General features: G+C 39.2%; 54 protein-coding genes and 1 riboswitch (2 of these 55 only partly in view). Of the genes, 16 read left to right on the forward strand and 38 right to left on the reverse strand.

All coding sequences use genetic code 11. The features are described from left to right. From arsB to WG904_RS01700, 7 genes are all read right to left on the reverse strand, one after another. A protein-coding gene (gene arsB, locus WG904_RS01670) for an ACR3 family arsenite efflux transporter (RefSeq protein WP_339577554.1) crosses the window boundary here: on the reverse strand, window positions 1-291 show its 5' end (the start). 780 nt of this gene lie to the left of the window's left edge; the window shows 291 of its 1071 coding nt (coding positions 1-291); its start codon is at window positions 289-291; its stop codon lies beyond the left edge, outside the window. Next, window positions 291-710 (reverse strand): arsenate reductase ArsC, encoded by a 420-nt coding sequence (locus tag WG904_RS01675; RefSeq protein ID WP_339577555.1) that lies wholly within the window; start codon window positions 708-710, stop codon window positions 291-293. Before WG904_RS01675 ends, arsB begins: the two co-directional genes overlap by 1 nt. A 12-nt stretch (window positions 711-722) precedes the next feature. Then, the gene (locus WG904_RS01680; protein ID WP_339577556.1) at window positions 723-1190 is read right to left on the reverse strand and encodes a DUF6428 family protein; all 468 of its coding nucleotides are present in this window, start codon (window positions 1188-1190) and stop codon (window positions 723-725) included. A gap of 59 nt (window positions 1191-1249) precedes the next feature. Beyond that, the gene (locus WG904_RS01685; RefSeq protein ID WP_339577557.1) at window positions 1250-1579 is read right to left on the reverse strand and encodes an ArsR/SmtB family transcription factor; all 330 of its coding nucleotides are present in this window, start codon (window positions 1577-1579) and stop codon (window positions 1250-1252) included. A gap of 148 nt (window positions 1580-1727) precedes the next feature. Further along, on the reverse strand, window positions 1728-3032 hold the full coding sequence (nhaA, locus tag WG904_RS01690; protein ID WP_339577558.1) for a Na+/H+ antiporter NhaA: 1305 nt from the start codon (window positions 3030-3032) through the stop codon (window positions 1728-1730). A gap of 28 nt (window positions 3033-3060) precedes the next feature. Continuing rightward, window positions 3061-4797, reverse strand: coding sequence for an APC family permease (locus tag WG904_RS01695; RefSeq protein ID WP_339577559.1), 1737 nt, complete (start codon window positions 4795-4797; stop codon window positions 3061-3063). 3 nt (window positions 4798-4800) lie between these two features. Further along, window positions 4801-6201 (reverse strand): chloride channel protein, encoded by a 1401-nt coding sequence (locus WG904_RS01700; protein WP_339577560.1) that lies wholly within the window; start codon window positions 6199-6201, stop codon window positions 4801-4803. A 179-nt stretch (window positions 6202-6380) separates the two neighbouring features. On the opposite strand from WG904_RS01700, the gene WG904_RS01705 reads away from it, so the two are divergent. Both WG904_RS01705 and WG904_RS01710 read left to right on the forward strand, forming a co-directional pair. Further along, entirely contained in the window at window positions 6381-7616 is a 1236-nt protein-coding gene (locus tag WG904_RS01705) for a cation:proton antiporter (RefSeq protein ID WP_339577561.1), read from the forward strand. Window positions 7617-7619: 3 nt separating this feature from the next. Further along, window positions 7620-8942 carry a TIGR00341 family protein gene (locus WG904_RS01710; RefSeq protein ID WP_339577562.1) on the forward strand — a complete coding sequence of 441 codons (1323 nt, stop codon included), beginning with the start codon at window positions 7620-7622 and terminating at the stop codon, window positions 8940-8942. A gap of 2 nt (window positions 8943-8944) precedes the next feature. On the opposite strand, the gene WG904_RS01715 is transcribed toward WG904_RS01710, so the two are convergent. Next, a complete protein-coding gene (locus WG904_RS01715) occupies window positions 8945-9403 on the reverse strand; it encodes a DUF305 domain-containing protein (RefSeq protein WP_339577563.1) in 459 nt (152 codons plus the stop codon). 172 nt (window positions 9404-9575) lie between these two features. Between WG904_RS01715 and WG904_RS01720 the strand changes: the two genes are divergently transcribed. Continuing rightward, window positions 9576-10481, forward strand: a complete 906-nt coding sequence (locus WG904_RS01720; RefSeq protein ID WP_339577564.1) for a universal stress protein — start codon at window positions 9576-9578, stop codon at window positions 10479-10481. A gap of 14 nt (window positions 10482-10495) precedes the next feature. Here the strand turns inward: WG904_RS01720 and WG904_RS01725 are convergent, their stop codons facing one another. After that, window positions 10496-11251: a 4-hydroxy-tetrahydrodipicolinate reductase gene (locus tag WG904_RS01725; protein WP_339577565.1), complete on the reverse strand. Its 756-nt coding sequence runs from the start codon at window positions 11249-11251 to the stop codon at window positions 10496-10498. A 134-nt stretch (window positions 11252-11385) separates the two neighbouring features. On the opposite strand from WG904_RS01725, the gene WG904_RS01730 reads away from it, so the two are divergent. Then, window positions 11386-12915, forward strand: a complete 1530-nt coding sequence (locus WG904_RS01730) for a SulP family inorganic anion transporter (RefSeq protein WP_339577566.1) — start codon at window positions 11386-11388, stop codon at window positions 12913-12915. A gap of 12 nt (window positions 12916-12927) precedes the next feature. Here WG904_RS01730 and WG904_RS01735 read toward each other — a convergent pair whose 3' ends face one another. Further along, on the reverse strand, window positions 12928-14448 hold the full coding sequence (locus tag WG904_RS01735; RefSeq protein WP_339577567.1) for a GNAT family N-acetyltransferase: 1521 nt from the start codon (window positions 14446-14448) through the stop codon (window positions 12928-12930). Window positions 14449-14800: 352 nt separating this feature from the next. Here WG904_RS01735 and WG904_RS01740 point away from each other — a divergent pair, with 352 nt between their 5' ends. Continuing rightward, a complete protein-coding gene (locus WG904_RS01740; protein WP_339577568.1) occupies window positions 14801-15877 on the forward strand; it encodes a mechanosensitive ion channel family protein in 1077 nt (358 codons plus the stop codon). A gap of 66 nt (window positions 15878-15943) precedes the next feature. Here WG904_RS01740 and WG904_RS01745 read toward each other — a convergent pair whose 3' ends face one another. The 13 genes from WG904_RS01745 to WG904_RS01805 all read right to left on the reverse strand — a co-directional run bounded on the left by WG904_RS01745 (window position 15944) and on the right by WG904_RS01805 (window position 33435). Further along, on the reverse strand, window positions 15944-18169 hold the full coding sequence (locus tag WG904_RS01745) for a bifunctional alpha,alpha-trehalose-phosphate synthase (UDP-forming)/trehalose-phosphatase (protein ID WP_339577569.1): 2226 nt from the start codon (window positions 18167-18169) through the stop codon (window positions 15944-15946). Between the two features lie 142 nt (window positions 18170-18311). Then, window positions 18312-20099, reverse strand: coding sequence for a glycoside hydrolase family 15 protein (locus tag WG904_RS01750; RefSeq protein ID WP_339577570.1), 1788 nt, complete (start codon window positions 20097-20099; stop codon window positions 18312-18314). A 62-nt stretch (window positions 20100-20161) separates the two neighbouring features. Next, the gene (locus WG904_RS01755; RefSeq protein WP_339577571.1) at window positions 20162-21430 is read right to left on the reverse strand and encodes a glucose-1-phosphate adenylyltransferase; all 1269 of its coding nucleotides are present in this window, start codon (window positions 21428-21430) and stop codon (window positions 20162-20164) included. A gap of 48 nt (window positions 21431-21478) precedes the next feature. Then, window positions 21479-23854, reverse strand: a complete 2376-nt coding sequence (locus tag WG904_RS01760) for an outer membrane beta-barrel protein (protein ID WP_339577572.1) — start codon at window positions 23852-23854, stop codon at window positions 21479-21481. 30 nt (window positions 23855-23884) lie between these two features. Next, on the reverse strand, window positions 23885-25324 hold the full coding sequence (locus WG904_RS01765; RefSeq protein WP_339577573.1) for an N-acetylmuramoyl-L-alanine amidase: 1440 nt from the start codon (window positions 25322-25324) through the stop codon (window positions 23885-23887). A 1-nt stretch (window position 25325) separates the two neighbouring features. Beyond that, the gene (locus tag WG904_RS01770) at window positions 25326-25688 is read right to left on the reverse strand and encodes a BlaI/MecI/CopY family transcriptional regulator (protein ID WP_339577574.1); all 363 of its coding nucleotides are present in this window, start codon (window positions 25686-25688) and stop codon (window positions 25326-25328) included. A gap of 304 nt (window positions 25689-25992) precedes the next feature. Further along, a complete protein-coding gene (locus tag WG904_RS01775; RefSeq protein ID WP_339577575.1) occupies window positions 25993-26757 on the reverse strand; it encodes a helix-turn-helix domain-containing protein in 765 nt (254 codons plus the stop codon). Between the two features lie 27 nt (window positions 26758-26784). Next, window positions 26785-27432, reverse strand: a complete 648-nt coding sequence (locus WG904_RS01780; protein WP_339577576.1) for a Crp/Fnr family transcriptional regulator — start codon at window positions 27430-27432, stop codon at window positions 26785-26787. Window positions 27433-27625: 193 nt separating this feature from the next. Next, entirely contained in the window at window positions 27626-27937 is a 312-nt protein-coding gene (locus WG904_RS01785) for a rhodanese-like domain-containing protein (RefSeq protein WP_339577577.1), read from the reverse strand. A gap of 368 nt (window positions 27938-28305) precedes the next feature. After that, window positions 28306-29712, reverse strand: coding sequence for a TolC family protein (locus WG904_RS01790; RefSeq protein ID WP_339577578.1), 1407 nt, complete (start codon window positions 29710-29712; stop codon window positions 28306-28308). Next, window positions 29696-31003 carry an HlyD family secretion protein gene (locus WG904_RS01795; RefSeq protein ID WP_339577579.1) on the reverse strand — a complete coding sequence of 436 codons (1308 nt, stop codon included), beginning with the start codon at window positions 31001-31003 and terminating at the stop codon, window positions 29696-29698. The genes WG904_RS01790 and WG904_RS01795 overlap by 17 nt, the downstream gene beginning before the upstream one ends. A gap of 8 nt (window positions 31004-31011) precedes the next feature. Then, window positions 31012-32685, reverse strand: coding sequence for a peptidase domain-containing ABC transporter (locus WG904_RS01800; RefSeq protein WP_339577580.1), 1674 nt, complete (start codon window positions 32683-32685; stop codon window positions 31012-31014). A gap of 6 nt (window positions 32686-32691) precedes the next feature. Further along, window positions 32692-33435 (reverse strand): TetR/AcrR family transcriptional regulator, encoded by a 744-nt coding sequence (locus WG904_RS01805; protein WP_339577581.1) that lies wholly within the window; start codon window positions 33433-33435, stop codon window positions 32692-32694. A gap of 296 nt (window positions 33436-33731) precedes the next feature. On the opposite strand from WG904_RS01805, the gene WG904_RS01810 reads away from it, so the two are divergent. After that, window positions 33732-34202, forward strand: a complete 471-nt coding sequence (locus tag WG904_RS01810) for a sialate O-acetylesterase (RefSeq protein WP_339577582.1) — start codon at window positions 33732-33734, stop codon at window positions 34200-34202. A gap of 226 nt (window positions 34203-34428) precedes the next feature. Here the strand turns inward: WG904_RS01810 and WG904_RS01815 are convergent, their stop codons facing one another. Beyond that, complete coding sequence (locus WG904_RS01815; protein ID WP_339577583.1) at window positions 34429-35394, reverse strand: S41 family peptidase; 966 nt, start codon at window positions 35392-35394, stop codon at window positions 34429-34431. Between the two features lie 511 nt (window positions 35395-35905). Between WG904_RS01815 and WG904_RS01820 the strand changes: the two genes are divergently transcribed. The 4 genes from WG904_RS01820 to WG904_RS01835 all read left to right on the forward strand — a co-directional run bounded on the left by WG904_RS01820 (window position 35906) and on the right by WG904_RS01835 (window position 39575). After that, window positions 35906-36142, forward strand: a complete 237-nt coding sequence (locus WG904_RS01820) for a hypothetical protein (RefSeq protein WP_339577584.1) — start codon at window positions 35906-35908, stop codon at window positions 36140-36142. A 152-nt stretch (window positions 36143-36294) separates the two neighbouring features. Continuing rightward, window positions 36295-37491: a sulfite oxidase gene (locus WG904_RS01825; RefSeq protein WP_008245487.1), complete on the forward strand. Its 1197-nt coding sequence runs from the start codon at window positions 36295-36297 to the stop codon at window positions 37489-37491. A 158-nt stretch (window positions 37492-37649) separates the two neighbouring features. Continuing rightward, window positions 37650-38180, forward strand: coding sequence for a DUF305 domain-containing protein (locus tag WG904_RS01830; RefSeq protein WP_056095405.1), 531 nt, complete (start codon window positions 37650-37652; stop codon window positions 38178-38180). 3 nt (window positions 38181-38183) lie between these two features. Then, window positions 38184-39575: a beta-propeller fold lactonase family protein gene (locus tag WG904_RS01835; protein WP_056095402.1), complete on the forward strand. Its 1392-nt coding sequence runs from the start codon at window positions 38184-38186 to the stop codon at window positions 39573-39575. A gap of 6 nt (window positions 39576-39581) precedes the next feature. On the opposite strand, the gene WG904_RS01840 is transcribed toward WG904_RS01835, so the two are convergent. The 5 genes from WG904_RS01840 to WG904_RS01860 form a co-directional block, all read right to left on the reverse strand. Beyond that, the gene (locus WG904_RS01840) at window positions 39582-40568 is read right to left on the reverse strand and encodes a YeiH family protein (RefSeq protein ID WP_008245480.1); all 987 of its coding nucleotides are present in this window, start codon (window positions 40566-40568) and stop codon (window positions 39582-39584) included. Window positions 40569-40685: 117 nt separating this feature from the next. Then, window positions 40686-41435, reverse strand: a complete 750-nt coding sequence (locus tag WG904_RS01845; RefSeq protein ID WP_008245473.1) for a substrate-binding domain-containing protein — start codon at window positions 41433-41435, stop codon at window positions 40686-40688. A gap of 11 nt (window positions 41436-41446) precedes the next feature. After that, window positions 41447-42367: a molybdate ABC transporter substrate-binding protein gene (locus WG904_RS01850; protein ID WP_056870676.1), complete on the reverse strand. Its 921-nt coding sequence runs from the start codon at window positions 42365-42367 to the stop codon at window positions 41447-41449. A 19-nt stretch (window positions 42368-42386) separates the two neighbouring features. Beyond that, window positions 42387-42842, reverse strand: a complete 456-nt coding sequence (locus tag WG904_RS01855; RefSeq protein ID WP_008245470.1) for a DsrE family protein — start codon at window positions 42840-42842, stop codon at window positions 42387-42389. Between the two features lie 19 nt (window positions 42843-42861). Further along, entirely contained in the window at window positions 42862-43947 is a 1086-nt protein-coding gene (locus tag WG904_RS01860) for a c-type cytochrome (protein ID WP_082491480.1), read from the reverse strand. Between the two features lie 144 nt (window positions 43948-44091). Between WG904_RS01860 and WG904_RS01865 the strand changes: the two genes are divergently transcribed. Genes WG904_RS01865 through WG904_RS01875 form a run of 3 tightly spaced genes read left to right on the forward strand, consistent with a single transcriptional unit; the run spans window position 44092 to window position 45920 of the window. Further along, complete coding sequence (locus WG904_RS01865) at window positions 44092-44991, forward strand: LysR family transcriptional regulator (RefSeq protein ID WP_056095397.1); 900 nt, start codon at window positions 44092-44094, stop codon at window positions 44989-44991. After that, window positions 44984-45490: a hypothetical protein gene (locus WG904_RS01870; RefSeq protein ID WP_056095394.1), complete on the forward strand. Its 507-nt coding sequence runs from the start codon at window positions 44984-44986 to the stop codon at window positions 45488-45490. Before WG904_RS01865 ends, WG904_RS01870 begins: the two co-directional genes overlap by 8 nt. 40 nt (window positions 45491-45530) lie before the next feature. Continuing rightward, window positions 45531-45920: a YidH family protein gene (locus WG904_RS01875; protein ID WP_008245456.1), complete on the forward strand. Its 390-nt coding sequence runs from the start codon at window positions 45531-45533 to the stop codon at window positions 45918-45920. 160 nt (window positions 45921-46080) lie between these two features. Here the strand turns inward: WG904_RS01875 and WG904_RS01880 are convergent, their stop codons facing one another. Genes WG904_RS01880 through WG904_RS01895 form a run of 4 tightly spaced genes read right to left on the reverse strand, consistent with a single transcriptional unit; the run spans window position 46081 to window position 49703 of the window. Then, a complete protein-coding gene (locus WG904_RS01880; protein WP_008245455.1) occupies window positions 46081-47373 on the reverse strand; it encodes a voltage-gated chloride channel family protein in 1293 nt (430 codons plus the stop codon). A gap of 18 nt (window positions 47374-47391) precedes the next feature. Next, a complete protein-coding gene (gene eno, locus WG904_RS01885; protein ID WP_008245454.1) occupies window positions 47392-48672 on the reverse strand; it encodes a phosphopyruvate hydratase in 1281 nt (426 codons plus the stop codon). A 58-nt stretch (window positions 48673-48730) separates the two neighbouring features. Beyond that, window positions 48731-49144, reverse strand: a complete 414-nt coding sequence (locus tag WG904_RS01890) for an EamA family transporter (RefSeq protein ID WP_008245453.1) — start codon at window positions 49142-49144, stop codon at window positions 48731-48733. A 4-nt stretch (window positions 49145-49148) separates the two neighbouring features. Then, entirely contained in the window at window positions 49149-49703 is a 555-nt protein-coding gene (locus WG904_RS01895; RefSeq protein ID WP_124910972.1) for a phosphatase PAP2 family protein, read from the reverse strand. Between the two features lie 42 nt (window positions 49704-49745). Beyond that, a riboswitch (Fluoride riboswitch) is annotated at window positions 49746-49814 on the reverse strand. 227 nt (window positions 49815-50041) lie between these two features. On the opposite strand from WG904_RS01895, the gene WG904_RS01900 reads away from it, so the two are divergent. Beyond that, window positions 50042-50380, forward strand: a complete 339-nt coding sequence (locus tag WG904_RS01900; protein WP_008245450.1) for a four-helix bundle copper-binding protein — start codon at window positions 50042-50044, stop codon at window positions 50378-50380. Between the two features lie 787 nt (window positions 50381-51167). Here WG904_RS01900 and WG904_RS01905 read toward each other — a convergent pair. The 5 genes from WG904_RS01905 to WG904_RS01925 all read right to left on the reverse strand — a co-directional run bounded on the left by WG904_RS01905 (window position 51168) and on the right by WG904_RS01925 (window position 56463). After that, window positions 51168-52034: a nucleotidyl transferase AbiEii/AbiGii toxin family protein gene (locus tag WG904_RS01905; protein WP_339577585.1), complete on the reverse strand. Its 867-nt coding sequence runs from the start codon at window positions 52032-52034 to the stop codon at window positions 51168-51170. Further along, window positions 52031-52669: a type IV toxin-antitoxin system AbiEi family antitoxin domain-containing protein gene (locus tag WG904_RS01910; protein WP_339577586.1), complete on the reverse strand. Its 639-nt coding sequence runs from the start codon at window positions 52667-52669 to the stop codon at window positions 52031-52033. The genes WG904_RS01905 and WG904_RS01910 overlap by 4 nt, the downstream gene beginning before the upstream one ends. Before the next feature lie 157 nt (window positions 52670-52826). Further along, window positions 52827-53537: a phage integrase SAM-like domain-containing protein gene (locus tag WG904_RS01915; protein ID WP_339577587.1), complete on the reverse strand. Its 711-nt coding sequence runs from the start codon at window positions 53535-53537 to the stop codon at window positions 52827-52829. Window positions 53538-53924: 387 nt separating this feature from the next. Further along, a complete protein-coding gene (locus WG904_RS01920; protein WP_339577588.1) occupies window positions 53925-54230 on the reverse strand; it encodes a GIY-YIG nuclease family protein in 306 nt (101 codons plus the stop codon). Window positions 54231-55098: 868 nt separating this feature from the next. After that, entirely contained in the window at window positions 55099-56463 is a 1365-nt protein-coding gene (locus WG904_RS01925) for a Fic family protein (RefSeq protein ID WP_339577589.1), read from the reverse strand. A gap of 317 nt (window positions 56464-56780) precedes the next feature. On the opposite strand from WG904_RS01925, the gene WG904_RS01930 reads away from it, so the two are divergent. Next, window positions 56781-57149, forward strand: coding sequence for an ArsR/SmtB family transcription factor (locus WG904_RS01930; protein WP_339578607.1), 369 nt, complete (start codon window positions 56781-56783; stop codon window positions 57147-57149). Then, on the forward strand, window positions 57146-57671 hold the 5' portion of the coding sequence (gene merTP, locus WG904_RS01935; protein WP_339577590.1) for a mercuric transport protein MerTP. It continues 83 nt past the right edge of the window; 526 of the gene's 609 nt are visible here — the first part of the coding sequence; the start codon lies at window positions 57146-57148; the stop codon falls past the right edge of the window. Before WG904_RS01930 ends, merTP begins: the two co-directional genes overlap by 4 nt.

The following is a 57671-nucleotide window of genomic DNA, read 5'->3' on the forward strand; positions in this document are numbered from 1 at the left end:
CCAATTCAGCACCAATGAAACGGTAAGTACTTTAATATCTTGGAATACGTTACTTATTCTTTCATATCTCACTTTGGCAAGCGGTGGGTACATCATCAAGATTAGTCCAATTGCTAGTGGAATATTGGTAGTTCCACTTGAGAATGAATTGATAAAGCCAGGCGAGGATGGAATAAAATATCCGATGCCCACTCCCATTGCCATCGCTATGAATATCCAAAGGGTAAGAAAACGGTCTATGAAACCCAGTTTTTTTCGCTTTAATGCTGGCGCACAAGTGTTTGCACTCATTATCTACCAATATAATTGGTTACAAAATTAGCCGAATAGGTCTTTATCATATCCCTTACCCTCCTGAACTCCTCAATTACCTCTTGAGGCGCACCTGTCGCTTTTGCAGGATCCGGAAAATTTTGGTGGAAACGGTCTACCTTTCCAGGGAAAAATGGGCATGCCTCATTGGCATTATCACAAACGGTAATCACTGCATCAAAATCGATACCTTTATAGTCATCGATATGGTTTGAGGTTTGGCCTGAAATATCGATATGATCTTCTGCCATAACCTGAATGGCCCTTGGATTAACCCCATGCGTTTCTATTCCTGCGCTGTATACTTCTGCCTTATCCCCAGCAAAGTATCTTAAATATCCTTCAGCGAGCTGGCTTCGGCAACTATTTCCGGTGCATAGCACTAATATCTTCTTCATAAACGTTATGGATTAACAGCAACCGCCACCAGGTGTACAACTGTTCGCAGCCCCTGCCAGGTTAACTATTCCTTTTTTCGGATTTGACTCGACTCCACAGGCATCCTTTGCCAGACATGCGGTCTGCTTCGAAAGCAACAAGAAATTGGCACCATCAAAACCAAGGTCATACTTTCCAATAGTGCCCGATTGATATTCAACTTCTATTTCGAGATCTTCCATGCCCAATACTTTTTCCGATAGTGAAATAATGCTCAATAGTTTTCCAGGTTTCAAACGATGCTCATAGTCGTCTGCATCCCATAACTGGAAGTTTGCCACCTTCTCATTGCGAACTTTACCCCCACAGTCTATAAAGTTCTTCGTGATGATGCCTACTTCTGTAATGTGGAAATGTTCGGGCACGATTTCTCCGTTTTCGAGTTGAAAATTAACTGCTTCAGCAGTTGCCAAGATCGATTTGATTTGCGATAATTTCATCTGTTTATAATTTTGTTTTATGTATCGTAATTTTACGATGGTTTTACTCAAAAAAAAGCTTAACAACAACCCTTAGGGTTAACATACGACCCCATAAAATCTCCAAAAAGCTTTGTCAATATAGCCCATGAGTTTGGTTCTATACAATAGCATACCTTTACTCCTTCTATGGTTCCCTGGATGATGCCAGCATTTTTCAATTCTTTAAGATGCTGTGAAATCGTTGCCTGAGCAAGGCCGAGTTCATCGACAAGCTCTCCACAAATACAAGCATTGGCAGATATAATCTGCTGTAGTATCGCAATTCTTGCAGGATGGGCAATGGCTTTCAAAAGTGTTGAAAGCTGGTTCTGCTCATCGGTAAATATTTCTGTTTTTGTAATTCCCATCTTAATTCATCGCAATATTACGATATTAATTTATTATAAAAAAATAATAATTGAGAATTTATTATGCAAGCCAAAAAAACGGGGCAGTTTTTACTAATGTAAAGCGTACACTCCCCTTACCAATGCGTCAATTTTAGGGGTGGTTATACTATCTCTGGCTGCGAAGAACAATACTTCCCATCACTCCAGCGATTACCGATCCGATTAGAATTCCATATTTGGCCTGTTCAATAAATATGGGGGCTTTGAAGGCAAGTCCACTGATGAAAAGAGACATCGTAAAACCTACCCCTCCAAGTAGCGCCACGCCTATCATATGCCTCCATTTTGCATTTTCGGGCAAAGCTCCCATTCCTATTTTAACCATTAGCCAGCTGAAAAGCAATATCCCTACGAATTTACCAGCTATCAAGCCTGTGGCAACGCCAATTGAAACTGGGTTAATAACAGTGCCAAAAAAATCGCTGCCGATCAGTATTCCCGAATTAGCAAGGGCAAAAAGGGGCATAATGGCAAAAGCTACCCAGGGATGAAGACTATGTTCTATTTTCTGTAATGGGGTTTCTGCGGCTAAACTTAACGACTTCACTTGTTGGATGGTTTGGTGCTGTGCAGGCGTGGTAAGGGTACTATTGCTGGGTATCTCTTTTTCAAACTCATTGGTGAGTTTTTTCAGTTTATCTGTATAGATATTTTCGTCGACACGTGTCACTGCCGGAATAGTAAAGGCCACCAGTACACCCGCAATAGTCGCGTGAACTCCAGAAAGTAGAAAACCTATCCATACCCCAATTCCGAGCAACAGATAAAAAAGGCTACTGCGAACGCCCATTTTATTGCCAATCATTAATACCACAAGAAAAATTCCTGCAGTGTTCAAAGCGGCAAAGCTAACTTCATTGGTGTAGAAAAAAGCGATAACAAGCACTGCACCAAGATCATCAGCAACAGCAAGAGCCGAAAGGAACACTTTTACCGATGTAGGTATATGTTTCCCGGCCATAGAAAGCAGTGCCAGGGCAAAGGCGATATCAGTGGCCATTGGTATGCCCCAGCCATGACCCGCACCAGAATTTCTATTGATCACAAAATAAAGTAATGCCGGAACTACCATTCCTCCCAATGCGGCGCCCATAGGCAACATTGCTTTGCGAACAGTAGACAGTTCCCCATCCATAAATTCACGTTTAAGTTCTAGACCGATTACGAAAAAGAAAATGGCCATCAGTCCATCATTGATCCATGCATGAAGTGGGTGGCTGAGAGAATGCCCATCAAAAGACACCGAAAAATTCGTATCCCAAACCTGATGAAAACTTTCACCAGCAAGGTTTGCCCAAAGAATTGCCGTAGCTACACAGGCCAAGAGCACAATCCCACTGGTATATTCCAAATGGATGAACCTACTTACAGGAGCAATTAGCTTTTCGATTGGGGATTTCATAGTTTTCATAGCATGAGCTTATAAGATTGATACCACATCAGATGATTAGCCTTACCCCACCAAGTTCTGAGATATGATGTGAAAATTTATCGCTTGGTGATGAAATAAACATGAAGTTAATAGGAATCTCCCATTGTTTGCTGAGCTCGGCAATTAATTCAGGCCCAAATCTGCCCTGCAGCTGAAGATATTCGATCTTGATATCGGGATAAGCACGGTCGAGCACATCTAAGTCGGCAAGAAACGATTCGAGCGGACCTTTTCCGTCTTTCACAACGGTAACGATCTTCAGCTTTTTGGTAATTTCGTTTTCCTGAACGTAGATCATTACCTTGTTAAGCACCGAGATGTCATCGCCTTTTGTAAAATAGACAAATTCCTGTTCGGTAAGTCTTTTTAAGCTCTTATTCAGGTGAAATCTGCTGATAGCCGCTATCCTTTTTAGGGAAACAAAAAAATTATTGACCATCACAAGCAAATACTTGAGTATGATGTTGCGGCTCAATAAGAGAAAAATAATAATTATCGAAGGAATAAAATACTGCAAAAATACAATCAGGTAGTCGGCGTGCATAATAATGTTTCCATAAAGTGCAGCTGCGACTGCCAATATTCCAACAACAACCGAAAAGATGGTTGCTCTTTCAGGCCTGGGCAAACGCTCTCTCTTGATCTTTAACAGCAGATTGCCAAAGCCGAAATAAATCATTACCAGCAAAAAGGAAATGGTATAAACACCTGCTAACGGCCCAAGTTTCCCTTTAGTAATGAGAAGTACGGATAAACATAAAAGGTAAAATAGGATAAGAATTCTTGGCGAGCTCCCCTTTTTATTCTCCTTTAGCAGAAACTGAGGCAGGATACGGTCGAGAGTCATCCTCTTGATCAGTCCATTCACCCCAACATAGGAAGTTAATAGGGCGCCGCTTAACACCAGTACTGCATCAATTGAAATAAAGGTTGCTAGCCAACTGCCGCCGGTACGGGCACCAAGATGAGATAACAATGCTTCCTGATTGGGACCTACCTCAACGAGAGGCAGAACCATCACGGCAGTTAAAGCGATCAGGGGGTTGATAACCGAAACAGCCACCCACATGTTACGTAATGTTTTTCTGAATACACCTTGCTTTTGTTCTTCCACAAAATTTGCAGAACTCTCAAAACCAGATATTCCAAGCATGGCTGTACTGAAACCCAGAAAGAGCGCAAGTGCAAAGCTACCTTTTAACGGAGCACGAAAGTTCATTGCGCCAATATCGAGCCCGTGCTGTGCTACATATATACCTCCGCTAACAATAAGCAATACCATGGCCGATAGATGGAGCACAAAGATCACGATGGCAACCACCGATGATTCACTGATACCCGACATTACGAGTAACAGGAATACCGTAATCAGTATTATTGTTGAAACCATTACGGGAACAGAAGAAAACACCCCATGAAGGTAGTGCATACCCTCGCTTGCCGAAATCACGGCAGTGGTCATATAGGAAAGTATGGTTAGGCATGCGGCAATCGAAGCATTACTTTTACTGGTTGTATTGAGCAGCACATTATAGGCGCCACCATTTAAAGGAAGCGCTCCAACAACCTCACTATAGATTTTCCTGAAAATAAACAATACAGCGGCAACCATAAGTAAGGCGAGCCAGGCATATTGTCCGGCATACAAAATGGTTAACGAGGATACATACAAACAAGAAGAAGTGATGTCATTCCCACAAATAGCCGTTGCGGCAATTTCGCTGAGTTTCTTTTGGTGCTGCATATTTTAAGGTTCGACTATTTTATTTTCCGAGATTAAGTTCTCCTTTTCTATACGTTCCTTTTCTTCCAGTTCCCTAATGTACTGAATTTTCAGATGGTCGTAGAGCGAATGTTTGTCGACCAACAACGATATGAGGCTAGCTACCATTCCTGCAAGGATTAAACTGAAGATAGCCGTTTGGCGGTTGGTCATCTCCAATACCAAGATTGCTGAGGTAAAGGGCGAGCGAGTTACGCCCGTAAGAAAACCCGTCATACCTGCCAATATTAAAAGATTGGTATTGGTTTCTGAAAGATCGAACCAACCTGAAATTACGGAACCCACAGAAGCACCTGCGGCTAGTGCTGGAGCAAAGATACCTCCCGCAGCTCCAGTAGTAAAAGAAAACATCGATCCAGCGATGCGGAGAAATGGAACATACCATACGGAATGGCGATCGGCGGTAAAAAGTACCGTTTCCATTACCTGTTTACCAGAGCCAATGGCATCTGTGCCAAAAATTACGATTAAACCAGCAAGACCTGCCCCACAAGTGGCTACATAGACCATATTTAAACGCATGGTTTTTAGCCTAGCCTTCCATCTTAAAATTAAAAGAATTAGTTTAGACATTGAACTTCCCAAGAGGCCAGAGATTAGTGATACCAATAATACTCCGAAAAAGATATAACCAGAAGTATTGTCTATTTTGGGATAGCCCAGATAAAGATACGGACCTAAAATTGCTTGAGCGGTAAGGCCTGCGATGATCACAGAAGAAAAGATAGCGGTTTTAAAAAAACTGAAATGTGTTTTGGTTAATTCTTCTATAGCAAAAACGATTCCGCCTAATGGGGTATTGAATGCTGCTGCCAGTCCTGCAGCTGCACCTGTTACAATCATATTGCGCTTGGCTACCTTAGGCCACCATTCTGGGAGCAGGCTGTTCACTGCACGAAACACCGAGGCAGCAATCTGAATGGTAGGTCCTTCCCGTCCAATTACACCCCCGCCCATGGCCATTATCAGACTCGAAATTACTTTTACGACGATGATTCGCAAACTGAGCAGGCTACCCACCATCTTATCCGTTCTTGGACCCGAAAGCTCAATGCTAGCCATAACCTGCGGTATCCCACTTCCTTTTCCATAAGAGGCAAATCGCCACACTAGCCACCAAGCCACAACAAAACATATTGGGGTAAACACAAAAAGTAGCCACAGGTTATAATTGAACACCCAAATGGCAGCGTCTTCAGCGAGCAGGAATAATTTAGCATAACCTACCGCAATTAGTCCCGTAAGTATCGAGGCAATCCAAAAGGGAACCGCCTGTAGCATATTCTTCTTTAATTTTTCATTTCGGATCCTGTCGAATGCGTTCTTGAGATGGAGACGTATATAAACCGTAAACTTGCTTACCATTGATAAAGATTAAAAATTGCATCGATCTAAGACGATGTTAAAACGAAAATGGTCATTTTTGTTGCTTAGCAACCGAATGGCAAAGGTACAAAATTTATTTTTGGGCATTCGCCAACTTTACGATTTGAAAAAACCGATAAAATTTGCCCATTACAAAAAGAATTACTAATATACCCATTATGAATATCCAAGAAATCATTTCGATTACCATTATTGTGGCCGCAATTTTTGCCTACATCAACCATCGTTTTATCAAGTGGCCGCCTACTATTGGAATAATGGCTTTGTCACTCATCTCTTCGATTCTGTTAGTTACGTTGGGTAATTCGAATTCATTACTTTCTGAAAAAGCAATCCAATTGGCTAGCTCAGTAGATTTTCAGGAAGTTCTGATGAATTTTATGTTGAGTTTTCTTCTTTTTGCGGGTGCTATTCATATTGATGCCGCTAAACTTAAAAATGAGCGCCTGCCTGTAATTGTACTAGCCACGGTGGGTATATTGATCTCAACTTTTGTTGTAGGAACCTTGATATGGTGCCTGTTCGATCTTTTTGGCATGCCTATTCAGTTGATCTACTGTTTATTGTTTGGCGCGTTGATTTCACCCACAGACCCTATTGCGGTGCTTGGAATTCTTAAAAAAGCAAAAATTCCCGCCTCTCTGGAACTCAAAATTTCTGGCGAGTCGCTATTCAATGATGGTGTAGCCGTAGTAGTCTTTGTAAGTCTTGCCGAAGTAGCCCGATCTACGTCGGGAGATTTTTCTGTGTTTTCCATTGGGAAGCTCTTTTTTGAAGAAGCAGTTGGTGGCCTTTTATTCGGGGTGCTTTTGGGTTACATCGGCTACTGGGCCTTGCGTTCAATAGACGACTACAAAGTGGAGGTGATGATTACCCTTGCCATAGTAATGGGCGGATATTTTATTGCTGGTCATCTCCATGTTTCCGGGCCATTAGCCATGGTAATTGCAGGTATTATTACGGGGAATAAATCTAAACGAGAAGGGATGTCAGATCTTACCCGCGATTATTTGGGCAAGTTTTGGGAGCTCATCGACGAAATTCTCAATGCCATATTATTCCTATTCATAGGATTGGAAATGCTCATTATCAAGATTAACCAAACCGTATTTATAATAGGCATTATTGCTATTTTAATTATACTTTTTGCTCGATGGATCTCTGTAGTCCTCCCAGTGTCGCTACTGCGATTTAAAATGAAATTTGAAAAGAATGCCGTATTGATGCTAACCTGGGGAGGTCTCCGGGGTGGGATTTCCGTAGCCTTGGCACTCTCGCTTAGTCCCTCAATGCACCGTGACGAGTTTGTGCTGATTACCTATATCGTTGTTGTATTCTCCATACTAGTACAGGGCCTTACGATTGGAAAACTTGCCAAAAAACTAAAATATTAGACCATGAAAGAAATCTTCAGCGCCATTGGCCGTTTTATTTCTTATCGCTTCAGCCTGCGGCACGACAATGCCGAAGAAAGTGAAACTACCGAGTCCATCAGAAACAATGTTGAATTTAAGGGAGCCAACCTTTGGACGCTCATTTTTGCCATCTTTATCGCCTCCATTGGACTTAACCTTAATTCTACAGCTGTGATTATCGGTGCCATGCTGGTATCGCCCCTGATGGGTCCGATTATGGGCATTGGATTGGGCATCGGCACCAATGATTTCGACCTTGTTAAAAAAAGTGCCCGTAATTTGGCCATTGCCACAATTTTTGCGGTAGCCACTTCCTCACTCTACTTTTACATTACCCCATTGCACGATGCCTCTTCAGAACTATTGGCAAGAACATCGCCATCTATCTGGGATGTTTTTATTGCTGGATTTGGGGGTCTTGCCGGAATAGTTGCAGCAACGAGAAAAATAAAAAGTAATGTTATTCCCGGGGTAGCTATCGCCACTGCATTAATGCCACCACTTTGCACAGCAGGTTTTGGAATTGCATCTGGAAATCTTTACTTTTTTCTCGGCGCCATGTACCTCTATTTTATCAATAGCATATTTATCTGTGTAGCAACTTATTTAATTGTTCGCTACCTCAAGTTCCATAAAAAAGAATTTCAGGACAAGGCCTATGAAAAGAAGGTAAGCAGGTATATATTAATCATCGTGTTGCTTACTTCTGCACCAAGTGTGTATTTAGCTTACCGTATCGTGGACAAAAGTATTTTTGAAAGCAATGCAAAAGCATTTATTCAGAAGGAGCTTAACTATAAGAATACACAAGTTATTTCAAAAAATTTTAAATATAGCAGAAATGGCAATGAGATCGACCTGCTTTTATTGGGGACCGAAATAAGCGAGGTACAAATCGAATCATTGAAAAGGAAGATGCCTCTTTATAAGCTCGACAGCACCAAACTCGTTATTAGGCAGGGGTTAAGTGCCAAGAACGAGCTCGACCTCTCTCAGATCAGGGCCAGCATTCTGGAAAGTGTGTACCAGAACGACTCTACATTGAAAAAGTCAAATAGTGTTAGCAAGCTCGACCGTCCAATACCCGAACTGGGTGAGGAACTTCGCTCGTTATATCCAGACTTGTTGAGCTACAGCATCAGTAACGTGGTGGTTAAAAACATTATCGCTAAAAGAAATGACACCTTAACACTTGCTTCCTTAGATTTCACTAAAGGCCCTACCAAGAGCGAAAGGACTAAGCTCGAAAAATGGCTCAAAAATAGGATTGCTACAGATTCTTTAAAACTGATTCTAACGAATTAGGTTTAGTTAAACTTTCCTTCCAAGGTATCCAAAAGGAATTTCATTCTACGAATTTCCTCCTGTTGGGATACAATGATGCTATCGGCAAGTTTCCTTACATTTTTATCTGTAATGTTTGCGCGCTTGCTGGTTAAGATGGCTGAAGAATGGTGTGGAATCATTGCTTTCATGTATTGTCTATCGCTGATAAAGGCTTGGCTACGCAGAAATACAAGGGCAACTACAAAGATAACGATTCCCGAACCCATGATGATTCTATTTAGTTTTTTATTCGAATACATAGAGGGCATCATTAATAGCATCAAGATAGCCATTGGCGCAATCATCAAAATCGACATATATAACCTTGTCAGGCTCAAATAAACGTGTCCAACATCATCAACATTTAGGAACATTACACTGTACATTATAAAAAAAGAAATCATTAATGTTAGTGCAAACATAGCGTAGGGCATTTTCATGGCAACAAGGTTAGGTTAAACAAAATGAACAATCAAAAACCTAGAAAGTTCTTGAAACGGCATGTATAAATGTCCGTTTAGATTTGGAATTATCCTTGATTTTCGGTATATTATGATTTTCGAGGCAATTGGAACTCTCCAGCCTCATATTTCTCACTTTAAACCTAAAATTATGATGAGTCTGATCAAAAAAATAATCGTTACCACTGATTTTTCTGAAAAATCGCTCAACGCAGTCCATACTGCTATACAAATGTGCCAACGCCATGGGGCAGAACTTCATTTGTTATATGTTGTTGAAACGAGCAAGGTATTTCCAGTAGAGGGCATACTCGCTCCAATTGCCAATATTAACGATGAAATAATGGAAAAAGACATTTTTATGCTTAAGGAACTAACGCGTTCTATCAATGAAGATAAGGGAATTGCTTGCACCTGTCATCACAAGATTGGATTTCCCGTGCAAACCCTTTGTGAAACCGCCAGTGAATTAGACTGCGATCTTGTGGTTGTGGCTACAGAGAATGAGGAAAGCAGTTTAGGCTTCCTTTTTGATAGCGCTGCCTATCAGGTACTGAAAAATGCCAATTGTTCGGTACTGGCTGTTCCCGCCGAAAAAAGGTTGGCCTCCTTCGGCAACGTGATTTTTCCGGTAAGGACCAAAAATGATGTGGTCGGAAAATATAATTTTTCAAGGGCAATACTCAAACTCAACCATGCGAAAGTAGTAATGATGGGTCTGCTGAGCAAGCCTACAAAAAAAATGGATCGAGCTATAAAAGATCTGCTTGCTCAGTTGGGCCAGTTTATGGAGGAAGACCTTATTCCATATGTTTCGGGAGTAATTGTTAGTAACGACCCGGCAAGCAGTACCAAAGAAGCTGGCGAGCACTATGAAACTGATTTGATTATTATCAATGCCTCTACGAAGAGGAATCTGGTGCAGTTCTTTGCGGGCAACTTTACTCAACGATTATTAAATCGGAAAGAATTTGCTGTGCTTTGCTATAAGCCAAAGCGCCAGAGGACCATACCACAACAGGAGAATACCTTCTCTACGCAGATGGCCTTCGGCTAAAAAAACAAGGCCTTCTATAGCTTAAAGTATGGCCGAAGGATATCCTCGAAATTATAAAGCCCGTTGGGCTTGTCCATTAGATTCTGGGCAACGAAAATCGCTCCGTTTCCAAATGCTTCCCTTGAAATTGATTCATGGATAAGGCGAACGGTCTGGTAGGGAAACCCGAAGATGAGTTCATGCTTTCCAACTATTCCACCAGCTCTAACCGAATTGATCTGTGATACATCGAGTTTTAGCGCATGGGCAATTTTTACAGCGGTTCCAGATACACCCTCTTTCTGCTTGAAGTGTTCTTCGACGATTTCAATGTCAATCCCAGGTGCAATACGTTGCAGAAACTGCGCTGAAAAAAGCAAGTAGTTTACACCAAGGGTAATGTTCGGCGACCAAAATACCGTAGTTTGTGCTGAAAGTCTATCAAGCAGATCAAGTTCTCGTTGGCCATAATGCGAAATTGCCGATATCAGTTTCACACCACGAATTGCTGCTTCCGCTCCATAACTATGGATGCTTTCGGAAGACGAGAAATCTACGATAATATCTACCGGATGCTTATCTAAAAGTGCACCTATATTGATATGTTCACTAGAGTAGATCAGTCCTGGCTCATCGCTTTCGATGCCTAAAAATTCGGGTACCGATCTGTTTTCTAGTATAGTAGTGCGCCTAAAAACCCATTCCAGAGAAAATTCTTTGTTCTGCAAAATTACCGAGGCCACTGCCTTGCCAGTTTTCCCAAATCCTATCAGTCCTATTTTTACCTTCATAATTGCAAAATACAAAAATAAATTTTAGTGCTTTTTACCCTATCGAGAATCTTACCAAAAGTCTTCATAAAATCTATTCAAGACCTTGAATAGATTTTCCTAGCTTTGGTGTAAATTTTCTATTTCAATTTTTTATGGCTTTTCGCGTTAATTTGTTTGACTTTTCTCAAAGAGTAAATTATAGATCAGAAATTTTAGCGGGCTTTACTGTGGCCATGACCATGATTCCCGAATCACTTTCTTTTGCAATCTTAGCCGGCTTCCCTCCCCTTACCGGCCTGTATGCGGCATTTATCATGGGTCTTGTTACCGCTGTTTTTGGTGGAAGGCCGGGGATGGTTTCTGGAGGTGCGGGCGCAACGGTTATTGTACTGATTGCCCTAATGAAGTCTAATGGCTTAGACTATGTTTTTGCTGCAGTTGCCCTAGCTGGCATAATACAGATTATAGTGGGTCTTTTTAAGCTGGGCAAGTTTATCAGGCTTGTGCCCCAACCCGTGATGTTCGGGTTTGTAAATGGGCTTGCCATTATCATTTTTATGTCTCAATTTTCCCAGTTCAAAGCAGAAGGCTCAGCAAATTGGTTGTCTGGACCCCCACTTTATATCATGATAGGCCTAGTAGCACTTACCATTGCGATTGTTGTTTTGTTACCAAGATTAACTAAGAAAGTTCCATCATCATTGGTTGCCATTATAGTGGTATTTATGATCGTAATGGGTTTTAATATTCCTACCAAAACTGTTAGCGATATTGCTTCTGTGGCAGGAGGATTTCCACCTTTTCATATTCCTCAAATACCTTTAAATTTTGAAACCTTAAAAATTATTTTTCCGTATGCATTGATTATGGCTTCGGTTGGATTAACAGAAGGGTTGCTTACCTTAAATCTAGTGGATGAAATTACAGGCACAAAGGGCAATGGGAATAGGGAGTCTATTGCCCAGGGCAGTGCAAACCTACTTAATGGCTTTTTTTTTGGGATGGGTGGTTGTCCAATGATTGCTCAAACACTGGTAAATCTATCTGCTGGTTCTAGATCTCGTTTATCAGGAATTGTAGCAGCAATTACCATCCTTATCATTGTTCTGTATGGCGCCCCTGTGATCGGCAAGCTCCCCATGGCAGCACTGGTTGGAGTGATGGTTATGGTGGCTATCGGCACCTTTGAATGGGCTAGTTTTCGAATCATCAATAAGATGCCAAAACACGATATTTTTGTGGGCATTCTAGTTGCGGCGATTACCGTTTTGTTGCATAACCTTGCCCTTGCCGTACTCATCGGAGTAATTATCTCTGCTTTGGTTTTTGCCTGGGAGAGCGCTAAACGCATCAGAGCAAAGAAATATATCGATGTTAATGGGATCAAACATTACGAGATTTTTGGGCCTTTATTCTTTGCTTCAGTTACGGCTTTTACCGAAAAGTTCGATGTGGCGGGAGATCCTAAAGAAGTGGTGATCGATTTTAAAGAAAGTAGGGTGGCCGATATGAGCGGCATTGAAGCATTGAACAAACTCACAGAGCGATATGCTGCTGCAGGAAAAAAGCTTCATCTCAAACATTTAAGCAACGACTGCCGTTTATTATTAAAAAATGCCGAAGAAGTAATAGAGGTGAACATATTGGAAGACCCCAACTATCGCGTGGCTGTTGAACACTAGTTATCCGCTAATTTATTGGCCCTTCCTTTTGAGGGCATAAAAATCAAGTCGCCTATCTCTCAAATTCCTTACACTCCCATAGGCATGCAATTCGTCGAGCAGCTTTAAATCGACATCAGCAATTAGTATCATTTCTGTATTTGCAGTGGCTTCACTCTTGATTCCGTTAGACGGGAAGGCAAAATCACTCGGTGTAAACACTGCCGATTGCGAATAATTTAGGTCGAAATTATCTACTTGGGGAAGATTTCCTACGCTGCCGGTTATGGCAACAAAGCATTCATTTTCGATTGCCCTTGCCTGAGCACACGTCCTTACTCTCATATAAGCATTTTGGGTATCAGTTAGAAAAGGAACAAAAAGGATTTGCATGCCCTCATCTGCCAAAAGCCTCGGCAGTTCGGGAAATTCCACATCATAACATATTAAAATTCCAATTCTTCCAGCATCTGTCTCAAACGTTTTTAGCGTATTGCCACCTTCGAGTCCCCAATACTTAACTTCATCTGGAGTGATGTGAATTTTTTCATAGGATTCTATTTTTCCGGTACGGTGGCATAGGTAGCCTACATTCTTTAAGCTATTTTGTTCATAAAACGGCATGCTACCTGCAATGATATTCACATTGTAACTTACTGCCAACTGCGAGAATTTCTCTTTGATCGCATCGGTAAATTGCGCCATTGCCCTCATAGCATCTGCTTCATTGAGATGATTAAATTCCTGCATCAAAGGAGCATTGAAATATTCTGGAAATACCGCAAAATCGGCCTTATATGCCGAGACAGCGTCAACAAAATGTTCTACTTGCTGAAAAAGTTCATCAATGGAATTAAAAACACGCATTTTCCACTGAATAAGGCCAATCCTAACCGTTTTTCTTATCTTTTCATTGATTTTGGTTTTTGGGGTATAATAAACATTATCCCATTGTAATAAAGTTGCGAATTCCTGGCTTTGTGAATCCTCAGGCAAGTAATTCTTTAGAACTTTTTTAACATGAAAGTCGTTGCTTAACTGGAAACTTAATACAGGATCATAAATCTCTTTCAGCTTTACTTTCTGAATATATTCTTTTGGTCCATACTCTTTAGCATATTGGTGATAATTAGGTATTCTTCCTCCAAAAATAATGGCTTCCAAGTTTAGTTTTTCGCAAAGTTCCTTGCGGGCATCGTATAATCGGCGACCAAGGCGAAGCCCCCTGTAATCTGGGTGTACAAAGACCTCCACGCCATATAATATGTTACCCAAATCGTCGTGTGTAGAAAAGGAGTAGTTGCCTGTAATTTGTTTGTAAGTATGCTGGTCATTAAACTTTTCATAATCGACAATAATCGAAAATGCACTGCCCACCACTTTTCCATCAGCAAAGATCACAAATTGCCCCTGCGGAAATTTTTCAATGAGCAAATCTATCGTTTCCCTTTTCCACATACTCCCTTGCCATGATACATATGCTTTTTCCATGGTTGTTAGTAGTTGCTCAAAATGGCTACTTTCGAGATTTTTTATTTCGATCTTTTGTGTCATATCTTGTCTTTATCTTATCTGGCCGAAGTGCAATTAGCCGGTGTGTCATTAAAAAAATAGTAATCTTTGCTATTTCTACAATATACCTTTTTTCTATCAAACGATAGGCCTTTAAATGAAAAATTTTGTCGTTTTAGCGCTAAAAATGCCTATTTCTGGTAATAATTTCGTATCTTTAACTATATCGGTCATACCATCTTGCAATTATAACCTCTGAACACTAGCTGTATCGTAAATTGCCAATCTGACCTTTTTCTTTTCGAGAATCTATTTACGCTAGCTAAAGGAGCTAGCATTCATACGTTTTGAGGCTTTACGAAAGCGGTTTCTACGCATGGATAAAATCACTAAAATGAACAAAATTCTAGATCAAACATTTTGGAACAACACCATCTACCAATGGTGTATTGCATTAGCAATAATTATTGTGCTCTTTATCATCATTAAAATTTTAAAAAAAATTGGTCTTAGTAAAGTTAGAAAACTGGTTCAAAAGACCAACACGCAATGGGACGACTTTTTCATTTCCATCATAGAAACATCTGGTATTCCTTTGCTTTATATCAGTTCAGTTTATTTTGCGCTTACAACACTCACCTTTGCGAAAAAAGTTGATCAGATTATACATGTGGCCTATCTGGTTACCACTACTTTCTTTATCTTAAAAATCATCAGTTCGGCTTTTCGCAAGTTTGTGTATTCCTTTATCCAGCGTGAAGAAAATAGCGAGGACAAAGAGAAACAGGCAGCCGGACTGATAGTTGTAGCAAATGTGATGATCTGGATAATGGGAATTATATTCCTTGTGGATAATCTGGGCTATAATGTAACCACGTTAATTGCTGGCTTGGGTGTTGGAGGTATTGCGATAGCACTTGCGGCCCAAGCAGTTTTGGGCGATCTTTTCAGCTATTTTGTAATTTTCTTTGATCGACCCTTCGAGATTGGAGACTTTATTGTAGTGGGCGATAAAAACGGTGTTATCGAATATATAGGCATTAAAACTACGCGGATTAAAACATTAAGCGGCGAACAGCTTATTTGTTCGAATACAGACCTTACCAATTCTAGGCTTCACAACTTCAAAAGAATGGAGAGAAGAAGGATTCTCTTCAACCTTGGCGTAACCTACCAGACCACCCACCAGCAGCTTTCTGAAATACCCGATTTGGTTAAAAAAATTATAAGTTCTAGAACAGACCTTATGTTTGATAGGGGACATTTTTCTGGTTATGGAGATTTTAGCCTTAATTTCGAATTCGTTTACTATGTACTTAACCCAGATTATACGATATACATGGATAATCAGCAGGCGGTTTACCTCGATATATTTGAAGCCTTCGAAAAGGCAGGAATCGAATTTGCTTATCCAACGCAAACCGTTTTCTTAGAAAAAGACAATCCCATATCTTCAACTAAAACCGGTTAATTCTTGAATTTTTCGCTATCAAATTGAGGCTTACCTAATGATCTCAATTTGATAGCGAATTAGTTTTTAATGTACGCTTTTAGGATATTGGCAAATGGATTGAAGAAGTTCTACAACGAGATATGGAGTGTGTAAATTATACTTTGCGAAAGACGCCTGATGCCCAACCTTTATTGTATATGCAGATGGATTATTTCCAAGTACGCTAAACATGTCTTCATCGGTCTTATCATCTCCAATGCACAGAATAAAGTCGTAATCACTTCTAGCAAGTTTTAATTCAACGGCCTTTCCTTTATTTACACCCTTGTTTCTAACTTCGATAACCTTATTACCATTAATTACATCTAAAGGTAGATGTAACGTATATTTTAATAATTCCTCGTATAGTTCAGCGGCCTTTGTGCTCGACAAGAAGGCATCAGCTTTTCTATAATGCCAAGCAAGCGAGAACTCCTTTATTTCGATAAAAGAATTTGGGCATTTACCAACATAATGTTCCATAATCTCGTGCACTTTATCCTTCCATCCTTCTGGCTTATTGGTAACCTCGCTTTTCCAATCGCCATTGTATTCACGGGTTTTTGCACCGTGTTCAGCTATCAAGCCGATATTAAGTGCCCCTAGCCACTGTTCAAGTGTTTCACTATCGCGCCCGCTGATGATATTTAATTCGGTATTTTCGAGCTGACGTATTTGGCTCAAAACGCTAAGCAGGTTTTTATTTGGATAGGCCATATTCGGCTCCTTTGAAAATGGAACTAGCGTACCATCATAATCGATCAGCATCAGTCTCTTTTTTGCATTCGCATATGAAGTTAAGAGCTGGGATTTTACAAAGCTGTCCATAAATTTCACTTCAAACTTGAGCTGTTGCGACTTAACCATTTCCAGTTCCGTGAAATAATCAACTGCCCATGCTTTCACATCATACCGTTTTATCCGTTTGCGCATGGTCTCAAGTCTTGCTTGTTGTTCAGCTTCTTCCATTTCTAGTCCTTTTTTAATCGTTTCAGCTATTTCATCCCGATCATTCGGATTAATTAATAAACTCTCGGAAAGTTCTGCGGCAGCACCAGCCATTTCACTTAGTACGAGTACCCCGCGCAGATCGCTCCTGCTTGCCACAAATTCTTTGGCCACGAGATTCATTCCATCTCTTAATGGTGTGATTAGCGCAAGATCACATGTGGTATATAACGCCAGGAGTTCATTGAATTCAAGATGGCCATATTGATAGATGATCGGCTGCCACCCAATATCTCCAAGGGTACTGTTAATATTTCCAATGTACTCGTCAATGATTTTTTTCTTCTCGCTGTATTTAGCAATCGTATCTCTCGATGGTACAAGTACAAGTACAAAAACAACACTTCCGTTATAATGCGGATTATCCAAAATAAATTTTTCGTAAGCCTCTAACCTGTTATAGATTCCTTTAGTATAGTCTAGGCGATCAACCGAAAAGAGCATCTTTTTTTCTCCCTTAATCTCCAAATAATTTTTACGGAGCAGCTGCACCTCCTCGCTTGCTAAAGCGTTATTAAAAAGCTCGAAATCTACACTTATCGGGAAGGCATCAACCTTGATACGTCTATTTTCCCATTCTAGATATTGCCTATCCCTTTCTACATTCATTGTCGTTTCTACCGTTTTTAGAAAGTGTAGTACATAATCGGCAGTGTGAAAACCAATCAGGTCGGCCCCCAACATCCCGTTTAAGATTTCTTTCTGCCATTTTTTAGGGATAACCCTAAATAGTTCGAATGAAGGAAAGGGAATGTGAAGAAACAGGCCGATGGTGAGTTCTGGAAATTGTTTTCTAAGCATGCCTGCAAGTGGCAGCAAATGATAATCGTGTATCCATAGTACATCACCTGGCTTTAGCTCTGCTGCAAGCACATTGCAGAATTGTTCATTTGCTTTAATATAAGCTTCAAAAAATGAAACATTATAATCGGCAAAAGAAGGAAAATAATGGAAAAGAGGCCAAACTATAGAATTAGAAAAACCATTATAATATTGGTCATACGTTTGCTCGTCTATAAAGACAGGAAGATACTGGTAGGCAGAAGACTTATCTGCCAAATCTAAACCATCCCATACCTCTTCACTACAGCCAGGCATACCGAGCCAGATTTTTTCCGAAAAAATATCTTTTCCCCCGGTGTTTAGATAAGCATCTACGGCAGAAATAAGTCCGCCAGAAGATGGTCGTGTATGAAATCCATGATCGGTAGTTTCAATCGTTAATGGTAAACGGTTGGAAATAACAATTAATCGCTTATGCATAATTTTATTCAAATATGAACCTGTAAAACCAGGTTAAGTCACCGAATAAGGCCAAGAAAAGTGGCAGCAAGAATTTTTCCTGCTCGGCGGAGAGCGCTTACAAAGGTACAAAAATTTTATTTAAGGGTAATTTTACCCTTGTTTATAAAAATATTGGCCTATCCAATTTAATGGCTATTCGATACGCCGCATTCATTAATCCAACATGGCTATAGGCTTGTGGAAAATTACCCCATTGGCTTCCCGTCTTGGCATCTACATCTTCGCTGAACAGCAGCAGGTGGTTGCAATATTTGATGATATTTTCAAACTCTTTGATCGCATCAGCTGTTCGGCCAACACAAGCCAGGGCTTCAACATACCAAAAGGCGCAGATTAGAAAGGTGGTTTTAGGTTTTCCAAAATCATCGGCATGCAAATAGCGGTAGAATAAGCCGTCTTCGGTTTTTAAGTCATTTTCCAATCCTATTAAATGGTCTTTTGCTTTTTGCGATGTGGGATCGAGGTAATTCATTACAATAAGCTGCAGTGTACTGGCATCTAGGTAAGGACTACCAACTGCATTGGTGTACACTTTTCTGACTGGATCATAACAGGCTTCGATATGGGCAGCTGCCTTATCTATAAGTACTTGCGCCCTATTTTCAAAATCTTCATCTCCTATCGTTGTTGCCATTTTTAGGGCAGCTTTGGCGCCTGCCCATTGGAAAAGGTTACTATAACAATGAGTATTAGCAATATTTCTGAACTCCCAGATGCCGGCGTCCTTTTCATCAATGGTAAGCTCGATCTTTGAAAGGACATGGTCTATCCATTTTTTAGAATCGCTACGTTCGGAAAACACAAATCTATGGTCGGTATAAAGTGGCAGCATTGAAATAAGAACTTGCCCGTAAATATCATTCTGAATATGTTCTGAAGCCTGATTTCCTATTCTTACCGGTTTTTCGCCTAGATATCCATCTAAATTTTCCAGTTCGAACTCTGTAATGTTCCTTTCACCTGTAATGCTGTACAGTGGCTGGTACCGTTTATCATCTGCGAAAGAGATGTCTGACAGATAGCTGAAATATTTCTCCATTTCTTCGAAGTGACCTATATGCGATAGCGACGTAAGGACATAAAAAGAATCTCTAAGCCAGCAATAGCGATAATCCCAATTTCTCGTGCTCCCTGGAAATTCTGGCAAACTGGTGGTGCTTGCTGCAATGATTGCTCCTGTATCTTCGTATTGATGTATTTTAAGTACTAGGGCAGATCTGATTACAAATGGTTGAAAAAATCCAGCTATTGAGGAATGTTTGATCCATACCCGCCAGTAGCTAATGGTTTCTCGCAAGAAAGATTCCACCGTGCTTTCAATTGATCCCTCAAATCTATACCCATAGGTTAAGATGAGGTATTTCGTTTCATTGAGTACAAAATATTTCTCCTCCAAGATGTAGTTCAACGAAACATTTGTAGTGAGTTGCATCGTTTCTTGTTCCGCTCCCTCATAATTAATCTGATTACTGCCAGCAGTTGATTTCATTTCATGCTCCCCATAGCCATAAACAGGTTTGCACCTCACCCTTACTCTAGGATTCCCCTCCATGGGTTCGATTTTTCTGATCAACATTAGGGGTTTGAAATATTGGTTATTATCTCTGAATCTTGGAGCAAAATCCGTTATCCGATATTTACCCTCTACCGTTGAAATTTCAGTCCTTAAAACATTTGTATTTTCAACATAATGCTGATCTGTTTTGTATTCGCCATCTGGTTGGATCGAAAATTCACCTCCTTTTTCTTTATCTAATAAGCTACCAAAAACAAATGAGCTATCAAATCTGGGCCAACATAGCCAAGAGATATCTGTATTTAAATTTACGTGAGCTATAAACCCACAATTGCCAATAATTCCGGTTTGGTATAGGTGTTTATCTTTCATTCTCTATTTTATACTATATTTAGATGGTAATTTAATGAAGCTAGCAATCGGTTTAAGACAGGTTATATTGTTGTTCCGCTTAAAATAATTGCACCTTTTTTAACAACAACGATTCCGTCTTTAACAGTATAGTTCCCATAGTCTGCATCTTTCAGATGAGCACCTCCATTTATTTTAACATCATTACCTATTCTACAATTTTTATCGATGATAGCATTGTTAATATGGCACCTGTCTCCGATACCAATTAAGGAATCTCCTGCTTCGGTTGCGGATTTAATTTCATCAAATGTCTGATACCGATCTGCCCCCATCACATACGAATTTGTAATTACGGTATCTATTCCAATTCTAGATCTGATGCCCAGAACCGCATGTTCAATCTTTTCGGCATGAATGATACACCCTTCTGCAATTACCGTCTTTTGTAATAAGGTATTGGTTATTTTTGATGGTGGGAGCATTCTTGCTCTCGTAAAAATGGAATGTGCATTGTCGAATAAGTTGAACTTTGGCAATTCATCCGTTAAGCCCAAATTAGCTTCAAAAAAAGAGCAAATATTACCAATATCGGTCCAATACCCTTCATATTGGTAGCTTAGTACCTTACTTGAATTTATGGCTCTTGGCAAAATTTCTTTACCGAAATCCTTCTCATCAGGGTAATTAGCCAATATGTTGGTAAGGAATTCTCTGTTAAAAATATAAATCCCCATTGATGCCAGGTAATTTCTACCCTCTTGTTGCATTTCAGTACCTGTATCAGAAACCCACTCCTGCAAACCAGTTTTAGGTTTTTCTATGAATGATCCAATAATATTACCCTCATCGGCTTTTAAAATCCCGAAGTCTGACGCATCCTTTGCATTTACAGGGATAGTGGCAATTGTTACTTCAGCATTGCTATCGATATGGGCGGCTAGCATATCTTTAAAGTCCATTTGATAAAGTTGATCGCCAGATAAAATCAAAATATAATCAAAATCGTGGTTAACAATATGATGCATACATTGTCTAACTGCATCTGCTGTTCCCTGAAACCAGTTCGCATTTTGCATTGTTTGTTCTGCTGCCAAAATATCAACAAAAGCGCTGCTAAAATTACTAAAGTGATACGTATTTTTAATGTGCCTATTTAATGAAGCAGAGTTAAACTGTGTTAACACGAACATACGGTGTATCCCCGAATTTAGGCAATTCGAAATTGGAATATCTACTAATCGATATTTACCTGCAATAGGTACTGCGGGCTTAGAACGAGCATGTGTTAGGGGTGCTAATCTTGAGCCTTGTCCCCCCCCAAGGATAACGCCTAGTACTTTTTCTACCATGATTGATAACGCTTAATACGCGATTTTGTTTTCTTAAAAGCGAAAATTTTAATTGCTTCTCTTGCGCTCCTCCTCATTTCCACCTTTGCGCTCTTGAACCTTAACCTTTTGATTTCCAAAACTATAGCGAAGGTTTAATCGTATCTGCCGATTATCATTATAATTATAATATCGCTGCACAATTTCATTGATAACCGTCTCCCTATTTTCACCTCTCGTTCTAAAAATATCGGAAGCTACTAATGCAATTTGAATCTTTTTATCAGCTAAAAATGTACTCAGGCCTAGATCAACTCCACCCCTGCCTTTTGTTCGACCAAGCACGTTGCTAGTTGGAGAAAAGTAGTCGAGGCTCAGGTCTGCCATCCAAGTTTTTTTTGAAGTTAAGGTAAGCTGGTTCGAGGATGAAAGGTACGCACCTGAGCCACTTCTACCCGGTACTTGCTGTATGGATGAAGTTGAATGATTATAAAAAATATCAACCTGGTTTACCGATTCGAGCCAACTTATAGGCCTAAGGGATATACTGTTTGATACCCTATATTGATTCCTTCCTATAAAATTCAGGGGTCTATTTACTTGTAAAACTGATCCCTGTTGCGTAAAATTCACTTCACCATAAGCATTGCTAGCCAAGCTTAGTGAAAGACCAATATTCCATACTCCTTTATAATTATGAGAAAGTTCTAGGTTATTCGTGTAATAGGGCAACAGAAAAGGGTTTCCTTCCGTAAAACTAAATTGATTGGTGTACCACCTAAAGGGGTTAAGTTTTCTGTATGGAGGACGCTCTATTCTCCTGCCGTAAGAAAAAGAGATTTTACTCTCCTTCCAGGTCGACCTGTTGAGATACAGAGTAGGGAAAAACTGCATATACTTTGTTTTATTAATATTCCCTAACGATATCCCCTCATTCGCGGTATATTCTGCCCTTAACCCCACTTGTACATCCCATTTCCCTAAATTAGTACTTGCACTGCCGTAAAGTGCACTGGTATTTTCTTTGTAAGAAAAACTATTATACTGGTCTGGTTCAGGACTAAAAGCACCCTTTAATAGTGTAAGAAATAACATATTACTACTATTTCTTATCAAACTGAGCTTCCCTCCGTATGAAAGTTTAAAAAGAGATAGTATTTGTTCTACATCTGCTCTTAACGTATACAAATCGATTTGCTGGCCACTACCTGATAAAAACTTGGCATAATCTGAGGGCTCCAGACTACCATTTGGATCTAATGTTGTATTGTCAAAATTTCGTTTTTTATCATCGTTAAAACTGAAATAGTCGGCATTAAAGTCAACACGACTGCCTTTTTTTGAAAATTTGTGCTTTAAAAACACACCTGCTGCATAATAATTTGAATTTATCTTGGCTTGCGCATCTGAATTGATAAGTGCATCCGTTTCACCCGATGAAAGCGTAGATCGGGAGCGGATCACTTCGGTAGAATGAAAGTCTGTAGCACCAGTGCTTAAAGATGCGCCTATAGCTGTGGATTGGGAAATATTGTAGGATAGGTCTGCCAGTCCCGAAGGCACAGTTCTGTAATTCCTATCTTTATCAATCGTATTCCAATTATTGTCTTTATAAAATACGGTGGACTCCGATATCGGAACCAGCGAGCCTTTCCTAAAATTTATCCCTGCAGTTAAACTTACGTTTCCCTTTTTATAATTCAGATTTCCGCCTAAAGCAACTGTCGGAAAAATGGCTTTTGAAAACGTGGTATTAACGGCGCTTTTAAAGCCTTCATCTGAATTTTTCTTTAAAATAATATTAATAATTCCTGAACTTCCCTGCGCATCAAAACCCGCTGGAGGATTTGAGATCATTTCGACTTTTGAAATAGTTGCGGCCGACAAGCTTTTTAGGTATTCAGCCAGATCATCACCTGAGAGCGAGATCTGTCTACCATCTACCATTATACCTGCGGCGCCTTTACCCGATAACGAAACGATATTATTTTTAACTTGGACACCAGGAATTTTTCCTAGCATCTCCAGTACGTCGGCACCTGTAGCGGCAGCACTTCCTTCGGCGTTAAAAATCCTGCGGTCTGTGTGCGTTTCGATAAGCGATCTTTTAAACTGCACCTCTATCCCTTCAAGTTCCTTCGTTTCATCATCCACCTGAATAATTAGGTTGGTATCCCTTGTCAGCTGGATCTTAAATTTTTGCGGTTTAAATCCTATTGCCGAAATTTTAAACAGGTAATTTGCCGCTTTAAGGCCAGAAAAATAGAAAGCACCTTCCTTATCCGATTGAGTTGAAAAAAGTATAGCTGTTTCCTTTCCAATTGAAATTGAGGCACTGGGCACCGCTTTTCCTAGCGAATCTTTTAATTTTCCACTTACCTTAATTTGGCAATAGCAAACGCATGTACAGAGTATAAGCAGTGCTGAAGATACTATTCTCTTCATTTTTTATGTTATTTAATTAAATAGCATCTATTATTTACCCTGGATTTGCCTTTTGTACTTCGCTACTGCGGTTGTAATATCTTCCGCTAAAGCATCTCTTCCAGCTGAGGTAAGCAGGAGTTTCCGGTCTGAATCGTTGTTCAGGTTGCCAAGTTCCAAAACAACTGATGGTTCGCCATATTGGCGTAGTAAATAGAGCTGAGGTGATACGGTTATATTTTTGTGAACCTTAAGTGTTCGGTTACCTGTTGATAATTGCTTTTGCAGTATTGTGGTAAACAGCTCCTCGTTCTGTTTTATCTTGGCAGGTTTATTACCGATCAGTATACGAATACCACGCTGTTCCCTCACCGCAGAATCTATATGCAGGGATATAAAAAGACTGCCTTTACTTTTAGCCCTTTCTTTTAACGTGAGTTCACTGTCGTCATTTCTTGTGAGTACAATCTTTATCCCTGCTAAGGCCGCCTTTTGTTCAATACGATTTGCAATATCCAATGTGAGTTCCTTTTCATTAGCATTTCCTGAAGTGCTTCCCAGATCTCGACCACCGTGTGCAGCATCTGCCACAAGGATAAAATCAGTAGTACTCGGTACAGCATACACAATCTTTAAAGAAAAAAGTACAATAAAACCAAAAACTAGCGGAATGGAGAGCAAATAGCGCCATCGTAACTTATAAACACTTGCTGGAGCTAAAAGCATTGCAATTCTTAACTTTAACGGATGGGTGCTCAGCGAATGGACAGGATAGATTCTTTGTCGTTTTCTTGCCAGATCTACCAAACTATGTGCATACTGCTCTGTTCCCAGAAATCTTGCCGAAAGCATATCTGCCTGAAATTCGTGTACCTTTTCTAGTTCTTGTTCATATAAATAGACTAGTGGATTAAACCAAAGTACTGACCTGCAAAGGAGCATAAATAATTTATCTGCAGAGTGCCATTTCTCTGCATGAATGCGTTCATGAGTAAAGACTACTGATTTTTGCAAGTTCGATAGCCCTTCACTTTCAATGAACACCAAGTTAAAAAACGAGCAGTTTCCCATTCCTTTTAACCCATAGAAGATTTTGAGCCTTCCTTGTTTTTCATCTGCTCGCCTTGCCTTAAATAAAAGTTGTGAGATATCAAAAATACCCTTCAAAAAAATAAGTGATGCTATCAACGTATAGACCAACGCTAGAATGCTTTCTATTTCCAAAGAACTTTCATTGATCACATCATCACTCTTATCGGTTTTAACAATAGGATGACGCTCAGTTTCAAAACCTCCCTGTTCACTTTTAATTGCTACTGTTTTTTCAAGGGTAATATCAATTGCGGGAACGATAAAACTGATAATTAACGATAGGATTAAAAAGCTTCGGTTTGCCTGAAAAAAGCTTGTACGCTTAAGTAAAAAATAATAAAAAAGGTAAAGAACGACTGAACATAACGATACTTGAAAAAGATAGATCCATAATTCCATATCAGTGCGTTTTTTCTATCATGCATTTCATTTCTGCTATATCCTCCTCGCTTAGCGACTCTTCGCTAAGAATATATGATAAAAGCCTTTTAGGCGAACTCTCAAAATAACCTGAAACTAGTTTTGAAAAACTGGTTTTTGTATATTGTTCTTTTGAAAGTGTGGGGAAATATTCATACGTCTTTCCATAAGCTTTGTACGAAACATATCCTTTTTTTTCGAGTAGGCGAACAATTGAAGATACCGTATTGTAAGGCGGTTTGGGTTGCTCTTCAATATGTACCAAAATATCTTTTACAAATGCTTTCTCCAGTTTCCAAAGGATTTGCATGATACGTTCCTCATTGCGCGTAAGATCTTCCATAGCCAAATGTAAAGTTTAGATTTCAGTTTTACAACTAAAATTTAGTTACATAACTAACTTTTAGTTGTAAATTGTGATTAGTGAGGGATTTGTTTTTTCAATACCAAAGGTTGCACACATTTTAATGAAGGATAGAAAATCGGTTGTGCTCGTTTTTACCATGATGTTAATATGACCATCGGTTACATAGACTTAATAGTGCGATGTTAAACGAGGTATTTGAATTACACGAACCATAATACATTACGATTACCATGCAAAGGTGCGATGGCGAAAAAGTCTGTAATTGTAAAAAATAGTTTTACTACAAGAATTTTTTGAATTTTTCGGGGGTATCGCCAGTAAACTGCTTGAAGTGTTTGATAAAATGAGCTTGGTCGAAGAAATTATTTTCGTAGCAGATTTCAGAAAGCGTTTTGCTTTCATTCAGGCTGTGGAGAACTGTATTGAAACGAACAATGGAGGCGAACTTTTTGGCTGTGGTTCCAACTACCTTTCTAAACCGCTTTTCAAATGGACTTTGGCTGATCAATAGCTTTTCGCTCAATTCTTTTATGCGGATAGCTCCATTACTTTGGTAAATAAGCTTAACCGCTTCAACAATTAATTTGTCTCTTTGAAGATCATTGAGCTGAGATGCTAAAAACTGCTCAACGATTTTTATACGAAGTATGTCTGTTTTGGCTAGCGCCAATTTTTCTTCTATTTCTGTTATACTGGTTTTATCGAAAATGTAGTCAAGCGAAAGGCTCAGATTAAAGAGTTCATTAGCAGGATGTAAAGTAAAATGACTAAAGCCAATTTCAGTAAAATAAACTAATAGTGTACCTATCTGGGCAGAGTTTTTGAAGATTTTGTAACCGTCTGTAATTCCCGTTATCCCTGCTGAAGACAGTTTAGTTACGGTGTTATCTTTTATGCTTGAAAGTTTTCCCTTGTATTGAAATCCCATAACAAGGCCAGAAGATGGGAAAACTTTATATTCATTTTCAAATTCGTTCTCCGACATTACAAAATATTTAATGTAAGGCTTTAATTGTTCGGTCGGAAAATATTTGTCGAATTTCATTATTAAGAAATGGTTTTCAAAACTATGTCAAAAGGCCTGCAACAATTTAATTTCATTTCTATACAACAGGATCTTGCCGTCGTTTTCCAGTTGTTTAAGCAACCGTGATATTACTACCCTGGATGTAGCTAATTCATCTGCAATCACGTAGTGAGATACCTTAATCACACTCGATCCAAATAGTCTTTGTTTTTCTTTAAGGTAGGCGATTAAGCGATCATCCAGCCTGTGGAATGCGATACTTTCGATGGATTTGAGCAACTCTAAAAAACGCTCATTAAAACTATGCATAATGTAGTTTTTCCAGCTTGGATATTTACAGAGCCACTCATCTAATTTGGTATGCGGAATGGCAATCAATTCAACATCATCCTCGGCTATGGCTTTTACTTCGCTTTTCCTAGCCTCCATACAACAGCTATACGCCATAGAACAACTTTCATTGCTCGACAAGTAATAAAGCAGTATCTCCTTGCCAAAACCATCCCTTCTTAGAACTTTCAGGGTTCCGCTAATTACAATAGGCATCATACGGATGTATTTGCCGTAATCCATAATAACGTCTCCCTCTTTAAAGTGTTTTAATTCGCCATATTGCTTTAATTCTTGCAATAGTCCGGGTTCAAAGTCAGTTCCAAAATTGTTAACCTTATCCATGCTTAGTTCGTGATCCAAATTATAAGCTCAAATATAGATCAAATTTAGCGCCGTTTATTCTTACCTCCCACAAAATCTAATACCAATTCAAGGGGACAAAAAAACATCTTCCTGGTAGTAGAGTAGTTAGAAAGCTTGGTCGGTAACATTTGCTACTTACCCAGATATTGCCGACCCATTTGATTGGTCGGCAAACGGATAGGCCTTAGTTTTATTTAACAAGCTGGTTTACCTGGCTCCAAGAACCTCCATCGATTATGTTAGTAAGGCCATTTTGTTCCAATATCAGCTTAGCTTGGCGGCTTCTTCCTCCACTCTGGCAGAAAACAACCGTATTTTTCTTGTTCTTGAATTTGACAAGATTGGAAGCTAACTGATCTAGGGGGATGTTTACAGAGCCTTTTACTTGGCCACCCGCAAATTCAGCCGAGGTTCTAACATCTACTAAAAACGCACCATCGGCAATGGCTTGTTGTAAACCGGCTGGTGCTGCACCGCCGAATAACTGATTAAAAAAGTTCATGATCGTGCTATTTAAATGATTTTTTTTGTGGACTGCTATAGCCCTTTTATTTTATTCTTACCTGCAAAAGTATGAGATGCATAAAGCCGTCAGGGTAACAAAAGTTACTTTCGAAATTAAAAAAGGTATAAATCTGTTAAAAAAACCACAATTTTCGTTACGGCTTTAGCTCCTGAGACTGTGTATTTTTCTAGAAATTTGCTTGATGATTTGACTAGAATTGCAAAATTGACGACAATGATTTACATAAACTACAAGAAGTTGGATTTGATTGATAAGTTGCAAATTCAAATAGGTGAAAATTAAAGTGCTTGCGCTGTTGGACCGAAGATGAATAAAACTCATTAAAATGGAAAATTAGTTGACTTTCATAATCCAAAGTTTTCTTTTGTCCATTTAAGCTGATTATAGCCTTGAATAAACTTTAATCTAAGCTCTAATAGTTTTTCTTGCATTTCAATGAGTTTATTCTCGCGGCTGTTGATAAGAAAAAGAGAACTTTCTCCGTTATCATACTTAACTTGTTCTGCCAGGAACAAGCGCTGGTAGGTTTTGGCATTTTGCAATGCGAGGCTAATTTGCTGATTGTAATTGATGACTACATTTTTATAGGTATTAATTTTAATACTAATTTCTTGCCTCTTGTAATCGATATCGAGTTGGTTTTGCTGAATCTTAAATTTAGAGATGCGAAAATCTGCCCTTGCCTGTCTGAGAAAAATTGGGATCTCCAACTTAAACCCGTATTGATAATTATTTTGAAACAAGGGAAAAAAATTGCTATGATAATTTTCTTTGTTCATGAAATTATAGGTAAGATCTACCTTTGGTAAAAGGCTTTGAAATTTTAATCGACGCTCGCTCTCCAGTATATTTTGCTTTCTGAAATAGAATAGAAGTGAAAAATGATTGGCTAACGGGGCGCTATCAACATCTGTAATTAGCGTTATATAATTTTGGTAAGCCAAGTTATCTTCCAACGAAGCTAATGGGACGATTAATCTAGAAGTGTTGTAAGGTTGTTGATTTTCTTGCCATAAAAACAACGACAACTGCTGGGTTGCCTTAACAAACTCCAAGTAGGCATTTGCTTGTTCCAACTCAAAACTTTGCAATTGCGTAAGCGCTTCTACCGTATCAATGGCCGCCCTCTCGCCATACTGAAAAGTTTTTTTTATGAACAGCAGCCTTTCTTGATTAATTTTAACTGCTTTGCTTTGTAACCGTAATACTTCATAAGTTTTAACCCACTCCCAGTAGGCATTTTCTGCTTCCAACATCAACTCGTTAGTTAGCAAGGTTTGCTCTGCTTCTGTCATTTTCAGGGCAAACTTTGCTTGTTCCAATAAAGCCCTGCGTTTATCGTAAACTAAATTCTTGGCCAATGGTATGGTCAATCCAAATTGATATAAGCCGCCCTTGGTTTCACTATTATTTAGCTTTTGTCCATCGATGTAGTTATAACTACCGTTTAGCTCTACACCGTACCAAGTTGGAATACCGAGTTCTACATTTGTTTCTTTATAATAGTTGGTTCCATCGATGGTTTTAGAACCTTTCTTTGCTGCCAGGGTTGGATCGAAATTCCCTCTGGCACCCCGAATTTCTGCTTTAGCTATCTCATTTTGCAAGCGATAGCGAAAAGCAAGGGGATGATAGTGTTTTACCACCGCTAAAAACTCCTGATGTGACAGCTTCAAAGTATCCTGAGCATTGACAGACTGAACAAAACCAATCAAAAATAGAAACACTCCTAGTTTATTTCGCCTTTTCATTATTATTGCTAGTTTTAACTGTATAATAATCTGGTGGGAAGCCATTTATATTTCGCCATAATTCGTACCAGATAGGCACATCGTTTAAGATAGCTATGCCTTGTACCCCTGCTCCCATTTTTATTTGTGGCGGCCAAGGTTTCTCCGTTGGATCTTCTATAACCAATGCCTTGAAAAGACCGTTGACACTGATATTACTTTCAATGGCTACAACTTTGCCCGTAAAGGTGCCGTAGCTTGAGTTTGGCCATCCAGAAAATACGATGGCAGGGAAGCCATCGAAAATACACATTACCTTTTGACCTTCTTTGAGTAAGGGGAGATCAACAGGTTTTACATAAATTTCTACTGCATAATCCACTTGTTTGGGCACAATAATCCCTATGCTTTCAGTGTCTTTAAGGATTTCTCCAATACCGGCTTTGTTTATGGATACCACCTGTCCGTCTTGAGAAGCCAACAAAAAATAAAGTCCTTGCCTTGCTTTATAATTAGCCACTTGATTTTCTAGTTTGGCAATCTCGCCGGTGCTCCCCTCAATTTGCCCCATACTTTGAAATCGCTCACCTTCTGTTTTACTTACTTTCTCTGTATAGTCTTGTATTGCTGCATCCTGCTCTATATTTACCGTCACGATTTCCTGCCTTGTCTGGGCTAGTTTATTTTCAATGGCAGTTTTCTTAGCTAATGTGTTCTGAAAGGAAACACTTCTTTGTTGAAACTGGGTAAGCGAGACCAAACCGTCCTCATACATCTTTTTTTGACGATTATACTGGTCCTCACTTATTTTTAACTCATTATTGGCTGCAACTAGCTCTGCTTCTTCGCCAACAAGCTTATTATTTAATTGGCTAATTTTAACTTTAAGCTGATTTAGCTTTAGCTCTCTTGAGGCATTTAGTGCGCTAAGTTGATTATCAGTTGTTCCAACTTTAGCCCTATAATATTCGCGAACCCCAATTTTTGCCTTTATCTGTTGTTGGGTACGTTCTACCAACAAGGGATCCATGTAATCTTCCTTAATTTCAGCCAATTGTAGTAGCGTGTCACCCTTTTTTACATGATCGCCATTTTTTACGTACCATTTTATAATCCGCCCAGGTATTGGCGAGTTAAGTTGTTGAGGGCGCTGATTTTGGTACAAGGTACTTACGTTACCTCTTACTTTAATATTTTGAGTCCAAGGCAAGATCAATACAACTACACAAAGGGCTAAAAAAATAAAAAACCATTGTTTTACGCTAGAGTCTCTGTTGATGTGATAAATATGCTCTATTGATTTTACTTTCATATTTAATACTAAATTTCAATTTTATCAACTGTACCATTTTGCAGGTGTAATCTCTGGTCTGCAATAGCCTTTAGTGCTGGGGCATCTGAAACGATTACGATTGTAATTCTCTCTTTCAACTCTTTTAAAAAGTTAACCATTTTAAGACAAAACGCTGCATTCATCCCATCTAAAGGATCTTCCATTAACAATAACCGATTATCTCCCAAAAGTGCTCTTAATAGCAATATTTTCTTTTTAGCGCTAAAGGAAATCTCTGTATCGGTTTCGCTTAGCTGAGTGTTAAATCCGTTGGTGAAGCTTCCCGATAAATTATCAAGACCAATAGCTTCAGAAAGCTCAAGTATGTCTTCGGTATTGATATCTTTTCTGCCCAGAAGGATGTTGTCTTGCAATGTGCCCTTGATAATTCTCATATCATCCATATATAGGCCAATATGATCTCTCAAAGACATCTTTTCTAAATTCCTTAATGGAATTTTATCGAAGAGAACAGTACCGCGCGATGGATCATAAAACCCTGCCATCATGTTTATGAGCAGGGATTTTCCTGCGCCAAGGCTCCCGGTTACCAGGGTGATCGTATTTGGCAGAATATTGAAGTTGATATTTGATAAAATTGGCTTCTGGTCATTAAATGAAAATTCAACGTCCTTGAAAGCCAGTTCCATTCCCCCCAACTTAGGTTCTAGTATAATATTCTCTGTATGTTCTTCTGTTAGTTCGGTTACCTTGCCGAGCTTCACTAAGGAGGCCACCACGTCATAATAGCTTTCCAAACTCTTGATCAGTTTTTCTACAGCTGTCATGATGTTCAATACCACAATCTCTGTAGCAATGAATGCTCCGATGTTTAATTTTTGGTTAACCAATAAGTAGGTACCGATGGCGAGCATCACTAAAGTAATTACCACCTTGAAACCGATTATGGTTTTATACTGAAAAACCAATACCTTGAAATGCTTGGTTCGATTTTCGAGATAGGCCATTACTCGCTCATCAGTTCCTGACAGGTGCATCTCTGTTTTCGAGTTGATCTTAAATGTTTTTATCGCCCCAGCAATATCCTCTAGCCATGAGGCTACCTGATATTTCCTGGTACTTTCATCTAGGCTAGATTGGATACCCGAGGCCATGGTAAAGCTGAAGATCATGATTACAATAACAATTACGATTACTCCAAATACCAAAAACCAGGGATGATAGAAAGATAACAAAAGTATCCCAAAGAGAATTTGGATCAATGCCGTTGGAATTTCTAGTAAAATCTTTGAAATACCCTTTTGAAGATTTTGAGTATCAAAGAAACGGTTAACCAATTCTGGTAGGTAATATTTTTTACTGGTTGATAAGTCAATCTTTGGGAGTTTTTCTGCAAATGCAATGGCATACTCCACAAAAATCTTCTGTTGAATTTTTTCAATGATCTGCATTACCTTTACCCTAAAGAAGCCCGCCAGGAAAGTGCCCAAAACCACAAAACCGATGAGTATGTATAGTGAGGTAACCATAGTAGCACCCATCACAAAACTAACGATGGCCTGGATGCCTAAAGGAATACTCAACTGTACCAAGCCACTTAAAATTGCATAAATATAAATAGCCGTTACATCTTTCTTTTCCTTGGTGATATATTTAAACAGTGCCCTACTACTTTTTTTATAATCTTGTTCCTGTGCCATATTCACTTATTTGATTACAGAAAACGCTAAAAAATTCAAATAATCCAGTACATATTTTTTATGTTGAATTTTGGATTTGTTATCAGTTAGTTTTGGAAGGTGCTCGCTAAAGAAATGTTGGTCATGGGCACACTCTAGCAAGGTGCTTGCCAGCGAATTTGGGTAAGCAAATTCGGGGTTGATCAGCAAAATGGTTTGCCCAACAAATTGACATAAACTTTTTAGTGGGCTAAAAACCAGCTCTTGATTGATTTCGTCTACTTCTTTAACTAAGTATGCCTTGCTACTTTCTGAAATAACAATCCCGTAAAGCTTTTCTAAATCATAATCAACAATTTCAGAATTACTTTCGTAGTTATGGGTAATGATGTCCAATATTAATTTTAATTTCAGTACAGGATCGTTTTGCTCTTGTAAACTCATTGTTGCTATAAACTCTAAATAGCACCAATACCAATTTAATATATAGGTTAAAAGCTTATGTTTTGAAGCAAAATAACGATAGATGGTCGCTTCAGTTGAGTTTATCTTCTCTGCTAGTTTTTTAAAGGTAAAGCGTTCAAATCCAACTTCATGAATGAGTTCGATTCCTTTTTCAACAATTATTTTCCCGACTTCCGTATTTTCGGGATCCCGGAGATAAAGGTTTTCATTAATCTTAAACTTCAATAACACACGCATAAAAATTTTTTTTACAAAAATATCATTCGTCTCACATAAAAATGCAAAGCAATTAACATAAATAGTCATCGTATTGCAATTAAATATTTTACTTATTTTAAAAATAGTATTACTATCTTGCCAATTTATTTTTTTATTTTAGATCTTCTCTTCACTTGTTTGCCTATAAAAATGTCTGTCTATTAACTTAAGTTAGGATTAACGTTTTATTACAAAGGGATCAAAATATTACGATTTGGGGCTGGGCTGATGCTGGAGAAGTGATTTCCTTAACATTCAAAAACAAAACATATATTGCAAAAACTCGCACAGATCATCGTTGGACTATAAAAATTCCACCTCAACAAGCTGGAGGCCCATTTAAGATGCTAATCAACAATATTGTGCTTCAAGACCTTCTTATCGGCGATGTTTGGCTATGCGCGGGGCAATCTAACATGGAAGCTGTAATGAGCAGAGCAAATATCAAAGCAAATTATACTCAAATAATCAAAAATAGCAATTTTCCACAAATCAGGCAGTTTACCGTTAAAAGAGCCATGGCATTTAATCCGCTAGCCGATGTCGGTAGTGAAAAAGGCTGGGTCGCAGCAGATTCTACAACCGTGTTAGATTTTTCGGCAGTTGCTTACTTTTTTGCAAAAGAGCTTTATCAAAAATATAAGGTGCCAATAGGCATTATTAATTCAAGTGTGGCCGGCACGCCTATCCAGTCGTGGGTAAATAGCGAAGCTCTAAAAGACACTGCTTTGGTGAATGGAATTCTAAAAGCGGCGCCAAGAAGGGCAGATTTCTTGACTTATAGCTTTAAACGAAGTGTCAACAATTGGGTTTAATTTATCAGATAATAGAAGGTTTAATTTATCGTAACACAAGCACCCATCCTCTTCAAGCTTTAATATGCTTCTTTGGTTCAAAAATTGGAGAAGATCTTTGGAGTAATTTAATAGAATGTAATTTCGATTAGCAAATTCTAAAATGTCTGGCTATTAATTAAATTAGTCATTAACGCTTTATATTTGAATTGAAAACACTTTATTGAGTTACTAAAATTTCAGCTATCTACTCCAACAACCACTTTTTCGCTGTTAAGATTACCTCATCACTTTTAGTATTATTCAAGTCATTCACCACTACATCGGGTATAATCATATCCTTGTAGGGTTTACCTGTTCGGTCAGCTACAAATTGGACTGCTAGCAGCAATTGCGATCCATTTGATAAAAAATAGGTTTGATTGGCTGTCGTATAACCCGCCGAGGATTGTCCAAACGTTTTCACATTTGGTAGTCCAAGAAAGGAGATTGCCGTCATTTCTCCACTGCTTCCCGTCAGTGAGTCAATAAGAACAGCAATTTTAACTTTTGTATTCTCAATTTTATAACTATTGATGGTTGAGGAGTTTAATTTTCCATTTAGGCTGATCCACGGTTGTTTTTTATTTGAATTAGGATCCACGAAGTAACCGACCGTTCCATCCTCAATAAGCGCATTTAGCCCTGCAAGCATAGGCCACATATTTCCTCCTGTGTTATGGCGAAGATCCACAATCCACCCTGAAACCTTTTGCCCAGAATCAATTCTTTTTATTTCTGATCGGATCGTATTGGCAAAGGCTTTATCCTTTACGGCATCAAACGTTAAACATGGGGGAATTTTTACCCATGCAATCCCCTCACCTAGATAGTCGGCTTGAGGAGGAATTGGCAACTGTGTCTCAATAATTTTGGATATGGATTTCTTAGATATAAAAAATGAGTGCTTTTCTCCAGCTTTCCTTAGTTTGTGAGTAAAAAAATCGAATAAAATTTTAGTATCCGTACTATCATTCCCATTTAATTTCAAAGAAGCAGATTCTCGGGCAACTTTATTCCAATCAAGGGAACTGGTGAACATTGAATTCTTTTTAATTAGCTTAAAAATCTCCTTTTTTAGTTTAATTACTTCAGTGCTTGCTAAATTTTTATCCTTCTGGCCATATATAACCAAAGGAGACATTAAAAACAGGAAGAAAATATACTTAATCATTATGTTCAATCAATCTAATTAATAATAAAGTCTAATGGTTTATACAGAGCTTTCATAATTGTAAACCTATTACTGATCTGCGTCTTTTAATTATGATGTATTTTAACACATAAAGGTTGCAAAGCAATATGAAAAAACACCAATCTTAGGGATCAAGCGGAAAAATTGGGGAGTAAAAAAGAAAAGCCTAACTAATTAAAGTAAGGCTTTTAATCTGCTCCCTTTGCTGGGCTCGAACCAGCGACCCTCTGATTAACAGACAGACGCTACCCATTTCTAATAATTTGTTTATCAACTAGTTACAAGCCTTAAAAGAAATCCCGTAATGTATTTGTAACGGTTTTTTTTATGAAGGTAAGAATTTTTTTCGGCACCTAGCTTTCCAATTCCTTAACTTTTGCCATAAGTAAAATTTCGTTCTAAGCCTGGTTACTTGCGATTTATTGTTTTTTCTGACTACTCTTTCAGGAAAGCTGATAGCAAATAGCCATATCGATGGGCTTACCAACAATTGGGGAAGATTCTACATATTGATGGAACACCAGGCTGTGGCCGGGAGTTAAAAGTGAACAAGACTCCTCACGAAGTTATGGCAAAGCTATCTGCCATCATGGACAAAGAATCGAGGCATGTTAAACATCTTCCCACTACTTTTCCATGCCAGCAAGATTCACAAAAACGAAGGTACTCGTTTAACTCATTATCATTATTCCACCGTTTTTTGATAGAAATTGAGATGAGTATTTGATAAACAGTTATAGAACTATTGTGTCTTTTCTAGCAGGCCAGCGATGAAGTAAAGTCTACAGTTGTTTCCTTTCAACCATCAAGAAAAAGGAAGAATACAAGTTATCCTATGAGAGATTTTTGGCTATATTGTAATCACCTACATTTATTGAAATGAAAAACGACAAAACATCACAAAACTACACGTTAAACAGACGTAATTTTGTTACTGGAATTATCCCGGTGATAGCTGGCGCAACAATACCATCCTGGGCTTCGGCGAAGGAGATTCAACAAACCAGAGAAGACAATGACTTTCCAGGACTTATTACGCGAGAGAAAAAGCCATTAAATATGGAGTTTCCATTTCCTACGTTAAAAAACAGGATTACTCCAAATAACCAGTTCTTCATCAGGAGTCATTTTAATATTCCCAATATTGATGCTACAAATTGGGAATTAGAGATTGGCGGCAACACCAATCATGTCATAAAGATCAATCTGAGCGAACTTAAAAAGCTTCCTGCAAAAAAGGTAATGGCTACTATAGAATGTGCCGGAAACGGACGTGCTAACCTCGCCCCAAAAGTGAAGGGTTTAGGATGGGAACAAGGTGGGATCAGCAATGCTGAATGGACAGGAGTACCTTTATCCGTATTGTTAAAGAAGGCTGGCATAAAGGTGGGTACGGTAGACATTATTTTGGAAGGGAATGATGAGGGGATGATTACAGAAGAGCCGAAATCACCAGGAAAAATCAAATTCGCCCGAAGCATTCCGTTAAATATAGCAATGCAGGATCACATCATCATCGCCTATGAAATGAATGGAAAACCATTGAGTGCTGAACATGGTTTCCCGGCAAGGGCAATTATTCCAGGATGGTATGGTATGGCATCTGTGAAATGGCTGATGAAAATTACTGCATCTGAAAAGCCGTTTGATGGCTATTGGCAGACGATTGAATATGCTTACTGGAAGCGTGTTGAAGGACTACCTACCTTGACGCCCGTAACCACTACATTGGTTAAGTCTGAAATATCAAGGCCGGTATTGTTTGAAGCGGTGCCGGCTGGAAAACCTTATCAAGTAAGGGGTGCAGGATGGTCAGGTGATAGTAACCTATCGAAAGTAGAAATAAGCACGGATAAAGGAAATTCATGGCAACCAGCAAAATTAATTGGTCCTGCTATCCCTTTCGCCTGGCAGCTATTTGAATTTGAATGGGTGGTTCCTGCTAAGACTGGAAGATATAGTTTAATGGCTAGAGCGACAGATCAAAATGGCAAAACGCAACCCATGGAGCATGATTTAGACAGAAGAACTTACATGGTTAATTTTATCTCGCCAATTGATGTAGATGTAATATAGCTCAATAAGAACAAATTTCAGGATCTTGCGGTTATCGCATAAGGCTTGTTTGGCATAAACAGTTTATCACAATTAATATTCTACATCAAACCATGATCAGATTCACGTCTATACTTCTACTATTTGCTAGTTTCTCTGCACGAGCACAACATGAACACATGCAAATGGCAACTAAAAAAAATGTCTTCCTTGGGCAAATGGCTCATATGATGATGAAGATGGATGAAATATCAGCTACCACATCTGCAGACAGAGATTTCATACAAATGATGATCCCACATCACCAGGGTGCTATTGATATGGCAGAAGAAGAGATTAAGACCGGAAAAAATAAAGAAATGATTCAGCTAGCTAAAAGTATCAAAGCTGAGCAACAAACCCAGATTCAGCAAATGCGACTCCTGCTCAGCCATCCTGAAGGATTTATCGCTACAGGCAACCAACATCAAAACGCCAACCAGAAGATGATGAAAGTGATGATGGAACAAATGCCTGAAGAAAAACAATTGTCTGATACTGATCTGTCCTTTGCAAGGATAATGCTTCCTCACCATCAGGCTGCCATCGACATGGCTAAAGTTGAGTTGCGGTATGGAAAAAATAAAAATGTAAAAAGACTGGCCGAGAATATTATCTCAGATGAACAGATAGAAATCCAACAAATGAAGACATTTACAAACTCCCATTAACATATGAAAAAGATATCCTTGTTTACGCTATTAATATTCAGTTTTGCCCTACAATCAAAAGCACAATCAATCTATGCCCAAGACAGGGTTTATACAGGCAATCAGATATCTAATACGGTTTCTGTCTTAGATCCCTCAACACAAACGCTATTAGGAAATATTGTTCTTGGTAAACCCCAACCTGATATCTTAAGTCCTCTATATAAGGGACAGGCCCTGGTTCATGGCCTGGGTTATTCCCCTAAAAGGCAATTACTAGCAGCGGTTTCCATTGGATCAAATTCAGTAACCTTTATTTCAACAGCAAAAAATAAAGTTTTAAAAACTGTTTATATCGGACGTTCACCGCATGAGGCAACCTTTAACCCTTCAGGATCACAGGCATGGATATCGGTAAGAGGAGAATCGTATATCAGCGTAATTGATGCAAATAAACTGATTGAAATCAAGCAAATTCCAGTAGCCGACGGCCCGGGAATGGTTGCTTTTACTCCAGATGGAAAATGGGCTTATATTTGTTCCAGCTTTACTGCAGAAGTGGATGTAGTGAATGCAACTTCTTATGCTATTGTAAAGCGTATTCCAGTAGTTAGTCCATTTTCTCCAAATATATTCTGTAGTCCTGATGGGAAATGGATTGCATTGACACATAAGGATGTAGGGAAGATCACTGTCATCAGCACGGAGACAAATACGATACATACAGTACTAAATACAGGTCCAATTACCAACCATGTCACTTTTACTTTAGTTAATGATTCACCTGTGATGCTGGCAACCATTGGCGGAGAAAACAGCTTAAAAGTATTTAGTGTTTCACAAGATTTCAAGCTTACTGATAGCGTTGCGACAGGATCATTGCCACATGGCGTCTGGACTTCGGCAGATGGTAAATTTGCATATGTCGGATTAGAAAATGATGACCAGGTACAAGTGGTTGATCTGGTAAAAATGGCCGTTGTAAAAACCATTGCTATTGGACAATGTCCGCAAGCATTGTTGTACGCCGCTAATGCCAGCCCTGCAAATGCCTCAAAAGAAAATTTAACCCCGCTTAATCTTGCAGACAAAAGTCAGGTGATTAAATTGATGAATAAGGATAATTCAATGTCATCAGGCATGCTAAACGTAAGAAGCGTAGGCTTGACTGATCTTGTCCAACAGGACTTTAAAAAACTCGAGCCAAATACTTCGTATACTTTAGCGTTAACCAACTCCTCAAATGATACGTTTAACGCAGATTATGTCATCAATTCTTTTAAGACCGATGAAAAAGGAGCTTTTAGCGGTCAATCCTCGGGGATAATTAAGAGTGTAGGAACAGGTGGCGCCGATTATAAACATGTGGTTCTTATTGATGATCTTTCAAAAAAGCTGGTGATGATCAGTAACTAATGTATTTTAAACCAAAGATATAACTGCCCATAATGCAGCACTTGAAATTACTATCCATAAAATTACGCCTTGTAACAGTGGCATTATCCCCACTGCTTTCAAGATAGTAAATGAGAGTCCGCTTCCTATCAGGAACAAGGTTAAAGTTAAGCCTGCTTTTGCTAATGCTACAAAGTAGGGCGCAAAAGGCTTAATAAAAGGTAAGTAGGTGTTTGCGATCATTGCCAGGATAAATAGCCCTATAAAATAGGGTATACTAACTTTGCTATTGTTGCTTTTGAACAGGAAAGATGTACCAAACGCTACGGGAACAATCCATAGTGCTCTGGCTAACTTAACAGTTGTGGCTATCTGTAGTGCTTGTTCACCATATTTACTGGCTGCCCCAACAACAGAACTGGTATCGTGAATAGCAATGGCACACCACATACCAAATTGTGACTGTGACAAGTTAAGCGCATGTCCGATAGCGGGGAAAAGAAATAAGGCCACCGAGTTGAGTATAAAAACAGTACCCATTGCAACGGAGATCTGTTTTTCTTCTGCGTTCATTACAGGCGACAATGCAGCAATAGCACTTCCACCACAGATCGCCGTTCCAGCTGATATCAAAAAAGATGTTTTACGTTCTATTTTAAATACTTTTCCCAGGATAAAACCAATGATAAGCACTCCGAAAATAGAAACTACGGTAAACAGTACGCCTTCTTTTCCTGCTTTCATTGCACTGAATACATTCATTCCAAATCCTAGCCCGACAACAGAAATTTTTAGCAGCAGGTTTGTGGCCTTGTGATTTAAATGCAGATAGGGATGTTCCATTAGTTGCGCCAATACTAATCCTAGCAATAAGGCTAAAGGAGGCGACATAAATGGAAAGAGGCACAGCAAAACTGCCAGGATGAAGATAATTTTACGGGTGTTTAAATTTAAGTTTAGCAGGTTACCCGCCTTTATTTTAGAAGAATTTGAATTGTCTTTGATTTGTGTCATAATTTTGATTGTCTTTATTTTCTAATTCAAAGATCCATAACTAATAAACCCCGATCAAATCATTAAAACTTATCTTCCATAACTTCATGTTATAGAAGATAAGTTTTTAGACATTATTTATTCCCAACCCCATTTTTTGAAAATGAGATGTCCTTTATCGGATTGCATAAACTTGATAAAATCCTCAGTTTCCGACTTATGCGTACCAGTGCTACCCCTCACTACAGGTGTACCTCTATAGACTGTTTGTGTAACAGGAATCCTAACCATTGAGGTGAGGTCTGGTAAACGGTTATGCCAGGAGCCAAATGTTATCCAGGCATCATATTGAGGATCATTTTTCCATGCAGCAATACCCAATGCCGAATTTGCAAATGTACCTGCTATACGCTGCTGTATGTTTGCAATCAGATCTTGTCGACCTGCCAAATCTTCCCAAAGCCCCATTTGCCCAGCCCCATTCACATCAAGAATTTTCACACCTGGTTTACAGAGATCGCCCAGATTTTTGATGTTTTTAGGATTGCCGGGCCGTACCAGGATCGCTGCCGCACGTTTATATAACTCTGTCCGAGAGTTCGCCACTATCATGTTTGGGTGGTCAGACATGAATTTTGAAAGCATGTATTCTGCTCCTCCAAAGAACAGATCTGCATGTTTCATTGCATCCGGCATCCATTCATTATCTGGCCCGGCAGTGACTTTAATTACGATATCATGCTGCTTTCCAAAAACCTTCGCACATTCATTGATCGGTCCGAGCGGCCCACCGGGACCATAGACATATAAAGTATCGTTTGGGATTTGTGCATTCCCAATGGTCACTACAGCAACGACTGACAATATGGTTAAAAATATATTTTTCATTGTGTTTATGTTTAAGGTAAATCAAAACCAAACTTTTTGTAGATGGCAGCAGCCTGCGGACTGATCAAAAAATCCATAAAATCTTTTGCAGCGGCCGGATGTGGCGCATCTTTTAACTGTCCCGCTATATATTGCGCATGGATATTCTCTTTTTCAGGAATTTCAATGAGCTCAACAGGATGGCCAATCATTTTCTGATAGTAGGCCTCAGTATACCATACTGGAGCGGCGTCACTTTCGTTGTATAGGATCCTCATTGGTGATTGGCGATGATGGATCATGGTAAGATAAGTAGTCTTATCTTTAACTTTATCTTCCATGATGGTAGATTTTAATGTTTCCCCTCCAGCTTTCACATAGGCTTCTTCAATACGTTTACCGATCCCTTCATTCTCTGGATTGGGCATACTGATCCTCAGCTCTTTATTTGCTAAATCTTTGAGTGACTTCAATGCCTTCGGATTTCCCTTTTGGACCATGATTGCCAACCTGTTTCTAGCATATAAAGTCGTTTTGCTAAACCATTCAGGGGTCATGTCTATCCGGTTCTTACCAGCTGTATAAACATCCGGCTTTAAGGTAATTCTCATGTTGCCCACCACAATGCTACCGGTTTTTATTTGTTGGGCTAAAATGCCTGGGGGAAGCGTTTCGGCAAATACCCGCTGATAATGTGGATATGACTTTTTAAAGGCTGCAATTAATTCGTCAATGCACATAAACTGGTTACCGGCAAAGAAAACCACCAGTTGGGGATCATTAATGTCTCCAAAAAGATCAGGCACATTGTCTACTCCAGGTACTGTGAACTGAACTTTACTTTCAGGTGGAGTATTCCAGGGCGGATCAAAGCGATGATCCTGGGCCTTAACATTTCCACAAAGCAATAAAAATGCAACTGTGGCTAAAAAGGTGTGATTTATATATTTCATGATTTTCTAATTATTTGGTTTAAGGATGTACAACTGCCCATCCCTGATATTGACGGATGATGATTTCACCATTGCCGCTGGGTACATAACTGATAAAATCAAATAAGGTATTTTTTTCGATTTTCCTTTCTCTGACGGTATTTTCACATTGTGCAAGAATTACTCCTCTGGATTGCAGTTCTAACAATGTTTTTTCAAAAGATCCGTTCTTCTGGTAAACAGCTACGCCATCTCCAAAGGCAATAAGTTCTGCATTGATTTTCCCTTTTAACCTGGGATCGTCGAGTGCATTTTTTAGGTTTCGAAGTGTTCCTGCAATCTTTTTCTCATCACCGTTATTGATTACATACAGTGCCTTATAATTTTTCAGGGTGGCTTTTGCCCCTGTAAAATTAGCAGGTGTAGCTTGGGCAAAAGTGGCCGAGGTTGCTGCGATCAGCAAAAATAATGTACAGATTAAGGTTATTTTTTTCATGATTTTAGATTTTGATGATTTATTTAGTTGTTAGTTTTACTTGTTTTTCGGAGGTTACAATTGGTGCAAATGGACCATACTTATGTTGATTTTCAGAAAATTTGTCGGCATATGGTCCGTATGGCGCATCAAAAGGTTTTTTTAACAAATCAGGGTAATCTTTTCCCTGATCTTTATGTGGTCTTGGCTGTGAGTTCACAAAAGCAGCGAGATCCCAGGCCTCCTCATCACTTAACTGCGCATCTCCATATCTGGCACCATATGGCATATTGTTCTTTACGAACCCCGCAAAGTTACTGAGTCTATACATCCCTGCGCCATCATTGTAGCTGTGTTTGCCCCATAATGGCGGATAAACATAAGTTAGTTTGTCTTCATCGAGTATTCCCTCACCATTTGCACCATGACAACTTTGACATTTACTGGTATATAAAATCGCTCCATGTTTGACATTCGCTGCCCTATCCAGGAATTTTAATTTTTCGGTTCCCGTTCCAAACACTTTCTCCCCTTTTTTTACACCTGTTCCAAGCCATTTCATATAAGCCAGCATTGCCTGTATCTCTTTACTAGATTCGTCTGGTACTTTGCCTGCAAGACTTCGATTGAAGCACTCTGCAATACGTGCCGATGCAGGTTCAACCTTTCCTGATCTGCCACTCATTTTAGGAAAACTGGAAATAAAACCAGCATAATTATTTCCGAACAGTTTGGTTCCACCCTCGAGGTGACAATTCTGACAATTCATACCATTTGTAATACGGGCTATGGATCCATTTGGCCCAAAATATTTGCTCGTATGTGCTATTAATTCTTTGCCATACCTGATCATCTGGCCGTACTTGGTGTCCGCCGGAATCGTATTTTCATCAGGCGCTTTCCAGGCATCAGCAGGTACAACCTGGCTTTTGACGTTAACAGCAGCTATACCGGTTTCCACATCCTGTTTGGTTTTTGCTGTCACTACATCTGGCTGCCCATTAAAAAATAAAGTGCAGATGAAAATGGTTCCACAAGCAACAAATAGAAACGCAATGATAGCCGTTGTCCTGGCTGTATATATAAGTGCTTGTCTGATTTCTTTTTCTGTTGATTCCTTATTCATAACCAATATTTTTCTGTTACAAATGTGCATTTATTCTACTCATCAGAAAAAGCATAAAAAGTTATTGATGATAACGTAAGGTTATGATGTCAGTACCCGTTGAAACAAATTGTTTGTATCTTAGGTTATCTACTAAAACCGTGTATGATAGATTTCCGTTTGCAAGTATTTTATGCTGTCGCTAAAAGGCTGAATTTTACAAAGGCCTCGGCAGAGTTATTTATCAGTCAGCCTGCTGTAACCAAACACATTAAAGAATTAGAGCAGGAGTTCAAAATGTCATTATTTGAACGCAGTGGAAACAAAAAAATCAGCCTCACCCCAGCCGGCGAATTATTGTTGCATTACGCAGAACAGATTTTTGGAACTTACCGGGAACTGGAATATGATATGAATCTACTTACTAAACAGCATAAAGGAATATTGAGGATTGGTGCCAGCAGTACTGTGGCACAATATATCATTCCACCTGTATTGGCACAGTTTCACAATAAGTTTAAGGATATACAAATTCAACTGGTTACCGGAAACACAGAAGATGTAGAGCAGCGTTTGATTGCTAAGGAAATAGATTTTGGAATCATTGAAGGCATCTCCCGGAACCCACAGATTAAATACGAACAATATCTAAAAGACGAGCTGGTGCTGGTGTGTTCTGGTCACAATTATGCCATGAAAAAGGAAATGATCAAACCGAATGAGTTGAAGGATTATGATTTATTACTTCGTGAACCTGGTTCTGGTACACTAGATGTTATTGCATATGCTTTAAAAGCACACCAGATAAAGGTGGGGGACTTAAATATAGAAATGCAGTTAGGTAGTACCGAAAGCATTAAATCCTATTTGATTCACAGCAAATGCCTGGCTTTTTTATCTATCCACTCCATATTGAAAGAGCTCAAGAATAATGAATGCCGCATCATAGATATCAAGGATATGGTTATCGAAAGGCCGTTTCATTTCATTCAGCTTCATGGTCAGCAGGACGCTCTGGCGGAACTATTTATGCGCTTCGCTAAAAGCTACAACTATAATGTATAGTGTTACCGAAATTTCGAGGCAATATCAGCCAGCTAAAGTGCTGCTGCTCTTTGTTTCTGAAGCTCCTGGAGGTGACGATAAACATTTTTACCTGGGAAATACTAATCTGTTTCGAACAATTTATCTTGCATTTAGTGAGGTATTTGGCGATTTTAAATCTGTAGAAGATTTTTTGCAGTTCTTTAAAGGCACGGGATGCTTTTTGGAACATCTAACTTGTACACCTATTGATAAATCGTCAGTTAAAATCAGAAAAAACCAGAGGCAGGGGGGAATAGAGCAATTAGCTCATAAAATCAGAACATATCAACCCCGATTAATCATGATCCTAATGAAAAGCATTGAACAAGAGGTTAAAGAATCTATTGACCTATCAGGCTTATCGTTTATCGAAGAAATTGCAGTTACCTGCTATCCTGCCGGCACTGAATCAAACAGGCTTACTTGCATCCGGGATACCAGGGTTATCATCTCCAAACTGGCATCGATATTGACATAACATGCAAATATATTGCTGTAATATACCGATACAGAACAAGATGAAAATTCAAGATCAGGAAAACACCAAACAGCATGCAGGAGACCATTTGGCTAATGAAAGAACATTTTTGGCCTGGATCAGAACCAGTATTGGTATCATGGGATTTGGCTTCGTGGTGATGAAATTCTCGCTATTTATCAAGCAGATCAGTGCCGCACTGGGGAGTAAAGTGCCCCTGCACCAAACCGGAGATTCCCGCATTATCGGGATTTTTCTAGTTGCCCTGGGAGCAATTACTATCATTTGTTCTTACTTAAGATATAATTCAACGAAAGAACAATTGAATCAGGGGGTGTATTACCATTCAACACTTTTTGTTAAAGTTTTAACCGCTTTAGTTTTCATAGCTAGTATACTTTTACTGCTCTACCTTATTAAAACAACATAGGCAGTTAAATCATCTGTACTTGATGCTTTAGAAAAGAGAGGAAGGAAAGCGGTCGATATAGCGTTGTTTTTTGATATAAATTGCTGATTGCATTGGTCAAGGATCTTATAAAAATTTCACCTCTTTATGATAATCCACAGGAACAGGATAAGTCAATATTTTATGTTCCCGTAAATATTTTGGGTACCGCAATACGCTGTGAAGAATATATACCTGAATGGCCACTGAAAAAATAGGCTGTAAAACAGGCTACCGCAAAAAACATGGTGTATTCACTACCAAAAAGTTCTATACCCATAATCGTACAGGCAAGGGGTGTATTCGTTGCACCAGCAAAAACAGCAATAAATCCAAGGGCAGCAAACAAACTAACTGGAGCATTTAATAAGGTCGAAAGTGCATTGCCTAATGTTGCGCCAATATAAAACAAAGGCGTTACCTCACCACCTTTAAATCCAGTTCCTAATGTTAAAGTTGTGTAAATGGTCTTCCATAACCAGCTCCAAGTATCTGCTCCACCAGGCTGAAAAGCAGAGGGAATTGTAACGGCTCCTTGGTATTCGCTATCCACGCCCAAACTTAAGTAATCCGGTTTCCCGATGGCGTAAGTCAAGCCTATAATAATCAGACCACCGATAACAGGAATAAGCCACTGGATCTTACATACTTTAGAAAAAAAGGCCTTGATCTCATGCACCATTACAGCAAACAGGTAGCTGGCCAGACCAAACAATGTGGATGCTAGAATAACCTTACTAAGCAGGAGTAGGTTTACCGGCAGGTATTCAGATAGAAAGTAGGCACTTTTCTCTATGAGATCGATGTGATAAGCGGTATGATGGATGCCCCAGGCAGAGACAGTAAGATCACCAAGCACGCTGGCAATTAATGCGGGAAGTAAAGCCTTGTACTCTATTCTTCCAATGGCCAGAACTTCCATTGCAAATATGGCACCGGTGAGCGGTGTTCCGAACACCGCCCCAAACCCGGCTGCAATTCCCGCGGTAAGGAGCATCTTGGTGTCTACCTCATTTAGCTTAAACCAGCGGCTAAACATTCCTGCGATGCTTCCTCCGATTTGTACCGCGGTTCCCTCTCTTCCAGCCGATCCGCCAAACAAATGGGTAATCACTGTAGTTATTAAGATTACTGGCGCCATCTGCCTGGGCACTCCACCACCCGGCCTATGGATTTCATCCATGATCAGGTTATTTCCTTTTTCTGAGGACCTACCAACTGACTGATAAATCAGGTGGATCACAATACCTGCTAAAGGTAGCAGAAAAATGAGACAGGTATGCTGAAAGCGAAAGTGAATGGCCCAGCCTAGCAGCCAAAGGAACAAGGCAACCATACTTCCTATTGCAATGGCAACAGGAAGTATAAGCAGCGTCCATCGAACCGCATATTTAAAAACCGAAAGGTGTTCAAATAAAAATTTATTATGTTTCATTGTAGGTTAGCGGCTGATTTATAATTTTTTATAAAAAGTATTGATTCCTGCAAATGATGCCCTATCACCAAGTTCTTCTTCTATCCGAAGCAACTGGTTAAATTTAGATACCCTTTCAGAGCGGCAGCCACTTCCTGTTTTGATGTGCCCCGCACCGGTAGCGACAACCAGATCCGCAATTGTCGTGTCTTCAGTTTCACCACTGCGGTGAGAAATAAAGCAATTGTAACCGTTTTTTTGGGCTAGTTCTACGGCCTTTAGCGTTTCGGAAACTGTACCGATCTGGTTCAATTTAATCAGTACGCTGTTTGCAATGCCCTGGTCGATTCCCTGCTGGATAATACTCGGGTTGGTGCAGAATATATCATCTCCAACCAATTCCACTTTGTCTCCCAAAAGGCTGGTCAGCTTTTTCCATCCCTCCCAATCGTTTTCGCCCAACCCGTCTTCCAACAGGATAATTGGGTACTCTTTTAACCATCCTTCCCAAAAGCCAATCATTTCATCTGTTGTGATCCGTTCTTTAGAACTTTTATAAAATTCATATTTTCCATTATTCCACATTTCGCTGGTCGCTGGGTCAAGACAAAGGGAAATATCCTTGCCTGGAGCAAAACCGGCAATATGTATCGCTTCCATGATGATTTGGACGGCTTCCTCATTAGAACTCAGATTTGGCGCAAACCCACCTTCGTCACCAACTCCGGTATAATAGCCTTTCGCTTTTAGCAGACTTCTCAAGGAATGAAAAACAGCTTCGCCCATACGGATACTTTCCTTAAACGAGGGGGCGTTATGAGGGGCAATCATAAATTCCTGAAAATCGATGTTGTTATCAGAATGCCTTCCCCCATTAATGACATTCATGCACGGTACGGGCATTACGTAACCTTCCCTTTCCACTAGCTGCCTATACAAGGGAATCCCTTTTGCAACGGCCGAAGCCCGGGCGAAGGCGATTGAGGCCGCAAGCATCGCATTTGCGCCGAGCCTTGATTTATTCTCGGTTCCATCCAGACCAATTATATGATCATCGAAGGCCTGCTGACCCTCAAAGGATAAGCCGGTGACTGATTTGCCGACTTCGACGTTAATCCCTTTTACTGCTTTTTCCACGCCTTTACCATTATAGCGCTCTGGATCACCATCTCTAAGCTCTACGGCTTCTTTTTCACCCGTACTTGCCCCGGATGGAGAAATACCCCTTGCTGTTGTTCCGTTAAGAGTGACTTCTACTTCTACTGTCGGATTGCCCCTGGAATCCAAAATTTCACGGGCATGAATTTTAGTTAATTTCATAGTTTTTTGTTTTATATTGATTTTTAGTATTTCGGTTGCTTACAAATAATTGAGTTTCTCAAAAGATCAAAACCAGTGTTCCCCCAATGATCAGTAGGGCACCAAAGAATACTTTCAGGGTAAGAGCTTCTTTCAGGAACACCATTGCAAGTATAATAGTTAGGGCAACACTCAACTTATCAACAGGGGCGACCTGGGACACTTTCCCGATCTGCAAAGCCTTGTAGTAGAATATCCAGGACAAGCCGGTGGCAAGGCCAGATAAAAAAAGAAATAGCAGGTTATGCTTTGACAGTTCCGTAATTCCTTTAAGTTCGCCTCTGGCCATTACGATCCCCCAGGCTACAATCAGTATTACCACCGTTCGTATGGCAGTAGCCAAATCAGAATTGACATTGGTTACGCCGACTTTTGCAAAGATGGCCGTAAGGGAAGCAAAGAAAGCTGATAATAGCGCGTAGATCCACCACATAGTTTTATGTTAATTTTCCGTTATTGAATAATTCCAAAGTAAATGAGTACAAGAACCGTTGCTCCGGCAATGATCCGGTAAATGCCGAACCAGCGGAAAGAATGCTTTTGAAGATAGGTGATGAAAGAGCGGATGGCCATCCATACATCCCACCCGCACCTGCTTTACTTAAATGAATGATCGTAGTTAGATTCGGTTCATGGGAAGGGCGTAGACGCTTAACGGTGTTTTTAATCAGTCCTGAAGCAATCTGATCTGCACTAGCAACTAGTAGCGCAATGGTAATAAGAACCTGCCAAATTTTTTTGCAGAAATTCTGGAAGAGGCAATAAATAATGAAGGCATAAAAAGGAAGCCAAAAACGCTTATCACTGGCCCAGTACATGATCGTATCCCAGAATGCATTATGGTGCTGATTTATCCACAAGAACCATTCAGTTTCAACCGGCAGGACCATTGCTAACACTGATCTCACTTTGGCAGACAGACAAAGTAAGACAAGCGCAATTAAGATAGCTGCCAGCAATAAGAGTTGAGAATTTATTTTTAATTTTTTCACCTACAATACTTTGACCGGCAGATTTTATTACCTGCTGGAATTTCTATTGTAGGCGCCATCAGCTTTTGAAAAAAGCGGTTGAATCGGAAGGACACCATTTCCGTATTGCAAATATAATACTAATAAAATGATGTGCAAAATCTTAAAGTAGGTGTTGAGAATTTAATTTATCACTATTCCTCCTTATTTGAATACGAGAACCAGTTTCTTATTCTTCTACCGTTTAAACAAGCATCATATCACGGGATTAAAGCTTTTCTTAAACAAAATGAAACCGCCTGGAAATAAACATGTTATCTATATAGGAATTTTTTTTATAACCCTAAAAAATTAAAGTTATGGGATACCATGAATGGAAAAACTGTATTGATGCATGCTTAAAGTGTGCTTCAATTTGCAATCATTGTGCAAGTTCATGCACTCAGGAAGAAGACGTGAAAATGATGGCGCGGTGTATTGAGCTTGATATGCAATGTGCAGCCATCTGCTACTCTGCCGCTCAATTGATGAGTATGGGTAGCTCTTTTGCTCAAGACATTTGCCGTATTTGCGCAGATATTTGCCAGCAATGCGGAGATGAGTGTAGTAATCATCATACCCAGCATTGTCAGGAATGTGCAGATGCTTGTAAGGCTTGTGCGGAAGAATGCAGAAGAATGACAGGAGTAGCTGCTTAAGATGCCAATCACCGTGAGCATTAATTGATTAAGGGCAGCATTCTAGTTGCCCTTTCATTTTTATAAATAGGCAAATTTATTCCATTCATTTTATTTTCATTATTCCCTCATTAATTGATAATCTATTAGGGCAGGAAATATTTGGGTTTTATCTCATAAATGACTTTCTAAAAGTTATTTACCTTAGAGCTGATTATCATAAACCCATTCCATTATTCAAATCAGAATTTTAGTTTTTGATGATGAGTTTTTGATAATTTTAGGTTACAAAAAAACGAAGGTTTAACTGTATTCTCAAAAAAATAGAATGATGGATTGTCCAGGCATTCCGATGACCTTCACGGCATAATGGATACACAATATGGTGAGCAAAGAAATTGATATTAGCAACTTGACCATTATTATTTAGAACACTACGCCAGATCTTATGCGATAAGAGTGTGCGCTATGTTAATCACAGTCCGTCGGAGATAAGCCTTATTACTCCAGAAAAAGTAATGAAAGAGTGGGAAATGATTAAAAGGCAATGCAAGAGACGATAACAACCGAATTCATTAATTGACTAATTAATCGAACGAATTAGGGAACTGCATGTAGGTTAAGGAATTAAGTGTATAAGCAAATCTCAAATCTATCCGATTAACAGACGAAAGCTACCCATTCCTATAATATGTTTATCAATTAGTTACAAGCCTTCAAAGAAATCCATTAGTTTATTTGTAACGGTTTTAATTTTGTTAATTAAAAATATGGCTTTTTATTGAAGAATAATAAAACATTCCATAACCTATATCTCTATCGAAGTATTGATCTTTAGTTTTGCACTCAGATCATGGAAATAACTTGGGGACCAAATTTCAAGTACCCTTGGGTCCTTTATAAATCTAGATATGTCGGCTTTGACAAAGTCCATTTTAACATATTCAATCTTTTCGCTCAACAATTTCCTGAACTCCTCTTCGCTTATGGTCTCTTTTTTCCAGTCACCGCTATCTATCGCCCTTAGCAAGAAATGATCGAGATTGAGAGGATATCCTTTTTTGATATACCATTCCATATCATACCAGTCACGCCCCTTTACATTCGTGCCCCACTTGCGAAAAAGCAATGCATGCATCTTGCCGGCAAAAAGGTCGGGAAGCGACAGGCATTTCACGTAAAACGAAAAAGGCTTGAGCAACAACTTTTCTTCGGTAGAGAAACCCAATGGCGGTTCTTTATCCACTTCTATCTTGATCTTGATACTGGCCACTTCCTTGATACCATTTTGTGGGATGACACCTTCGAGCACAAGTTCCCTCCAAATAGTTTCCGATTTTAGAAAGGCAGAGTTGATATTGCTCTTCACCGTCTTCTGTTTTTCCGAAATAGATACCTGCATCCCAAGTGCAGCGAACTCATTTATGATAGCATCCTGGTATTTTTCCAGCGAAAAATCCGGGTCAACGGCAAGTAGCGAAAAATCCAGGTCCTCTGAAAAGCGGTCTAGCCCGTAGAATATCCTGAGCGCAGTTCCGCCATAGAATGCCGCCTTTTCAAAAAAACCTGCACGGTTAAGTCCTGCCAGAGTAATCTCCTGCATGATTTCCCTCAATGCATCTTTGGCTTCCTCCCTGTTTGCGGGATGATAACCTTCGAGCCATTCCTTTATCATATTTTTTCTATCATTTTGATTAACATTTCAAGGCTTTCCCTTTTGGGTGCATTTTCAAGCCAGCTTAACATCGCATTTAGATCAAACTTAGCTAGATCTTCTTCCTCCATTCTCAGGTTTCCAAAAACATAGTCCCTTGCAGCAGACTGGCTCCTTAAGGTTATGCCTGCTGTTGTAGCTATTTTATCGCATAGTGCCTTTTCGGGGATTGCAATTATGGCTTGCTGGTCTTTAGACAGGTTCACGGTAGCAAGACCGAATGCATAAAAAGGCAGTTGCAGGTTGGTATAGGTATATAGTCCTATGCTGGTCTGATATTTTCTCGATGATTTTGTGGTCATTGACGTTACCGCAAAGACCTTCTCTGGAATTAGTCCGTAATGCGCGAGCGCACTTTCCATTGAAAGGTAGCTTGGTCCGAGAATATGGTTGGCGAGCAGTGCGCTTTCAGGTCGTTCGGTTCCAAGGGATCGACCAGCTATATAAAGTCCTTTTTTTATAGGTTCGATCAGGCCATCTGCTTTTAAAGATAATATCTTATCATTTGGTCTTCTGTAGTCTTTCAAAAGGCTAGCTAGGAGTTGGTGGGTTAGCGGTTGACTAGATATGTCTTTTAATGCTGTTCGAATATCCATTGTAAAATATAAATAAGATAAACGGTTAATTTTCGTTTATCCTATTCCAAAACTACATAAAATAATCGAATACGCAAAATTAACATAAGATAAACGACTTATATTCGTTTATCTTATGTTAATTCAATAATTGTGATGAATTCATAAAAAGAAGCAATTATAGCATTATACAGCACATGTAAAATGAAAGCATAAAAAGATCTCTAGCAAGCTCTGCTCTACTATTACATTTAGGAGTACAATCCCTAATATCCTTAATCGTTTTCACTTGGGTGTTTCTCTTTTTTGTTTGTGGTGCATCAACAATCTTGAACTCTTCAAAGGGATAATGTTCAATCCTTATTATTCCCAAACTTTTTCTATTGTATCTTTTGCGTGCATGATTAAAAAGCCCACGCAAATCACGCATATAATTGTGGACGCTGGAATCTGTCAATGCTTTTTGCACAGTAGTGACTAGATCATTAAATTGATTTAATCTTTTAATAATCCGCTCAGTTCGGAGAAACCTTTCCCAGTCGTAAAGCATGTCTAAATTAATCTCGTCAACAAGCACTTTTTCCCTTTTGAAAAAATCAACTATGCTATTCTTGACTGTATTGAAATTGGCTGCACTCTTATCTTTTTTTCCGTCTTTAAGCTCTTTAACATATTCATTACAGAATTTAATGAAGTCAATATCTTCATCATGTTTGGTTAAATAATTTTTGAGTTCATCAGAGTTGAATAACTTCAATCGATTGCCCAAACTGCTTATCGCTATCCTGTAATCGTCAAGTTGTGCATTTATCAACTTGTTTATAAAAGGACCCTTAATAATGAGTTCTGTTTTGTTTTTTGGATGTTTTTTTACTTGTTTTTCAGACACAATATTCTGTATCTATGAATCTGAATTTGTCTTTATGGAACACTCTAATCTTTACATTGTAAGTTCCATCATTTTTGTAATGGTGTACGAAAACTTTTGCATCTACTGTTGCCATTTTTTAATTTAAAAATTGCGTTTACGGATACCGGAAGCCCTACATCATGTGAATTTTCTTGTAAGATATTTGTAACGATTTTTCGAGAAGTTTAACATTTTTTGGTGTAAAACTTGACGAATAACAACAATTGAGAAACTGTTCGATTGGGTAGGAGAATTCCTATATGCAAACAAAAACCCCATTCTATTGCTAGAAAGGGGTTTTTTTTGCGATTTTCGGACTTGAAAATCTGAGCTCCCTCTGCTGGGCTCGAACCAGCGACCCTCTGATTAATCCCGCATGTGCGGGACTCTAACCAGCTGAGCTAAAAAACCCGTCAGCGGTTCGCCGCCAATCATTCTTTCAATCAATTTCCTGTTCTTTTGCTTTTTGATGAACCTCTCAATACGCACGGCATCACTCTCGTTCGATCCACAGGAAAAAACAGCTTTTAATTCCCAAGGTCTATGCTTTGAAGTGAAGGTCGCAAATTCCGAGTTATTGTGTTCGGTCAGCCGACGCTCGAAATCGTTCGTGTAGCCAACATAGTAAATGTCGGAACTATCAGAATATAATATGTAAATATAAAAAGCCATGTAACGCAAAAAACCCCCACAATTGTGGGGGTTTTGGCTCCCTCTGCTGGGCTCGAACCAGCGACCCTCTGATTAACAGACAAACGCTATCCATTTATAATAATTTGTTTATCAATTAGTTACGACCTTTCAAAGAAATGCTGTAATGTATTTGTAACGGTTTTTTTTATAAACTCAAATTTAATTTTTTTTTCTAATACATCGTTCTAGCATTTAATTTTTTTCAAAAACCAACATAAATACTACACAAAATTGGGAGCAAGAAAATAACTTGAATATATATTCAAAGGAAAGAATACCAAATGTTCAAATTGACCTATGGTGTTAAAATGGAGTCACTAAAGCATTACGGGCTATACTTTATTGCTTGTACACATATCTAACTAATGAAAACTTAACAGAAAAACTTATGAACCATCAAAAATCCTTTACCAGACAATTTAGATGGAGATATCGGAGTGGATATTTCATCAACCGCGAGCTCTAAATGCTGTTTTTGATGCTCTAAAAGGGGTTTTTTATCGCTCATTGGGTGATTTGGCAGAGTTTTGGCAGAGTTTTCAATATTAAAAATCATCAAAAATCTGCATTAACAGGTATTTTAGCAGATTTTTTATAAATTTTCGCGTTATCTAATTTACGAATAATAAGCGTAGATAAAAATAATAAAACCACTTCAAAAAACCTCCCATAACCTTTTAAATAGCTATTTTCGTTGTGGAGAATAAAACATTTATTACAAATAAAATATGTACAATTATCCACCCTCCTTTAAAGCTGGCTTGGCTGAGTCCTGACTGAGTAGTCATTTTTATTTTAACATAAAATATTGATTACAAGTAAGTTATATATTTTAGTGTAGAATACCTTATTTACCACTGTTCTTAAAACGCGCAAATTCTGAGGGGCTTACCCGATACCTTGCAAAATTACCCTCGTGCAGTGAGGTGATCTCATTTTCCACTGAGCTAATAAATTGCCCCCTATCTTGTTCGGGAATAGCTTCTGCGGCGGCATTTATATGATCCAACATATTTTTATTACTCTCCGCTTTCAGTATGATGGAAGTAATAAGCTGTCTGATCGGTATTCGGTACTTTAGTTTGAAAGCATCGGGTTCACCTAAAGATTGCCTGATCACTTTATATTGGGCAGCTGAACGCTCATAGGACCAGATGAACACATCCTTCAAAAGACTGATGTCATTTTGTTCGTATATGGACATCATGCCCTGAAAGTATATGTCTTCCGGTACATCGATGAAGGATAGTGGCGATAGATTCTTTTTTATAAGCGGTATGTTTGCTGCTAATCTGGAAACGCGCTTGTTAACATCATCGAAGGGCTGTAGGTATGGCAGGTGGACCATCAAGAAAAAAGACTGCTCAAACGGGTCTTCGATTTGCTCCACTTTTTCCAGAATGAGATCAAAGTATTCCTCGACTAGCTGTGGGATCGCCAAGGGGGTAAATGTAGAGCCGGTAATGCCAACTGCCATCGACCTTAACCTGCCTGCTGCCTCTGGATCTGGAAGCAAGTTATTGGCCAGCATCGCATGTATATTGAGCAAGGTATAGCGGTTATATCCGATTTCATCAGTTATTTGGACAATGAACTCTATTGCATCTTTATGGTTCAATATCATCTGTGCTTCCTTACCAGATTTTTCGCTGTCCGCCTCTCCAAATTCAATCAAGCGCTGTGTATCCAACAAACTATAGGTATTTCCTTCCAAACGGCTGGAATTCCATGACAGATCTATCAACAAGCGGTTAAGTATCTGCTGGGCATATGTCCCGGCCGGTTGTTCTATTTGGGTATCACCAATTTCGGCGAGGTGTTTTCTTTCCTTTACAGTAAGATAGCTGTCTATGTTAGGGCGGTAGGATTTTAGAAAATCCTGTTGATAGCCTACCGGAACCCTTTTTTGGATAGGGGCAGTAACCATTGCCAACGCCTTTTTACCTCCTTCTGATAAGGGAATGAGTGATTCCGAATGTTTCTCTGGCTTTTCAGCGGCGGTTCGAATATCTTTCTGTACAAAACTATACATTGTAGCCCTGGCAGCCCCACTGATTTCTATCAACCCCACGTCCGCCAATTTCTTTAGCCAACGTTGCAAGGTTCTTGTAGTAACTCCGGTCTCCAGACCTGCATGGATATCGTCAATTCCGACTCCATCCGGAAATTTTGATATAATCTGTACTATCTGTTGTTCCCGTTCTTCGTTCATATCGCGACAATTTCGAAGTATTGCGACAAATATAAATATTTTTTTGTCGCGATACAATATATTGCGACAAAAACAAAGCGGATTTGTCGCAATATATTGTATTGCGACAAATCTTCACCATTGTTGGTGACAGATTGATTTCTGCATCTTTTGACCCATCATTAATCCGTTCAATATTTCTTTCCCCAGATGAGAATTGTGCAATGATCACAACAGACAATCTATTGATTGGCATCTAGAAGATATCTTATCCCTGAATTGCATAATTTGTATTTAAGTAATTGCTTAAATGCTTATATTTGTTCATTATTTTAATGATGAACAGTTGTAAAAGAATTTTCGCGGATCAAGGTCAGATTAATAATTGCAAAGAAGCCTTGAATGAAAGTAGTGGTCCATTCTCATACCTATCAGGACTATTGGCTCTCACCGGGAACGAGGTTAGACTAAAGATACTTTTCCTATTAAACAGAGAAGGCAAACTTTGCCCATGTGACCTGAGCGACATATTGGGTATGACAATCCCTGCCATATCACAGCACCTTCGTAAGCTGAAGGATGGCGGCATGATTCATTCGGTAAAATCAGGCCAGACCGTATTCTATTCCATTGAGGCTTCCCAACTCGGCCTGCTTCGCCCATTCTTCAATCAACTGCAAAAACATTTAACAACGGTACATCCATGAGTATAGGAACAACAAAAAGCTGGATAGCAGGCCTGTTTGCGGCCTTTACGGCATCACTTTGCTGTATTGCCCCCTTATTTGCCGTCATCGGAGGGGCAGGGAGCGCATCAACCTACTTCAGTTGGATCGAGCCTTATCGCCCGTATATTATCGGGCTGACCATTCTGGTGTTCGCACTGGCCTGGTTCAACCTGCTGAAACGAAAAGACACACAAAAAGACAATTGTGGATGTGGGGTGCAGAAAAAAAGTTTTATGGGGTCAAAAAAGTTTCTCATGATTGTAACGGTAATCTCTGCCCTGTTGATCACTTTTCCCTATTATTCAAATTTGCTTTATGCCAGCCCAAAGACAGCGACCACAACCGGAACAGTAAGTAAAAAACTTGCCAATGCAAAGTTCTCCATAGAGGGAATGAGCTGCGAAGGCTGTACCAGCCACATTGATGGGGGATTGAAAGGCATTAGCGGTATTGCCAGCTCCACGACCTCATTTGAAAAAAGAATGGCGCTGGTCAGTTACG

It is taken from the genome of Pedobacter anseongensis, assembly GCF_037482965.1.
Lineage (GTDB): Bacteria > Bacteroidota > Bacteroidia > Sphingobacteriales > Sphingobacteriaceae > Pedobacter > Pedobacter anseongensis.

Excerpts from the sequence above, each read along its gene's own strand:
- WG904_RS01810 (WP_339577582.1), top strand. The coding sequence starts at position 33,732 with ATGCTAATCAACAATATTGTGCTTCAAGACCTTCTTATCGGCGATGTT.
- WG904_RS01750 (WP_339577570.1), bottom strand. The coding sequence starts at position 20,099 with ATGAAAGATAAACACCTATACCAAACCGGAATTATTGGCAATTGTGGG.
- WG904_RS01775 (WP_339577575.1), bottom strand. The coding sequence starts at position 26,757 with ATGAAATTCGACAAATATTTTCCGACCGAACAATTAAAGCCTTACATT.
- WG904_RS01845 (WP_008245473.1), bottom strand. The coding sequence starts at position 41,435 with ATGAAAAATATATTTTTAACCATATTGTCAGTCGTTGCTGTAGTGACC.
- WG904_RS01765 (WP_339577573.1), bottom strand. The coding sequence starts at position 25,324 with ATGGAATTATGGATCTATCTTTTTCAAGTATCGTTATGTTCAGTCGTT.
- WG904_RS01805 (WP_339577581.1), bottom strand. The coding sequence starts at position 33,435 with ATGACTATTTATGTTAATTGCTTTGCATTTTTATGTGAGACGAATGAT.
- WG904_RS01795 (WP_339577579.1), bottom strand. The coding sequence starts at position 31,003 with ATGAAAGTAAAATCAATAGAGCATATTTATCACATCAACAGAGACTCT.
- WG904_RS01870 (WP_056095394.1), top strand. The coding sequence starts at position 44,984 with ATGTATAGTGTTACCGAAATTTCGAGGCAATATCAGCCAGCTAAAGTG.
- WG904_RS01930 (WP_339578607.1), top strand. The coding sequence starts at position 56,781 with ATGAACAGTTGTAAAAGAATTTTCGCGGATCAAGGTCAGATTAATAAT.
- WG904_RS01710 (WP_339577562.1), top strand. The coding sequence starts at position 7,620 with ATGAAAGAAATCTTCAGCGCCATTGGCCGTTTTATTTCTTATCGCTTC.
- WG904_RS01720 (WP_339577564.1), top strand. The coding sequence starts at position 9,576 with ATGATGAGTCTGATCAAAAAAATAATCGTTACCACTGATTTTTCTGAA.
- WG904_RS01700 (WP_339577560.1), bottom strand. The coding sequence starts at position 6,201 with ATGGTAAGCAAGTTTACGGTTTATATACGTCTCCATCTCAAGAACGCA.
- WG904_RS01830 (WP_056095405.1), top strand. The coding sequence starts at position 37,650 with ATGCAAATGGCAACTAAAAAAAATGTCTTCCTTGGGCAAATGGCTCAT.
- WG904_RS01790 (WP_339577578.1), bottom strand. The coding sequence starts at position 29,712 with ATGAAAAGGCGAAATAAACTAGGAGTGTTTCTATTTTTGATTGGTTTT.
- WG904_RS01865 (WP_056095397.1), top strand. The coding sequence starts at position 44,092 with ATGATAGATTTCCGTTTGCAAGTATTTTATGCTGTCGCTAAAAGGCTG.
- WG904_RS01740 (WP_339577568.1), top strand. The coding sequence starts at position 14,801 with ATGAACAAAATTCTAGATCAAACATTTTGGAACAACACCATCTACCAA.
- WG904_RS01925 (WP_339577589.1), bottom strand. The coding sequence starts at position 56,463 with ATGAACGAAGAACGGGAACAACAGATAGTACAGATTATATCAAAATTT.
- WG904_RS01860 (WP_082491480.1), bottom strand. The coding sequence starts at position 43,947 with ATGAATAAGGAATCAACAGAAAAAGAAATCAGACAAGCACTTATATAT.
- nhaA (WP_339577558.1), bottom strand. The coding sequence starts at position 3,032 with ATGAAAACTATGAAATCCCCAATCGAAAAGCTAATTGCTCCTGTAAGT.
- WG904_RS01905 (WP_339577585.1), bottom strand. The coding sequence starts at position 52,034 with ATGATAAAGGAATGGCTCGAAGGTTATCATCCCGCAAACAGGGAGGAA.
- WG904_RS01785 (WP_339577577.1), bottom strand. The coding sequence starts at position 27,937 with ATGAACTTTTTTAATCAGTTATTCGGCGGTGCAGCACCAGCCGGTTTA.
- WG904_RS01920 (WP_339577588.1), bottom strand. The coding sequence starts at position 54,230 with ATGGCTTTTTATATTTACATATTATATTCTGATAGTTCCGACATTTAC.
- WG904_RS01715 (WP_339577563.1), bottom strand. The coding sequence starts at position 9,403 with ATGAAAATGCCCTACGCTATGTTTGCACTAACATTAATGATTTCTTTT.
- WG904_RS01680 (WP_339577556.1), bottom strand. The coding sequence starts at position 1,190 with ATGAAATTATCGCAAATCAAATCGATCTTGGCAACTGCTGAAGCAGTT.
- WG904_RS01850 (WP_056870676.1), bottom strand. The coding sequence starts at position 42,367 with ATGAAATATATAAATCACACCTTTTTAGCCACAGTTGCATTTTTATTG.
- WG904_RS01730 (WP_339577566.1), top strand. The coding sequence starts at position 11,386 with ATGGCTTTTCGCGTTAATTTGTTTGACTTTTCTCAAAGAGTAAATTAT.
- WG904_RS01770 (WP_339577574.1), bottom strand. The coding sequence starts at position 25,688 with ATGGAAGATCTTACGCGCAATGAGGAACGTATCATGCAAATCCTTTGG.
- WG904_RS01675 (WP_339577555.1), bottom strand. The coding sequence starts at position 710 with ATGAAGAAGATATTAGTGCTATGCACCGGAAATAGTTGCCGAAGCCAG.
- eno (WP_008245454.1), bottom strand. The coding sequence starts at position 48,672 with ATGAAATTAACTAAAATTCATGCCCGTGAAATTTTGGATTCCAGGGGC.
- WG904_RS01760 (WP_339577572.1), bottom strand. The coding sequence starts at position 23,854 with ATGAAGAGAATAGTATCTTCAGCACTGCTTATACTCTGTACATGCGTT.
- WG904_RS01890 (WP_008245453.1), bottom strand. The coding sequence starts at position 49,144 with ATGTGGTGGATCTACGCGCTATTATCAGCTTTCTTTGCTTCCCTTACG.
- WG904_RS01815 (WP_339577583.1), bottom strand. The coding sequence starts at position 35,394 with ATGATTAAGTATATTTTCTTCCTGTTTTTAATGTCTCCTTTGGTTATA.
- WG904_RS01705 (WP_339577561.1), top strand. The coding sequence starts at position 6,381 with ATGAATATCCAAGAAATCATTTCGATTACCATTATTGTGGCCGCAATT.
- WG904_RS01840 (WP_008245480.1), bottom strand. The coding sequence starts at position 40,568 with ATGACACAAATCAAAGACAATTCAAATTCTTCTAAAATAAAGGCGGGT.
- WG904_RS01725 (WP_339577565.1), bottom strand. The coding sequence starts at position 11,251 with ATGAAGGTAAAAATAGGACTGATAGGATTTGGGAAAACTGGCAAGGCA.
- WG904_RS01880 (WP_008245455.1), bottom strand. The coding sequence starts at position 47,373 with ATGAAACATAATAAATTTTTATTTGAACACCTTTCGGTTTTTAAATAT.
- WG904_RS01825 (WP_008245487.1), top strand. The coding sequence starts at position 36,295 with ATGAAAAACGACAAAACATCACAAAACTACACGTTAAACAGACGTAAT.
- WG904_RS01835 (WP_056095402.1), top strand. The coding sequence starts at position 38,184 with ATGAAAAAGATATCCTTGTTTACGCTATTAATATTCAGTTTTGCCCTA.
- WG904_RS01900 (WP_008245450.1), top strand. The coding sequence starts at position 50,042 with ATGGGATACCATGAATGGAAAAACTGTATTGATGCATGCTTAAAGTGT.
- WG904_RS01735 (WP_339577567.1), bottom strand. The coding sequence starts at position 14,448 with ATGACACAAAAGATCGAAATAAAAAATCTCGAAAGTAGCCATTTTGAG.
- WG904_RS01685 (WP_339577557.1), bottom strand. The coding sequence starts at position 1,579 with ATGGGAATTACAAAAACAGAAATATTTACCGATGAGCAGAACCAGCTT.
- WG904_RS01695 (WP_339577559.1), bottom strand. The coding sequence starts at position 4,797 with ATGCAGCACCAAAAGAAACTCAGCGAAATTGCCGCAACGGCTATTTGT.
- WG904_RS01910 (WP_339577586.1), bottom strand. The coding sequence starts at position 52,669 with ATGGATATTCGAACAGCATTAAAAGACATATCTAGTCAACCGCTAACC.
- WG904_RS01755 (WP_339577571.1), bottom strand. The coding sequence starts at position 21,430 with ATGGTAGAAAAAGTACTAGGCGTTATCCTTGGGGGGGGACAAGGCTCA.
- WG904_RS01745 (WP_339577569.1), bottom strand. The coding sequence starts at position 18,169 with ATGCATAAGCGATTAATTGTTATTTCCAACCGTTTACCATTAACGATT.
- WG904_RS01855 (WP_008245470.1), bottom strand. The coding sequence starts at position 42,842 with ATGAAAAAAATAACCTTAATCTGTACATTATTTTTGCTGATCGCAGCA.
- WG904_RS01800 (WP_339577580.1), bottom strand. The coding sequence starts at position 32,685 with ATGGCACAGGAACAAGATTATAAAAAAAGTAGTAGGGCACTGTTTAAA.
- WG904_RS01875 (WP_008245456.1), top strand. The coding sequence starts at position 45,531 with ATGAAAATTCAAGATCAGGAAAACACCAAACAGCATGCAGGAGACCAT.